The sequence below is a fragment of the Streptomyces sp. NPDC029152 genome (assembly GCF_055564355.1).
On record NZ_JBVHWR010000001.1, the window covers coordinates 420,492 to 478,162 of the forward strand.

Annotated in this window: 45 protein-coding genes, 2 tRNA genes and 2 pseudogenes (1 of these 49 only partly in view); 33 read left to right on the forward strand and 16 right to left on the reverse strand. The window is 72.0% G+C overall.

Going from position 1 to position 57,671, the window contains the following annotated elements; all coding sequences use genetic code 11:
* Nucleotides 1-558, reverse strand: a 558-nt coding sequence (locus ACZ4V6_RS01825; protein WP_467821784.1) for a TetR/AcrR family transcriptional regulator, incomplete at its 3' end; no start/stop codon positions are given.
* Between the two features lie 115 nt (nt 559-673).
* On the opposite strand from ACZ4V6_RS01825, the gene ACZ4V6_RS01830 reads away from it, so the two are divergent.
* Nucleotides 674-2,152: an FAD-dependent monooxygenase gene (locus ACZ4V6_RS01830; protein WP_467821785.1), complete on the forward strand. Its 1,479-nt coding sequence runs from the start codon at nt 674-676 to the stop codon at nt 2,150-2,152.
* Nucleotides 2,153-2,175: 23 nt separating this feature from the next.
* Here ACZ4V6_RS01830 and ACZ4V6_RS01835 read toward each other — a convergent pair whose 3' ends face one another.
* Nucleotides 2,176-2,697: a MarR family winged helix-turn-helix transcriptional regulator gene (locus ACZ4V6_RS01835; protein ID WP_467821786.1), complete on the reverse strand. Its 522-nt coding sequence runs from the start codon at nt 2,695-2,697 to the stop codon at nt 2,176-2,178.
* A 126-nt stretch (nt 2,698-2,823) separates the two neighbouring features.
* On the opposite strand from ACZ4V6_RS01835, the gene ACZ4V6_RS01840 reads away from it, so the two are divergent.
* From ACZ4V6_RS01840 to ACZ4V6_RS01850, 3 genes are read left to right on the forward strand one after another with little or no spacing between them, the layout of a single operon-like run.
* Nucleotides 2,824-3,780, forward strand: coding sequence for an EamA family transporter (locus tag ACZ4V6_RS01840; protein ID WP_467821787.1), 957 nt, complete (start codon nt 2,824-2,826; stop codon nt 3,778-3,780).
* Nucleotides 3,781-3,813: 33 nt separating this feature from the next.
* Nucleotides 3,814-4,854: a DMT family transporter gene (locus tag ACZ4V6_RS01845; RefSeq protein ID WP_467821788.1), complete on the forward strand. Its 1,041-nt coding sequence runs from the start codon at nt 3,814-3,816 to the stop codon at nt 4,852-4,854.
* A 9-nt stretch (nt 4,855-4,863) separates the two neighbouring features.
* Entirely contained in the window at nt 4,864-5,769 is a 906-nt protein-coding gene (locus ACZ4V6_RS01850) for a LysR family transcriptional regulator (protein WP_467821789.1), read from the forward strand.
* 110 nt (nt 5,770-5,879) lie between these two features.
* Here ACZ4V6_RS01850 and pepN (ACZ4V6_RS01855) read toward each other — a convergent pair whose 3' ends face one another.
* The gene (pepN, locus tag ACZ4V6_RS01855; protein WP_467821790.1) at nt 5,880-8,456 is read right to left on the reverse strand and encodes an aminopeptidase N; all 2,577 of its coding nucleotides are present in this window, start codon (nt 8,454-8,456) and stop codon (nt 5,880-5,882) included.
* A gap of 112 nt (nt 8,457-8,568) precedes the next feature.
* Here pepN (ACZ4V6_RS01855) and ACZ4V6_RS01860 point away from each other — a divergent pair, with 112 nt between their 5' ends.
* Complete coding sequence (locus ACZ4V6_RS01860; protein WP_467821791.1) at nt 8,569-9,045, forward strand: DUF1203 domain-containing protein; 477 nt, start codon at nt 8,569-8,571, stop codon at nt 9,043-9,045.
* Between the two features lie 12 nt (nt 9,046-9,057).
* On the opposite strand, the gene ACZ4V6_RS01865 is transcribed toward ACZ4V6_RS01860, so the two are convergent.
* Both ACZ4V6_RS01865 and ACZ4V6_RS01870 read right to left on the reverse strand, forming a co-directional pair.
* Nucleotides 9,058-10,074 (reverse strand): aspartate-semialdehyde dehydrogenase, encoded by a 1,017-nt coding sequence (locus ACZ4V6_RS01865; RefSeq protein ID WP_467821792.1) that lies wholly within the window; start codon nt 10,072-10,074, stop codon nt 9,058-9,060.
* A gap of 118 nt (nt 10,075-10,192) precedes the next feature.
* Nucleotides 10,193-12,466, reverse strand: a complete 2,274-nt coding sequence (locus ACZ4V6_RS01870) for a TerD family protein (RefSeq protein ID WP_467821793.1) — start codon at nt 12,464-12,466, stop codon at nt 10,193-10,195.
* A gap of 111 nt (nt 12,467-12,577) precedes the next feature.
* Here ACZ4V6_RS01870 and ACZ4V6_RS01875 point away from each other — a divergent pair.
* Both ACZ4V6_RS01875 and ACZ4V6_RS01880 read left to right on the forward strand, forming a co-directional pair.
* Nucleotides 12,578-13,107, forward strand: a pseudogene (locus ACZ4V6_RS01875) (sigma-70 family RNA polymerase sigma factor).
* 1 nt (nt 13,108) lies between these two features.
* On the forward strand, nt 13,109-13,855 hold the full coding sequence (locus tag ACZ4V6_RS01880) for a hypothetical protein (RefSeq protein ID WP_467821794.1): 747 nt from the start codon (nt 13,109-13,111) through the stop codon (nt 13,853-13,855).
* 70 nt (nt 13,856-13,925) lie between these two features.
* Here ACZ4V6_RS01880 and ACZ4V6_RS01885 read toward each other — a convergent pair whose 3' ends face one another.
* The 3 genes from ACZ4V6_RS01885 to pepN (ACZ4V6_RS01895) all read right to left on the reverse strand — a co-directional run bounded on the left by ACZ4V6_RS01885 (nt 13,926) and on the right by pepN (ACZ4V6_RS01895) (nt 21,354).
* Nucleotides 13,926-17,219 carry a S8 family serine peptidase gene (locus tag ACZ4V6_RS01885; RefSeq protein ID WP_467821795.1) on the reverse strand — a complete coding sequence of 1,098 codons (3,294 nt, stop codon included), beginning with the start codon at nt 17,217-17,219 and terminating at the stop codon, nt 13,926-13,928.
* 285 nt (nt 17,220-17,504) lie between these two features.
* A complete protein-coding gene (locus ACZ4V6_RS01890) occupies nt 17,505-18,554 on the reverse strand; it encodes a hypothetical protein (RefSeq protein ID WP_467821796.1) in 1,050 nt (349 codons plus the stop codon).
* A gap of 217 nt (nt 18,555-18,771) precedes the next feature.
* On the reverse strand, nt 18,772-21,354 hold the full coding sequence (gene pepN, locus ACZ4V6_RS01895; protein ID WP_467821797.1) for an aminopeptidase N: 2,583 nt from the start codon (nt 21,352-21,354) through the stop codon (nt 18,772-18,774).
* 148 nt (nt 21,355-21,502) lie between these two features.
* On the opposite strand from pepN (ACZ4V6_RS01895), the gene ACZ4V6_RS01900 reads away from it, so the two are divergent.
* Nucleotides 21,503-22,141 carry a mycothiol-dependent nitroreductase Rv2466c family protein gene (locus ACZ4V6_RS01900; RefSeq protein ID WP_467821798.1) on the forward strand — a complete coding sequence of 213 codons (639 nt, stop codon included), beginning with the start codon at nt 21,503-21,505 and terminating at the stop codon, nt 22,139-22,141.
* Here the strand turns inward: ACZ4V6_RS01900 and ACZ4V6_RS01905 are convergent.
* Nucleotides 22,128-22,355 carry a hypothetical protein gene (locus ACZ4V6_RS01905; protein WP_467821799.1) on the reverse strand — a complete coding sequence of 76 codons (228 nt, stop codon included), beginning with the start codon at nt 22,353-22,355 and terminating at the stop codon, nt 22,128-22,130. The genes ACZ4V6_RS01900 and ACZ4V6_RS01905 overlap by 14 nt on opposite strands.
* Nucleotides 22,356-22,485: 130 nt before the next feature.
* On the opposite strand from ACZ4V6_RS01905, the gene ACZ4V6_RS01910 reads away from it, so the two are divergent.
* Nucleotides 22,486-23,271 (forward strand): SAM-dependent methyltransferase, encoded by a 786-nt coding sequence (locus ACZ4V6_RS01910; protein WP_467821800.1) that lies wholly within the window; start codon nt 22,486-22,488, stop codon nt 23,269-23,271.
* 151 nt (nt 23,272-23,422) lie between these two features.
* On the opposite strand, the gene ACZ4V6_RS01915 is transcribed toward ACZ4V6_RS01910, so the two are convergent.
* Together ACZ4V6_RS01915 and ACZ4V6_RS01920 are read right to left on the reverse strand one after the other, a co-directional pair.
* Nucleotides 23,423-24,064, reverse strand: coding sequence for a superoxide dismutase (locus ACZ4V6_RS01915; protein WP_467821801.1), 642 nt, complete (start codon nt 24,062-24,064; stop codon nt 23,423-23,425).
* Nucleotides 24,065-24,209: 145 nt separating this feature from the next.
* Complete coding sequence (locus ACZ4V6_RS01920) at nt 24,210-25,592, reverse strand: amino acid permease (protein ID WP_467821802.1); 1,383 nt, start codon at nt 25,590-25,592, stop codon at nt 24,210-24,212.
* Between the two features lie 385 nt (nt 25,593-25,977).
* Between ACZ4V6_RS01920 and ACZ4V6_RS01925 the strand changes: the two genes are divergently transcribed.
* Entirely contained in the window at nt 25,978-26,559 is a 582-nt protein-coding gene (locus tag ACZ4V6_RS01925; protein ID WP_467821803.1) for a biotin transporter BioY, read from the forward strand.
* 76 nt (nt 26,560-26,635) lie between these two features.
* Here ACZ4V6_RS01925 and ACZ4V6_RS01930 read toward each other — a convergent pair whose 3' ends face one another.
* A complete protein-coding gene (locus tag ACZ4V6_RS01930) occupies nt 26,636-28,063 on the reverse strand; it encodes an amino acid permease (RefSeq protein WP_467821804.1) in 1,428 nt (475 codons plus the stop codon).
* 205 nt (nt 28,064-28,268) lie between these two features.
* Between ACZ4V6_RS01930 and ACZ4V6_RS01935 the strand changes: the two genes are divergently transcribed.
* Both ACZ4V6_RS01935 and ACZ4V6_RS01940 read left to right on the forward strand, forming a co-directional pair.
* On the forward strand, nt 28,269-28,754 hold the full coding sequence (locus ACZ4V6_RS01935; protein ID WP_467821805.1) for a ribose-5-phosphate isomerase: 486 nt from the start codon (nt 28,269-28,271) through the stop codon (nt 28,752-28,754).
* Between the two features lie 183 nt (nt 28,755-28,937).
* On the forward strand, nt 28,938-29,762 hold the full coding sequence (locus tag ACZ4V6_RS01940; RefSeq protein WP_467821806.1) for an Fpg/Nei family DNA glycosylase: 825 nt from the start codon (nt 28,938-28,940) through the stop codon (nt 29,760-29,762).
* 25 nt (nt 29,763-29,787) lie between these two features.
* Here ACZ4V6_RS01940 and ACZ4V6_RS01945 read toward each other — a convergent pair whose 3' ends face one another.
* The gene (locus ACZ4V6_RS01945; protein WP_467821807.1) at nt 29,788-31,056 is read right to left on the reverse strand and encodes a GNAT family N-acetyltransferase; all 1,269 of its coding nucleotides are present in this window, start codon (nt 31,054-31,056) and stop codon (nt 29,788-29,790) included.
* A 163-nt stretch (nt 31,057-31,219) separates the two neighbouring features.
* Here ACZ4V6_RS01945 and ACZ4V6_RS01950 point away from each other — a divergent pair, with 163 nt between their 5' ends.
* Entirely contained in the window at nt 31,220-32,407 is a 1,188-nt protein-coding gene (locus tag ACZ4V6_RS01950) for a PP2C family protein-serine/threonine phosphatase (protein WP_467821808.1), read from the forward strand.
* A gap of 4 nt (nt 32,408-32,411) precedes the next feature.
* Entirely contained in the window at nt 32,412-32,900 is a 489-nt protein-coding gene (locus ACZ4V6_RS01955; protein ID WP_467822219.1) for an HD domain-containing protein, read from the forward strand.
* Between the two features lie 12 nt (nt 32,901-32,912).
* Here the strand turns inward: ACZ4V6_RS01955 and ACZ4V6_RS01960 are convergent, their stop codons facing one another.
* Entirely contained in the window at nt 32,913-34,103 is a 1,191-nt protein-coding gene (locus tag ACZ4V6_RS01960) for an acyltransferase family protein (protein ID WP_467821809.1), read from the reverse strand.
* Between the two features lie 636 nt (nt 34,104-34,739).
* Between ACZ4V6_RS01960 and ACZ4V6_RS01965 the strand changes: the two genes are divergently transcribed.
* Nucleotides 34,740-34,934, forward strand: coding sequence for a hypothetical protein (locus ACZ4V6_RS01965; RefSeq protein WP_123999966.1), 195 nt, complete (start codon nt 34,740-34,742; stop codon nt 34,932-34,934).
* An 86-nt stretch (nt 34,935-35,020) separates the two neighbouring features.
* Here the strand turns inward: ACZ4V6_RS01965 and ACZ4V6_RS01970 are convergent.
* A tRNA-Gly gene (locus ACZ4V6_RS01970) sits at nt 35,021-35,091 on the reverse strand.
* Nucleotides 35,092-35,279: 188 nt separating this feature from the next.
* Here ACZ4V6_RS01970 and ACZ4V6_RS01975 point away from each other — a divergent pair.
* The 5 genes from ACZ4V6_RS01975 (at nt 35,280) to clpX (ending at nt 40,166) form a co-directional block, all read left to right on the forward strand.
* A tRNA-Pro gene (locus ACZ4V6_RS01975) sits at nt 35,280-35,356 on the forward strand.
* A gap of 224 nt (nt 35,357-35,580) precedes the next feature.
* Nucleotides 35,581-36,975: a trigger factor gene (gene tig / locus ACZ4V6_RS01980; protein WP_467821810.1), complete on the forward strand. Its 1,395-nt coding sequence runs from the start codon at nt 35,581-35,583 to the stop codon at nt 36,973-36,975.
* A gap of 376 nt (nt 36,976-37,351) precedes the next feature.
* Nucleotides 37,352-37,957, forward strand: a complete 606-nt coding sequence (locus ACZ4V6_RS01985; RefSeq protein WP_029393242.1) for an ATP-dependent Clp protease proteolytic subunit — start codon at nt 37,352-37,354, stop codon at nt 37,955-37,957.
* 50 nt (nt 37,958-38,007) lie between these two features.
* Nucleotides 38,008-38,688 (forward strand): ATP-dependent Clp protease proteolytic subunit, encoded by a 681-nt coding sequence (locus ACZ4V6_RS01990; protein WP_064727874.1) that lies wholly within the window; start codon nt 38,008-38,010, stop codon nt 38,686-38,688.
* A 191-nt stretch (nt 38,689-38,879) separates the two neighbouring features.
* Nucleotides 38,880-40,166: an ATP-dependent Clp protease ATP-binding subunit ClpX gene (clpX, locus tag ACZ4V6_RS01995; RefSeq protein ID WP_467821811.1), complete on the forward strand. Its 1,287-nt coding sequence runs from the start codon at nt 38,880-38,882 to the stop codon at nt 40,164-40,166.
* An 84-nt stretch (nt 40,167-40,250) separates the two neighbouring features.
* Here the strand turns inward: clpX and ACZ4V6_RS02000 are convergent, their stop codons facing one another.
* Nucleotides 40,251-41,231: a hypothetical protein gene (locus tag ACZ4V6_RS02000; RefSeq protein ID WP_467821812.1), complete on the reverse strand. Its 981-nt coding sequence runs from the start codon at nt 41,229-41,231 to the stop codon at nt 40,251-40,253.
* Between the two features lie 137 nt (nt 41,232-41,368).
* On the opposite strand from ACZ4V6_RS02000, the gene ACZ4V6_RS02005 reads away from it, so the two are divergent.
* From ACZ4V6_RS02005 to ACZ4V6_RS02065, 13 genes and pseudogenes are all read left to right on the forward strand, one after another.
* Nucleotides 41,369-43,993, forward strand: a complete 2,625-nt coding sequence (locus ACZ4V6_RS02005; RefSeq protein WP_467821813.1) for a valine--tRNA ligase — start codon at nt 41,369-41,371, stop codon at nt 43,991-43,993.
* Nucleotides 43,994-44,261: 268 nt separating this feature from the next.
* Nucleotides 44,262-45,776: a bifunctional tetrahydrofolate synthase/dihydrofolate synthase gene (gene folC, locus ACZ4V6_RS02010; RefSeq protein WP_467821814.1), complete on the forward strand. Its 1,515-nt coding sequence runs from the start codon at nt 44,262-44,264 to the stop codon at nt 45,774-45,776.
* A 6-nt stretch (nt 45,777-45,782) separates the two neighbouring features.
* On the forward strand, nt 45,783-46,139 hold the full coding sequence (locus tag ACZ4V6_RS02015; protein ID WP_467821815.1) for a DUF4233 domain-containing protein: 357 nt from the start codon (nt 45,783-45,785) through the stop codon (nt 46,137-46,139).
* A gap of 76 nt (nt 46,140-46,215) precedes the next feature.
* Nucleotides 46,216-46,629, forward strand: coding sequence for a nucleoside-diphosphate kinase (ndk, locus tag ACZ4V6_RS02020; protein ID WP_467821816.1), 414 nt, complete (start codon nt 46,216-46,218; stop codon nt 46,627-46,629).
* A 317-nt stretch (nt 46,630-46,946) separates the two neighbouring features.
* A complete protein-coding gene (locus tag ACZ4V6_RS02025) occupies nt 46,947-47,966 on the forward strand; it encodes a rod shape-determining protein (RefSeq protein ID WP_028422119.1) in 1,020 nt (339 codons plus the stop codon).
* Between the two features lie 199 nt (nt 47,967-48,165).
* Nucleotides 48,166-49,128, forward strand: coding sequence for a rod shape-determining protein MreC (gene mreC / locus ACZ4V6_RS02030; RefSeq protein WP_467821817.1), 963 nt, complete (start codon nt 48,166-48,168; stop codon nt 49,126-49,128).
* 13 nt (nt 49,129-49,141) lie between these two features.
* A complete protein-coding gene (gene mreD / locus ACZ4V6_RS02035; RefSeq protein WP_467821818.1) occupies nt 49,142-49,813 on the forward strand; it encodes a rod shape-determining protein MreD in 672 nt (223 codons plus the stop codon).
* Nucleotides 49,814-49,918: 105 nt separating this feature from the next.
* A complete protein-coding gene (gene mrdA / locus ACZ4V6_RS02040) occupies nt 49,919-52,174 on the forward strand; it encodes a penicillin-binding protein 2 (RefSeq protein ID WP_467821819.1) in 2,256 nt (751 codons plus the stop codon).
* Nucleotides 52,171-53,370 (forward strand): rod shape-determining protein RodA, encoded by a 1,200-nt coding sequence (gene rodA, locus ACZ4V6_RS02045; RefSeq protein ID WP_467821820.1) that lies wholly within the window; start codon nt 52,171-52,173, stop codon nt 53,368-53,370. Before mrdA ends, rodA begins: the two co-directional genes overlap by 4 nt.
* Before the next feature lie 86 nt (nt 53,371-53,456).
* Nucleotides 53,457-55,400, forward strand: coding sequence for a TIGR03960 family B12-binding radical SAM protein (locus ACZ4V6_RS02050; protein ID WP_467821821.1), 1,944 nt, complete (start codon nt 53,457-53,459; stop codon nt 55,398-55,400).
* Nucleotides 55,401-55,455: 55 nt separating this feature from the next.
* Nucleotides 55,456-56,514, forward strand: coding sequence for a hypothetical protein (locus tag ACZ4V6_RS02055; RefSeq protein ID WP_467821822.1), 1,059 nt, complete (start codon nt 55,456-55,458; stop codon nt 56,512-56,514).
* A gap of 48 nt (nt 56,515-56,562) precedes the next feature.
* Nucleotides 56,563-57,342, forward strand: coding sequence for a TIGR03936 family radical SAM-associated protein (locus ACZ4V6_RS02060; protein WP_467821823.1), 780 nt, complete (start codon nt 56,563-56,565; stop codon nt 57,340-57,342).
* A gap of 264 nt (nt 57,343-57,606) precedes the next feature.
* Nucleotides 57,607-57,671, forward strand: a pseudogene (locus ACZ4V6_RS02065) (Rne/Rng family ribonuclease); its annotated part runs 481 nt beyond the window's last position; the annotation flags it as partial.

Here is a 57,671-nt window from a genome sequence, read left to right on the forward strand (position 1 = left end):
CAGCCAGGCCACGACCTCCTCGCGGCGGAGCGTCACGGTCGGCGGGAACCGCAGCACGTACCGGGTGAGCGCCAGGCCGAGCACCTGCGACGCGACGAGCGCGGCCCGCGCCGGAGCCTGCTCGGGGACCGGGCACACCCGCCGGGCGACCGGCAGGAGCTGGTCGCGGAAGATGTCCTGCATGCGCTCGGCCCCGGCCTGGTTCGTGATCCCGACCCGGAGCAGCGCCGTGAGCACCTCGTTCTCCTCCCACAGGGCGAGGAAGTGGGTCACCAGGGCCCTTCCGACCTCCTCGCGCGGCCGCTCGGTCAGGTCGGGCAGGGCGAGGTCGACCGTGACGGCGGCCGCGAACAGGCCCTCCTTGGTGCCGTAGTACCGCATCACCATCGACGGATCGATGCCCGCGTCCCGGGCGACGGCACGGATGGTGGCCCGCTCGTACCCGTCGCGGGCGAAGCGTTCCCGGGCCGCGGCGAGGATCGCGGCGCGCGTGGTGTCGGAGCGGCGGACGGGCGACTCGTCGTCCCCGGTCCCGCCGCGGAGTGCTGTGCTGGACATGCCCAAAAGCGTAGGCCAACACACGTTGGCCAACAAGTGTTGACTACGGTCGCGGCCGGTCGTACGGTGACAACAAGCGTTGGCAAACAAGCGTTGGCACCTCGAGGAGGCCCAGATGAACGGCATCCGACACGAGTCCGTCCGCTCCGTGGTCGTCGTCGGCTCGGGCCCCACCGGGCTGCTCCTGGCCGGCGACCTCGCCGCCGCCGGCGTCCCCGTCACCCTCGTCGAGAAGCGTCCGCACCGGATCAGCAACCTCTCCCGCGCCTTCGTCCTGCACGCCCGCACGCTCGAGCAGCTCGACGCCCGTGCGCTCGCGGACGGCCTGGAGGCCGTGGGCACACCGCTGGACCGCCTCCGCCTCTTCGGCCGCCTCACCGTCGGCTTCGCCACCCTGCCCTCCCGGTTCCGCCACCTCCTCGTCCTGCCCCAGTACGAGATCGAGAAGGTGCTGGAGCGACGGGCGGTGGAAGCCGGGGTGGAGTTCCGGTACGAGACCGAGGCGACCGGCCTGCGCCAGGACCCGACGGAGGATTCCGTGGCCGTCGAGGTCCGCGGTCCGGACGGCGGGACGGAGACGCTGCGGGCGGCCTACGTCGTCGGCGCCGACGGGATGCGCAGCACCGTGCGCGAGGCGATCGGCCTGCCGTTCCCCGGACGCTCGGTCATCCGCTCCGTCGTCCTGGCCGACGTGCGACTCGCCCGGGAGCCGGAGACGCTGCTGGCCGTCAACGCCGTCGGGGACGCCTTCGCCTTCCTCGCGCCGTTCGGCGACGGGTACTACCGGGTGGTCGGCTGGCACCGCGGCCGGAACGTCCCCGACGACGAGCCCCTCGACCTGGAGGAGGTCAAGGAGATCACCCGCCTCGCCCTGGGCCGGGACTTCGGCATGCACGACGCCCGCTGGATGTCCCGCTTCCACAGCGACGAACGGCAGGCGCCCGCCTACCGCGTGGGCCGCGTCTTCCTCGCCGGCGACGCGGCGCACGTGCACACCCCGGCCGGCGGCCAGGGCATGAACACCGGCCTCCAGGACGCGGCCAACCTGAGCTGGAAGCTGGCGGCCGTGCTGCGCGGGCACGCCGGTCCCGAGCTGCTGGACACCTACCAGGCCGAGCGGCACCCCGTGGGGAGGGCGGTGCTGCGCAGCAGCGGCGGCATCGTCCGCCTCGCCATGGCCGAGCGCCCCTGGACGCTGGCGCTGCGGGCGGCCGTCACCACCCTCCTGGACCACGTGGGCCCGGCCCGTCGCCGGGCGGTCGGCCACCTCACCGGCGTCGGTCTCCGCTACCCCGCTCCCCGCGGGTCCCACCGGCTGACCGGCACCCGCGTGCCCGACGTGTCCCTCGCGGGCGGCGGCCGGCTGTACGAGGCGCTGCGCGGCGGACGGTTCGTGCTGATCGGCCCGGAGGCGGGCCCGGGCCGGGAGGCGTACCGGGCCGGGACCGGCCGCGAGGACCGGCTGGCCGTGGAGCACTGGGCGAGCGGGCGCCGCACGACGGTGCTGGTGCGGCCCGACGGGTACGTGGCCTGGGCGGCGGACGCCGCGGGCGCGGCGGAGACCGAGGCGGCGGTCACCGCGCACGTGGGCTGAGCGGCCGTGGGCCGGGCGGCCCGCTACTTCTCGGTGCCGGCGAGGAGTTCGCGCAGCAGGTCGGCCAGGTGGCCGGCCCGGTCGGCGTCGAGGGCGGACAGGGCCTCGGCCTGGACGGCCAGTCCGGCGCCGACCGCCTCGTCGATCAGTTCGCGACCCTTCTCGGTGAGCGTGACCCGCAGCGCCCGGCGGTCGTGCGGGTCGGGGGAGCGGCGCAGCAGTCCGGCCCGCTCCAGCTTGTCGAGACGGCCCGTCATGCCGCCGGTGGTGAGCATCAGCGTGGCCGAGAGCTGCCGGGGGGAGAGGGCGTAGGGCTCGCCGGAGCGGCGCAGGGTGGCCAGCACGTCGAACTCGCCCCGGGAGATCCCGTAGGGCGTGTACGCCTTCTCCATCCGGTCGCCCATCGCGCGCGAGAGCCGGAAGATGCGGCCGAACACCTCCATCGCGGCCGTGTCCAGATCGGGCCGCACCGCCGCCCACTGGTCGATGATCGCGTCGACGGGGTCCTGGCGCCGCGCGGGCCGGGGATCGGGGCGTTCAGTCATGACACGAGTATCGGGGCCGTTCCGGTCGCCCGCAAGAAAGTGGCTTGACGGAAACTTGCTTAGCGCTAAGCTACTTCCTGTCGAGTTACTTCTCGGGTCCACGTCGCCGCCACGAAGGGTGTCCCCATGGCCACCGGCCGCACCGCCCTCATCGCGCTCACCGCCCTCGCCCCCGTCTCCTGGGGCACCACCTACGCCGTCACCACCGAGTTCCTGCCGGCCGACCGGCCGCTGTTCACGGGGCTGATGCGCGCGCTGCCCGCCGGGCTGCTGCTGCTCGCCCTCGCCCGGGTGCTGCCGCGCGGCCTGTGGTGGGGGAAGGCGGCGGTGCTGGGCGCACTGAACATCGGAGCCTTCTTCCCGCTGCTGTTCCTGTCCGCCTACCGGCTGCCGGGCGGCATGGCGGCCGTCGTCGGCTCGGTCGGCCCGCTCTTCGTCGTCGGGCTCTCCGTGCTGCTGCTGGGGCAGCGGCCCACCGCCCGGTCCGTGCTCACCGGCCTCGTCGCCGCGTTCGGCGTCAGCCTGGTCGTGCTGAAGGCGGCCGGCGCCCTGGACCCGCTCGGCGCGCTGGCGGCCCTCGCCTCCACCGCCTCCATGTCCGCCGGCACCGTGCTCACCAAGCGGTGGGGGCGTCCCGACGGCGTCGGCCCCCTCGCCCTCACCGGCTGGCAGCTGACCGCGGGCGGCCTGCTGATCGCGCCGCTCGCCCTCCTGGTCGAGGGCGCGCCCCCGGCGCTGGACGGCCCGGCGATCGGCGGCTACCTCTACCTCGCCCTGGCCAACACGGCCGTCGCCTACTGGCTCTGGTTCCGCGGCATCGGCCGCCTCTCCGCCACCCAGGTCACCTTCCTCGGCCCGCTCTCCCCGCTGACCGCGGCGGTCGTCGGCTGGGCGGCGCTCGGGCAGGCGCTGACGCCCGTCCAGCTGGCGGGCATGGCACTGGCGTTCGGCGCGACCGTCGCGGGACAGCTCGCGCCGGGCGGGCGGGGGCGGGTGCGGCCCGCCGGTACACCTTTCAGTTCTCCTTCAAAGAACGGTCGTAAAGATTCGATGGACCTGACGGGTCCGGGGCTGCGACGGTAGGCGCGCCAGGCTTCCGACCAGGAAAGGACCTTCGTGGCCACAGCCGCCCGCCGGACCACCGCCCACCCCGCCGCCGCCCCGGCGCGGCCGACGGATCCCGCCGGTCCGGCCGGGCCGGCGGATCCCGCCGCCGGTCCGGCCGCGCCGGCGGATCCCGGCCCCTCGCCGCGGCCGGCGGTGCCCGCCGCCCCGGAGAAGGCGAGGGCGACGGGACCCGTCGCCCTCGGCCTCGCGCTCGCCGTCCTCGCCACCCTCGTCTGGTCCGGCAGCTTCGTCACCTCCCGCGCCCTCGGCGACAGCGTCCCGCCCGTCCAGCACGCCTTCTGGCGCTGGGTGATCGCGCTCGCCGTCGTCGCCCCCTTCGGCGCCCGCCGGGCCTGGCGGCAGCGCGAGCTCGTCCGCCGCCACCTCGGCTTCGTGCTCCTCGCCTCCCTGCTCGGCGTCACCGTCTACAACACCCTCGTCAACCAGGCCGGCGTCACCACCCCCGCCGCCAACATGGGCATGATCATGGCGGCGTCCCCGGTGCTGATGGCGGTCTACGAACGGGCGGGCGGCGTCCGGCTGGGCGCGCGCCGGATCGCCGGGCTGCTCATCGCCTGCGCGGGCGTGCTGCTGCTCGTCGGGGGAGACGGGGCGTCCTTCTCCGCCGGCGACCTGTGGATGATCGCCGCCGCCTGCTGCTTCGGCTCCTACAGCGCGCTGCTGCGCCGCAGGCCCGCCGGGCTCGACGGGGTGGCCTTCCTCTTCACCACCTTCCTGTTCGGCACCGTCCTGCTGCTGCCGGCCCAGGGCGTCAGCCTCGCCGTCCAGGGCGGCTTCACCCCGGCCAGCGGCACCGTCCTGCCGCTCCTCTACGTCGGCGTCGCCTCCTCGGCCGTCGCCTTCTTCGCCTGGAACAAGGCGATCTCCCTGATCGGCCCGGCCCGCGCGGGCGTCGTCTACTACCTCCAGCCGGTCTGCGTCGCCCTGCTCTCCTGGGCGCTGCTGGCCGAACCGACCGGCTGGGCGCAGGCCGGGTGCATGGCGCTGATCCTCACCGGGGTCGTCCTCGGCGCGGGGGCGCGCCGGTAGGTTGCCGCCATGGCCGAATGGGACATCCGCAAGCTGCAGATCCTGCGGACGCTGCGGGACCGGGGCACGGTGACCGCGACGGCCGAGGCGCTGCACATGACGCCGTCGGCCGTGTCCCAGCAGCTGACGAACCTCTCCCGCCAGCTCGGGGTGGAACTGCTCCGGGCCCACGGCAGGCGGGTCCGGCTGACGGACGCGGCCCGGCTGGTCCTGCGGCACGCGGAGGCGGTGTTCGAGCAGCTGGAACGTGCGGACGCCGACCTGGCGGCCCACGTCCGCGGGGAGGCGGGAGAGGTGCGGGTCGGCGCCTTCTCCACCGCCGTGCCCGCCCTCGTCGTCCCGGCCGTGACCGCGCTGCGGGCGACGCACCCCGGCATCACGGTGCGGGTGCGGGAGGCCGAGGCGCAGGAGGCGTACGAGCTGCTGGCCGCCCGGGACGTGGACCTGGCCCTGTCCCTGGCGGCCGAGGCGCCGGCCGCCGCCGACCCCCGCTTCACCGGCGTCCCGCTGCTCGCCGACCCGCTGGACGTCGCCCTGCCCCGCGACCACCCGCTGGCCGGGGCGGCCGGGCTGCGGCTGGCGGACCTGGCCGCCGAGCCGTGGATCTTCGGCGGCAGCGGTCCCTGGTCGGACATCACGCGCGGTGCCTGCGAGGCCGCGGGGTTCCGGCCCCGCCAGGGTCACTCGGCGGCCGGCTGGACGGCGATCCTGGCGATGGTCGAGGCCGGCATGGGCGTCGCCCTGGTCCCGCGCATGGCGGCCGTGCCCCGCGACGGCGTGGTGATGCGCGACCTGCGTGCGGGCCGCCCCGTCCGGCACGTCGTCGCGGCCGTGCGCAGGGGCGCGGGCGAAGGAGGCGCCGTGGGCAGGGTGCTCGGGGCACTGCGACGGGCCGCGGAGTGCCGGGGCGGGTGAGCCCGACGGGGAGCGACGGGACGACGACGGGATTTCCGACGGGGAACGCCGAGGGCGCCCGGCATAGCACCGGGCGCCCTCGGTCGCGTGCCGCCTGCTCGGCGTACCGCCTACTCGCCGGCGGCCGCCGCGTCCGCCGCCTGGGCCTTCAGGGCGCGCTCGACGCCCGAGCGGGACTCCGAGACCAGGCGGCGCAGGGCCGCGTTCGGCTCGGCGGAGGCCAGCCAGGCGTCCGTACGGTCCAGGGTCTCCTGGGACACCTGCACCGACGGGTACAGACCGACCGCGATCTGCTGGGCCATCTCGTGCGAACGGGACTCCCAGACGCCCTTCAGCGCCTCGAAGTACCGCTCCGTGTACGGCGCCAGCAGCTCGCGCTGGTCGGACTGGACGAAGCCGGCGATGACCGCCTCCTGCACGGCGTTCGGCAGCTTGTCGGACTCCACGACCGACTCCCAGGCCTCCGCCTTGGCCGCCTCGGTCGGGCGGGCGGCGCGCGCGGTGGCGGCGTGGCGCTCACCGGCGGCGGTCCTGTCCCGCTCGTACTCGGCCGCGATCTCCGACCCGCCGAACCGGCCCACGGCCGCGAGCCGCTGCACGAACGCCCAGCGCAGCTCCGTGTCGACGGCCAGGCCCTCGATCGTCTGCGTGCCGTCCAGCAGCGCGTCCAGCAGGTCCAGCTGCTCCGGCGTCCTCGCCGTCGCCGCGAACGCCCGCGCCCACGCCAGCTGGTGGTCGCTGCCCGGCTCGGCGGCGCGCAGGTGGGCCAGCGTCGCCTCGGTCCAGCGGGCCAGCAGCGCCTCGCGGGCGGTGGGGGCGGCGTACTGGTCGACGGCCAGCTTCACCTGGCGGTGCAGCGACTGCACGACACCGATGTCGGACTCCTTGCCGATGCCCGACAGGACGAGGGACAGGTAGTCCCGCGTGGCCAGCTCCGCGTCCCGGGTCATGTCCCACGCCGACGCCCAGCACAGGGCGCGCGGCAGCGACTCGGCGAAGTCGCCCAGGTGCTCGGTGACGACCGCGAGGGACCGCTCGTCCAGACGGACCTTGGCGTACGACAGGTCGTCGTCGTTGAGCAGCACCACCGCCGGGCGGCGCTTGCCGACCAGCTGCGGCACGGCCGTCAGCTCGCCGTCCACGTCCAGCTCGATCCGGTCGCCGCGCACCAGCTTGCCGTCGGCGTCCAGGTCGTAGGCGCCGATCGCGATGCGGTGGGGGCGGAGGGTGGGCTCGCCCTTCGCGCCGGCCGGGAGCGCCGGGGCCTCCTGGCGGATGGAGAAGGAGGTGATGACACCAGCCCCGTCCGTCTCGATCTCCGGACGCAGCACGTTGATGCCGGCCGTCTCCAGCCACGCCCTCGACCAGGCCTTCAGGTCGCGGCCGGAGGTCTCCTCCAGCGCGCCCAGCAGGTCGGACAGGCGGGTGTTGCCGAACGCGTGCCGCTTGAAGTACGCCTGCACGCCCCGGAAGAACGCGTCCTCGCCGACGTACGCGACGAGCTGCTTGAGCACGCTCGCGCCCTTGGCGTACGTGATGCCGTCGAAGTTGACGAGCACGTCGTCCAGGTCGCGGATGTCCGCCATGATCGGATGCGTCGACGGGAGCTGGTCCTGCCGGTAGGCCCAGGTCTTCATCTGGTTCGCGAACGTCGTCCACGAGTGCGGCCACTTCGAACCCGGCGCGGCCGCCTGGCAGGCGGCCTCGGCGTAGGTGGCGAACGACTCGTTCAGCCACAGGTCGTTCCACCACTCCATGGTGACCAGGTCGCCGAACCACATGTGCGCCAGCTCGTGCAGGATCGTCGCCGCCCGCACCTCGTACGCGGCGTCCGTCACCTTGGAGCGGAACACGTACTGGTCGCGGATGGTCACCGCGCCCGCGTTCTCCATCGCGCCCGCGTTGAACTCCGGCACGAAGAGCTGGTCGTACTTCTCGAAGGGGTACGGGTAGTCGAACTTCTCCTGGAACCAGTCGAAGCCCTGCCGGGTCACCTCGAAGATCGCGTCCGCGTCGAGGTGCTCGGCGAGCGAGGGCCGGCAGTAGATGCCGAGCGGCACCGACCGGCCGTCCTTCTCGTACACGCTGTGCACCGAGTGGTACGGGCCGGCGATCAGCGCCGTGACGTACGTCGAGATCCGCGGGGTCGGCTCGAAGGACCAGACGTTGTCCTTCGGCTCGGGGGCCGGCGAGTTGGAGATGACCGTCCAGCCCTCCGGCGCCTTCACGGTGAACCGGAAGGTCGCCTTCAGGTCCGGCTGCTCGAAGCTCGCGAAGACCCGGCGCGCGTCCGGCACCTCGAACTGGGTGTAGAGGTACGCCTGCTCGTCGACCGGGTCGACGAACCGGTGCAGGCCCTCACCGGTGTTGGTGTACGCGCAGTCGGCGACCACGCGCAGGACGTTGCGGCCCTCCAGCAGCCCCGGCAGGGCGATGCGGGAGTCCTGGAACACCTCGGCGGGGTCGAGGGCGTCGCCGTTCAGCGTCACCTCGTGGACCGTCGGCGCGACCAGGTCGATGAAGGACTCGCCGCCGCCCTCGGCGACGTCGAAGCGCACCGTGGTCACGGACCGGTAGGTGCCGCCCTCCTGCGCGCCGGTGAGATCGAGGTCGATCTCGTACGAGTCAACGGTCAGCAGCTTCGCCCGCTGCTGCGCCTCTTCGCGAGTCAGGTTTGTGCCAGGCACGCGGTCATCTCCTCGTGATGTGTGGATTGCGCCATCCTTCCACGTGACCCACGCGCAACGCGATGTCCGTTTCCCGCCGGTGTGCGCGTCGCCGGCGCGCGAGCCTGGTGCCATGAGCAGTCACACCGTACGACCCGTCGCACCGGCCGTCCTGAAGGAACTGCGCGCCGCCGACGACGCGGGCCGCCTCCCCGTCCCGGTGACCGACGACGAGGGCGGCACCCCCCTGCGCTGCTGCCTGCGCCACAGCCGCGCCGGCGAGCGCGTCGTCCTGGCGTCCTACGCCCCGCTGCGCCGCTGGGCGGCGGCGACGGGCGTCGACCCGGGCCCGTACGACGAGCAGGGGCCGGTGTTCGTCCACGCCGAGGAGTGCGCGGGACCGGAGACGGACCGCCTCCCCTTCACCAACTCGCACCGCACCCTGCGCCGCTACTCCGCGGACGGGCGCATCCTGGGCGGGCGGCTGGTCGAGGAGCCGGACGCCTTCGCGCCCGCCCTCCGGGAGGCGTTCGACGACCCGGCCGTGGCGTTCGTCCACGTCCGGGCCGTCGAGTACGGCTGCTTCCTCTACGAGGTCGCGCGGGGCTAGCCCGCGGGGGCGTCAGCCCTTCAGCTCGGCCGCCACCAGCTCCGCGATCTGCACCGCGTTCAGGGCCGCGCCCTTGCGCAGGTTGTCGTTGGAGACGAACAGGGCGAGGCCGTTCTCGACGGTCTCGTCCTGGCGGATGCGGCCCACGTAGGAGGGGTCCTGGCCGGCGGCCTGGAGCGGGGTCGGCACCTCGGTCAGCGCGACGCCGGGGGCGCCGGCCAGCAGCTCCTTGGCGCGCTCGACGCTGATCGGGCGGGCGAAGCGGGCGTTGATCTGGAGGGAGTGGCCGCTGAAGACGGGCACGCGCACGCAGGTGCCGGAGACCTTCAGCTCCGGGATCTCCAGGATCTTGCGGGACTCGTTGCGGAGCTTCTGCTCCTCGTCCGTCTCGTGCAGACCGTCGTCGACGATCGAGCCGGCCAGCGGCAGCACGTTGTACGCGATCGGCGCCACGTACTTCTCCGGCTTCGGGAACTCGGCCGCCGACCCGTCGTGGGTGAGCTTCGGGGCGTCGTCGCCGACCTTCTTGACCTGCTCGAACAGCTCGTCCACGCCGGCCAGGCCGGACCCGGACACCGCCTGGTAGGTGGCGACGACCAGCGCCTCGAGGCCCGCCTCCGCGTGCAGCGGACGCAGCACGGGCATCGCGGCCATCGTGGTGCAGTTCGGGTTGGCGATGATGCCCTTGGGGCGGTCGGCGATCGCGTGCGGGTTCACCTCGGAGACCACGAGGGGCACCTCGGGGTCGCGGCGCCAGGCGGAGGAGTTGTCGATCACGACCGGGCCCTGGGAGGCGACCTTCTCGGCCAGCGCCTTGGAGGTGGCGCCGCCCGCGGAGAAGAGCACGATGTCCAGCCCGGAGTAGTCGGCGGTGGCCGCGTCCTCCACCGTCACGCCGTCGAGTTCCTTGCCGGCGCTGCGGGCGGAGGCGAACAGGCGCAGCTCGGTGACCGGGAAGTTCCGCTCCGCGAGGATCCTGCGCATGACCGTGCCGACCTGACCGGTGGCTCCGACGATTCCGACCCTCACGGTGACTCCTTCTGGTGACGTGCGTGCACCCGGCCGGGCGGGCGGGGCCCTTCCATCATGCGGGGATTCCCGGTCGGTGTGTCCAATCGTTTGCCCGAGGGACGGACGGGCAACCTTCTCAGCTCCGCTTTTCGATCACCCAGTCGCCCATGGCCCGCACGTGGAGAATCCCTTCCGAGATGTGGTGCGGACCGGAAGTTGCGGTGACTTTCCGCCGCGGGAACAGATTTTCGTCGAGCTGGAAGAGGTGCTGGATGCCGCCCGTGGAGACGATGGACACCTCGGTGTCGGGTCCGGTGTGACGTACGACTCCGTACGCGGTGCCCTGGGTCCGCGCGCCCAGCAGGGGCGCGTCGGTGAAGGCGGCGGGCTCCAGCCGCCACTTCGTGGACTCCGGGCAGCCGACCAGGATGAAGCAGGTGCCGCCCGGATCGACCCAGACCGGGCCGAGGGCGGGCCGGTGCCGGTCGCTGACGTCGGCGATGATCGTCGACTTGCCGTACGGATGGTTCCAGGCGTGCGCCGTCAGCCTCCCCTCCTTCTTGCGGGAGGTGCGCCGGACGGTCATCAGCGTCGGCGGGCCCTGGTAGCGCAGCACGGTGGTGCCCCTGCCCTCCACCGGGCCGGTGATCAGCGGCGCCTGCTCCTCGGGCAGCAGCTCGAAGCTCCAGGGGCCGGAGTGCTTGACTTGCACGGCCCTCTCGGACGCGCCCGCGCCGAAGGTCAACGCGGTGCCGCGGAGACCGTGGGCGTGGGTGTTCACCCACTCGGTCTCGTCGCCGTACTCGTCCACGGAGCGGGCCTCGACGCCGTAGCTGTGCTCGGCGTCCTTGAACTCGTACCGCACCAGCGCCGGCCGGCCGGGGCGGGGACTGACCAGGGTGATCTTCTTGTCGCCCTTGCCCTCGTACACGCCGGCCGCTCGCCGCCCGGACCGGCTGTGGGTCTTCTCCGGTTCGACGGTGAGCTCCCACTGGTGCCGGCTCTTGTCGATCACGAGCAGGAGGGGGCCCTCGGGTATCCGGACGGTCTCCTTGACCCGGCGGCCGTTCCAGGCGTGGACCAGCTCCTCGGCGGGGCGCCTCAGCTCGCCGAGGGTGTCGCCCGCGTGGTAGTTGAGCTGGAACCAGCCGCTGTGGCGGTCCGTCGCCCGCACCTTCACCTCGGCCGCGGGACCCGTGTGGAGGAAGACCTCTCGGCCGCTGCCCTCGACGGTCCCGGCGCCGAGCCGGCGGGCCGCCGACAGGGGCAGGACGGTGAGCTCCCACTTCCCGGAGTGCCTCACCTTCAGCTTCAGCGGGCCGCCCTTGCGCGGCGGCACCAGCAGGGCGCGGCCGTAGTGGTCGGGTAGGTCGGTGCAGAAGACGTCGTCCTCGCGGCCGGGGATCTGGACGTGGATGAAGTTGTACTCCTGGACCTTCGCCTCCAGGATCACCGGCCCCGAGTCCGGCGGGAACGGCAGGTCCACGACGACCGTCCTCCCCTTGTCCCCGGTGAAGGTGCGCGGCTCGAACTCGAAGGGCTCACCGCCCCAGGAGGGGGTGCCGCCGTCGGTCAGGACGGTGACGCCGTACGGGGCGGCGGCGGGCGCCGGGACGGACGCCGCGGGCACGGCCGCCGGGGCGGACGCCGCGGGCACGGCCGCCGGGGCGGAGGCGGGCGGTACGGCGGCGGGCGGGGCGAACGCCGGGTACACGGGCCCCGCGGGCTGTACCACCGTGGGCGCGGGCCCCGCGGACACGGCGCCCCCCGCGGGCGCCGTCCCCGTCTTGCCCACACCCGTCAGCGGCACGGGCCCGGACACCGGCGCGGCGGCGACCGGTGCCACCGGCACGGCCGCCTGCGCCACCGGCACGGCCGCCGCGGGCTCCGCGACCACCACTCCGAAGTCCGTCGCCAGCCCCGCCAGCCCCGAGTCGTAGCCCTGGCCCACCGCGCGGAACCTCCACGCCCCGTCGCGCCGGTAGAACTCCCCGAGCACGAAGGCCGTCTCGCTGGACGCGTCCGTCACGTCGTAGTGCGCCACCACCGCGCCGTCGGGGCCCACCACCTGCGCGTACAGGCCGGGTACCCGCCCGAACACCCCGTCGTCGCAGGACCCGGCGATCAGCACCCGCTGGACGGCCGCCTCGATCCGCGGCAGGTCCAGCTCCAGCCACTCGGCGAGCTGTCCGCCGCCCTCCCCGGTGCCCACGTGCCGTACGGCGCCGGACGGGTGCGCGACCTGGCCGTGGAAGACGATGTCGGCGTCGCCGCGCACCGATCCGGCCGCGTCGAGCAGCAGGGCGGCGGCCTCCACGGCGGGAACCCCCGGTGCCCGGCTGCGGCCGACGGCGACCCGCAACGGGACGGTGGGGACAGGGGCGTTGGCGCCCTTGATGATGTGCGTCATGGGGCACATCGTGACAGTGAAGACGGTGTGAAGGAAGATCTCCGGACCGGAGCCGAACGTTCCGCCGCGGACCGGCGTCATAGGGGAAACGCCGCGAGGGGAGGGGTGGCCGTGCTGCGCGGAAGGGGCCGCCGCGGCCAGGGGGACGCCGTGCGCGACGACCCCCTGGACGCGGACCAGGAACGCCGGGTGCGGGCGGTGCTCGCACTCGGCGGCGTGCCGCGGGCGGACCTGCCGGACGGGGTGCAGCAGGTCCGCCTGCGGCTGCTGGAGCGGGCCGCGCGCGGTGACGAGGCGCCGCGGGACGTGTCCGCGTGGGCGGCGGTCGTCGCCTCCAACCTGGCCGTGGACTGGCACCGGGCCCGGCGCCGCCAGGACCGGCTCGGCGAGCGCCTGGCCGCGCTGCGCCAGTCCGACCAGCCCTCGGGGGAGACACCAGCGTCCTCTCCCTCGCCGTGGCCCAGGGCCTGGACGGCCTCCCCGACACCCAGCGGCAGGTCGTGGTCCTGCGCTTCTACGCCGACCTGCCGGTGCGCGCCATCGCCGAGGAGCTCGGCCTCCCGGAGGGCACGGTCAAGAGCCGGCTGCACACGGCGGTACGGGCGCTGCGGGCCCGCCTGCACGAGGACGAGGTGGTGTGACATGGCCGCCGGACAGCACCCGGGCGGGGACGACGCCCTGATGGCCGCGATCACGGGCGAGCCCCTGCCGCCCGGCACCGGCACCGGTGCGGACGCGGACGCCCGCGACGCGTACCGGTCGGCGACGGCCGACGTGGCGCTGCTGCGGGAGCAGCTGGGGATCCTCGGACGCGTCCTGGGCGAACCGCCCCCGGAGCCGGAGGCCGCGCCGGGGCCCGCCTCCCGCCTCCGCCCCCGGCACCGTCCGCTCCGCCTCGCCCTGGGCACGCTCGCCGTGGCCTGCGCGGGCGCGGTGGTCGCCGGCCTGGGGTGGCTGGTGGCGCAGGGCCCGGCCGGCGGTGCCGACGGCGCGGCGGCCGACAGCGCCGCGTCGGGCGCCGAGCAGGACGGCCCGCCCCCCGGGCAGAAGACCGGCGCCGCCTTCGGCACCCCCCGCTACCTCGCCTGCGCCCGTCTGGTCGCCGAGGGCACGGTGACCGGCGCCGAACCCCTGCCGGGGGCCGCGCGGCACCGGATCACGCTGCGGCTGACCCGCACGTACGCGCCGCGCGGGGGAGCCGGACCGAGCACCTTCGTGCTGGACGACGCCGTCGCCCGGCTCGGCCCCGGCGACCGGGTGCTGGTCGGCATCCCCCGGGGCCGGACCGCTCCCGACGCCGTGATCACCGGGGCGCGGGACATCGCCGCCGCCCGCGCCGCCGTCACCGCCGCCCTGCCCGCCTCCCGCGCCCTCGCCTGCGACGGCTGACCCGGGGGAGGGCACGCAAAGGGGCGGGCGCCCCACCGGACGCCCGCCCCTCGAGGTCTGCCGCACCGGACTACGGCACGACCTCGCCGATCCGTACGCTGCCCAGGCCCGCGACCGTGCCGCGCGCGTTGACCAGCTGGACCCGGCCGAAGAACTCACGGCCCTCCGGAGCGGCGGCCAGCGCGGTCACGCTGCCGGAGACCGTCGCCGAGGCGCCCGTGCCGAGCTTCACCGGCGCCGAGCCGTCCACGGTGACCGAGCCGAGGGACGCGGCGAAGTACACGTCCCGGTAGTCGTACGCGGTGGCGCCGGACGGCACCGAGTAGCCCGCGACCTCCACGGTGTACGTGCCGGCGGCCGGGGCCGGGATCGACACGGACTCCTCGGAGTCGCCGTCGGCGGACTGGGCGACGGCCTTGCCGTCCTTGTAGACCGTCAGGTCCAGGTCGGAGGCGGCGTCGGAGACGCCCCCGATGGCGACGTCGAGCGACGTGGCGCCCGCGGGCACCTCGACCGTGGTCCTCCTCGTCTCGCCCTGCCGGATCGTCGGGCGGGACGTCTGGGCCGAGCCGAGCGGGCCGCCGACCAGCTTGCCCTCCAGGGCGGCGTACCGGTTCGTCACCGTCCAGGACGCGGTCGCCGGGGTGCCCGCCTTCGCCTCGGGCACGGTCACGACCTCCGGGTCGAAGACGGCGCCGAGGACGCTGACGTCCAGCGTGTACGGGTTGTCCAGCAGCGGCGAGGTGCGCCGCGACTCGACCTCGACCTCCCAGACGCCGGGCTGCGGGTCGGCGTACGCGCGCACGTCGGGCCGGCAGCCGTTGCCGTCGAGGTAGTTGTTGTAGCAGTACGGCGTGGACGTGTTGTCGACCGCGACGCCGTACGGGTGGATGGAGACGAACCGGGTCTGGCTCTTGTCCTTCAGCCCGCCCATCGCCACCTCGAGCGTCCTCGCGCCCTCGGGGACGGTCACGAAGTACGACTGCGTGCTGTTGCGCTGCACGGAGCCCTTCGCCGAGAAGGCGTACTCCAGCGGCGTCGAGACCACGACCGTGGTCATGACCTGCTTGTCGATGCCCTCGGTGCGCGGGTCGTCGACCTCCAGGATCGCGCTCTTGAGACCCGCGGAGTCCGGCCGCGCCTCGACCTCGACGGTCACCGGCTCGTTCAGCGGGAGCTTCACCTCGTCGGAGCCGACGATCCGGAAGGTGCGCCCGGTGTTGTTCTCGAAGTGCAGCTCGTGCCGGATCGCCCTGTCGGCGCCGGAGGTACGGGTGAGCGTGATCTCGTACGTCTTCTTCTGGCCCGCCTTCAGGCCGCCCTCGCGGTCGTACAGGCCGGTGCCGTGGCCCGGGGTCTTCAGGAACTGGTCGATCGCGGTGTCGACCGGCGCCTTGACCGTGTACTCGTGCGCGGTGGCGCCGCGCTGGATCGCCCGCCAGGCGTCGGGCACGTTGACCAGGCCCGCGCCCTCCTCGTACGCCTGCACGCCCTTGATGTGGTCGGCGGTGGAGGTCAGCGCGGTGCGCAGCTTCGCCGGGATGAGGTCGACGCCCTCGCGCTTGGCGGCGGACAGCAGCAGCGCGGAGGCGCCGGCGGCCTGCGGGGAGGCCATCGAGGTGCCCTGGAGCATGCCGTAGCCGGCCGGCAGGTCGTAGCCCGCCTCCGGGACGGGGGCGCCGGGCATCCAGGTCTGGATGGTGTTGACCGCGGCTCCGGGCGCGGTGAGCGTCGGCGTGAACCCGCCGTCCTCGCGCGGACCGCGCGAGGAGAACGGCATCATGGCGTACTTCTTCTCCACCGCGGAGCCGTAGTTGGCGGCCCAGGTCTCGCGGGAGATGGACGCGCCGACCGAGATGACCTTGTCGGCCAGGCCCGGGTCGCCGATGGTGTTGGCGCCGGGGCCGGAGTTGCCCGCGGAGATCACCAGCTGGACGCCGTAGGTGTCGATGAGCCGCGTGTAGAGCTCGGCGCGCGCGTTGTTGCCGTCGTTCAGCGCCGGGAGGCCGCCGATGGACATGTTGACGATGTCGACGCCGCGGTTCATGACGAGGTCCATCATGCCCTCGGTGAGCGCGACGTTGGTGCAGCCGCCGGACCAGGAGCAGGCGCGCGAGGAGACGATCTTCGCGCCCGGGGCCGCGCCGTTCATCCTGCCGCCGAACAGGCCGTGGGCGGCGGTGAGTCCGGCCACGTGGGTGCCGTGCTCGGACTCGATGACGCCGATGTTGACGAAGTCGGCCCTGGCGCCCGACCCGACGGGGACGTCCTTGCGGATCTCGACCACGAACGGCTGGCGCTCGGCCACGTCCGTCTTCGGGTCGTCGGTGCCGAAGTACCCGACCTGGAAGCCGTCCTTGTACGGCTTCATCGGGGTGTCGTCGGTGAAGTCGTGGTTGCCGTTCAGGTCGACGCGGACCGTGCCGGCCTGCGCGTCGTACAGGACGCCCCAGGAGTCGGTGGTGTCGCCGTCCCGGTTGGCGTCGCCCTTGGCGTCGCCGCCGGCGGTGACGGACTCGCGGAAGACGTTGACCCGGTACGACCCGGCGGGCGCCGTCCAGCTCCGGCCGTCGTAGGTGAAGGCGGGCCCGGAGACCGCGGTGTCCATGCGCCGCCAGGTGGCGTCCCCGTCGACGACCGGGTCGGTCGCGGTGACCCAGTCGACGATCTTGCGCTCGCCGGTGGTGGTCTTCTGCAGCGCCGGGTGGGCGAGGTCCACGCCCGAGTCGAGGATGCCGATGGTGACGCCGCGGCCGTCCGCCTTCGGGTTCTTCTTCACGAAGTCGACGGCGCCCGTCTCGAAGGACGGGTTGTACGGGTTCTCGGCGGGCGTGTTCCGGTTCGGCGCCGGGTAGGAACGGGCTTCCCGCGAGGCGCCCTTCGTCGTGTCCGCGCTCGGCCTCGGGTCGTCCAGCGGGATCTCGTCGCGCAGGTCGATGCCGTGCACGGAGGAGAGCTTCGCGGCGGCGGCGATGGCCGAGTCCGCCTTGCCGGTGGGGACGGTGGCGCGGACGTAGCCGAGCTTGTCGTCGGTCCGGCCCACGACGCCGCCGCCGACGGCCTCCAGCTCCTCGGCGACCTGCTCGGTCCGGCCGGGCGCGGTGGCGATCATCATCGTGACGTTCTTCGTGCCGTCGGCCTTCGCCTCGGCGAGCCGGTCCGCGTCGTCCGCACCGAGCTTGTCGTGCGCGGTCTTGACGGAGGCGTCGGCGGGCGGCACGGTCCCGGTGCCCGGACCGTCGGCGGCGAACGCCAGGGGTATCGGCCCGGCCGCGGAGAGCGCGGCGACGAGACCCGCGGCCACGGCTATGCGGGCCGCGCGTCTCGCGCCCGGTATCGGTTCGCGCTGGGGGGTGTGGGTCATCGGCATCCCTTGGAGGTGAAGGAACGAGCGTGAACGACCGGGGCCGATCGGCCCTGGCCGAGAGGGTCCGGAATGCGATCCCGGACGACCGCTCAGCTTTACGCAAGGGATCGTTGTTTGGGGAGAGTTGTCCGTGACGTCAGAGAGCCATGGCGTACTTCCGCCATACGCCATCGGGGACGTAAGGGACGGGCTGTGACAATCCCGTGGAACACGAGGAGGGACCGGGGGCGCTCGTGCCCGCCGGTCCCTCCTCTCCCCTCCTGGTGCCGCCCCGGTCCGTCACTACCGGGGCAGCACCACGACGTGTGCGGCGGGTTCCCGGTCTTTGGCCGCCATCAACGCCGTACGGACCACGGCCGCCTGGTGCTCCAGCGACTCCCGCAGCTTGCGCGGCGTGATGTGCACGACCGTGATGCCCAGTCGTTCCAAGTGCTCGCGCCTGCGGGCGTATTCCGACCACAGCGCGTCGTCCTCCTGGCGGTGGGCGCGGGTGTCCAGCTCCAGGGCCACCGCCTGCTCCGGCCAGTAGGCGTCCAGGCCGCCGAGGTGGGGCCCGCCGGGCAGCCGCAGGTCGACGTTCCACACCGGGTCCGGCAGGCCGTGCTCGCGCACCATCCGGTACAGGCGCTGCTCCGCGATCGCCCGCCCCTCGGCCACCAGCGAGTCCACGGCGTCCACCACGTGCGGCCGGCCCAGCAGCCGGGCCCGGCTCAACTCCCCCACCACCGCGGCGGGTTCGCAGTGGCCGCCGCGCACCGCCTCCGTGAGCAGCCGGCGGACGGCACCCGCGTCCGCCAGTCCGGCCACCGCGTCGGCCAGCGCCCGCGCCACCGGCGCCACCGGCACCCCGGTCACCTGCACGGCGGCGGGCAGCGCGGCCGTGCGCACGATCCGCGCGCAGCCCGTCGAGCGCAGCCGGCGCGTCCGCGGCACCAGGACGTCGACGGCGTCCAGGGACGGCAGCGGGGGAGCGGCGCGGAAGCCGTGCAGGGTCAGCGCGGCCAGGCCCGTGATCACCGCCTCCGCGTGGGCGGGCTCCGGCGCGCCCTGCGCGCCGGGCTGGACCGGCACCCCGGCGGCCCCGCCGGCGGTGCGCTCCCGGGCCGCGTACAGCAGTACCGCGTGCAGCCGCTCGTCGCCGGTCGGCGGGCCCGGGTGGAGCAGGACGACGTTCGGCAGCAGTTGCTGCCAGGGCCCGCCGGGGCGGCACCGCTCGACGGTCTCGGCGGCCGAGACGCCGTGCGCCCGCAGCTGCGCGGCCGTCATCAGGCGGCGCCGGCCGTGGGACAGGTGGTGGAGGGGGCGGGGGGAGAGCGGGGTGTCGTGCGTCATGACCGGGGACTTTCCCGTGTCCCGTCCGTCCCTTAACCGCTGTTACACGTCCATCGCCGAATCGGGACAAGCCCGCCCTAAAGGACGGGTGTTCGGATGCCGAAAACCCCTGGTCCGCGAAGGTGCGGACCAGGGGTTACGGGTGCTGTTGACCGGATTCCGTAACGATGACGGAACGCCGAATCATTGGCCAGAGGTAGGGGTGCCGGAGCCGGGCCTAGCGACTGGCGGCCGCCGCGTCGCACGCCTGCCCGCGCAGCGCCCGCGCCAGGTCGTCCCGGGCCTCCAGGACCAGCCGGCGCAGCGCGGGCGCGGCCCCCTCGTGGGCGGACAGCCAGGCGTCCGTCGCGTCGAGCGTGTCCTGGGAGTCCCGCAGGGACGGGAACAGGCCCCGGACCACGTCCATCCCGATCTGGATCGACCGCTCGTCCCACACCCGCTCGACCGCCGCGAAGTACTTCTCCGCGTACGGCGCGAGCAGTTCCCGCTGCGAGGGCTGCGCGAAGCCCGCGATGGTCGCCTCCACCAGGGCGTTCGACAGCGCGTCGGACTCCACGACCTGCGCCCAGGCCTGCGCCTTCACCGCCGCCGACGGACGGGCGGCCAGGCAGCGCACCTGGTGCCGCTTGCCGGAGGCCGTGTCGTCCCGGGCCAGCTCGGCCGCCAGCACGCCCTCGTCGGCCTCGCCGTGCGCGGCGAGCGGCTCCAGGAACGCCCAGCGCAGCTCCTGGTCCACGTCCAGCCCGTCGATCTTCTCCGTGCCCTCCAGCAGGCCGCGCAGCAGCCGCAGCTCGTCCTCGTCGGAGGCGACCGCCGCGAAGAACCGCGCCCACGCCAGCTGCTGCTCGCTGCCCGGCGCCGCGTCGCGCAGCTCCCGCAGCGCGCCCTCGCCCAGCAGCCGGCCGACGGCCTCGCGCCCCTCGGGGGCCACGTAGTGCACCAGCGCCGACCGGGCCCAGGCGTGCAGCATCTGCAGGACGCCGATGTCGGACTCGCGCCCGGCGAACCGCAGCACCAGCCCGGCGAAGTCCCGCGCCGGCAGCAGCGCGTCCCGCGTCATGTTCCACAGCGCCGACCAGCACAGGGCACGGGCCAGAGGGTCGGTCAGGGACCCCAGGTGTTCGCGCAGCGTCGCCAGCGAGGTCTCGTCGAAGCGGGTCTTGCAGTACGTCAGGTCGTCGTCGTTGACGAGGACCAGCTCGGGCGCCTCGGCCCCGGCCAGCTCCGCCACCACCGTGCGCGGTCCGTCGACGTCCACCTCGGCGCGCGCGTACCGCTCCAGCGCGCCCCCGGCGTTGCGCCGGTACAGGCCCACCGCCACCCGGTGCGGCCGCAGTTCGGGGTGCGACTCGGCGGCCTCCTGCACGACGGCCAGCTCGTCGACGCGGCCCCGGGCGCTCAGCAGCACCTGCGGGGTCAGCGCGTTGACGCCGGCCGTCTGCAGCCAGGACCGCGCCCAGGCGGTCATGTCCCGCCCGCTGGTCTCCTCCAGCACCGACAGCAGGTCGCCGAGGCGCGTGTTGCCGTACGCGTGCCGCTTGAAGTAGCGCCGCGCGCCCTCCATGAAGGCGTCCTGCCCGACGTACGCCACCAGCTGCTTGAGCACGCTCGCGCCCTTGGCGTACGTGATGCCGTCGAAGTTGAGCTTGGCGTCCTCCAGGTCGCGGATGTCGGCCGTGATCGGGTGCGTCGAGGGGAGCTGGTCGGCGCGGTACGCCCACGCCTTGCGGCGGTTGGCGAACGTGATCCAGGCGTCCTTGAAGCGGGTCGCGCCGACGTTGGCGAACGCGCCCATGAAGTCCGCGAAGGACTCCTTCAGCCACAGGTCGTCCCACCACTCCATGGTGACCAGGTCGCCGAACCACATGTGCGCCATCTCGTGCAGGATCGTGTTGGCGCGGCCCTCGTACGACGCCCGCGTCACCTTCCCGCGGAAGATGTACTCCTCCCGGAAGGTCACCATCCCCGGGTTCTCCATCGCGCCGAGGTTGTACTCGGGCACGAACGCCTGGTCGTACTTCCCGAAGGGGTACGGGTAGTCGAAGTGGTCGTGGAAGAAGTCCAGGCCCTGCTTGGTGATCAGGAAGACGTCCTCGGCGTCGAAGTGCGGCGCGAGACCCTTGCGGCACATCGCGCCGAGCGGGATCTCCAGCCGCGTACCGTCCTCGAACACGCGCTGGTAGGAGTCCGTGACGTAGTGGTACGGCCCCGCGACCACGCACGTGATGTACGTCGAGATCGGCTTCGTCTCCGCGAAGCGCCACACCCCGTCCGTACGGTCCCCGGCGCCGTTGCTCCACACCGTCCACGCCTCGGGCGCCCGCACCTCGAAGCGGAAGGGGGCCTTGAGGTCCGGCTGCTCGAAGCCCGCGAACACCCGGCGCGAGTCGGCCGGCTCGTACTGGGTGTACAGGTACACCTCGCCGTCCTCGGGGTCGACGAAGCGGTGCAGGCCCTCACCGGTGCGGGAGTAGGCGCACTGGGCGTCGACGACCAGCTCGTTGTCGGCGGCCAGGTCCTCCAGGACGATCCGGGAGCCGTCGAAGACCTCGCTGGGGTCGAGGTCCCGGCCGTTGAGGGACACGGCGGTCACGCTCGGCGCGACCAGGTCGGCGAAGCTGCTCGCGCCGGGCTCGTTGCAGCGGAAGCGGATCGTGGTCACGGACCGGAAGGTGCGCGGCCCCGCGCCCTGCGCCTCACCGATCGCCGAGCGCACGTCGAGGGACACCTCGTACCCGTCGACGGACAGCAGCGCGGCCCGCTCCCGGGCCTCGTCGCGGGACAGATTCTCACCGGGCACGGGCGGCACTCCCTCGGATGGTGTTCAGCATGCGGACAGCACTGATCCTGCCATGTGCCCCTGACGTGCGGCAGCCGGGAATGGCCGGGGCCGGCCGCCGCGTTGCCCAGGAGGAACGCTCGGTCGCGCACGCCCCACGAGGAGAGACATGCCGGACAAGACTCCCGTCGACTTCTGGTTCGACCCGCTGTGCCCCTGGGCCTGGATGACCTCCCGCTGGGTCCTGGAGGTGGAGAAGCTCCGCGACATCGAGGTCCGCTGGCACGTGATGAGCCTCGCCGTCCTCAACGAGGACAAGCTCGACCAGCTGCCCGCCGAGTACCGGGAGATGCTCGAGGTCAAGGCGTGGGGCCCGGTCCGGGTCGTCATCGCGGCCCAGGAGGAGCACGGCGCCGAGGTGCTCGGCGACCTCTACACGGCCCTCGGCACCCGCATCCACAACCGGGGCGAGGGTCCGGGCAGGGAGACGGTCGCCGCCGCCCTGAAGGACGCCGGCCTGCCCGAGTCGCTCATGGACCACTGGGACTCCACCCCCTACGAGCCCCAGCTGCGCGCCTCCCACAAGGAGGGCATCGACAAGGTCGGCCAGGAGGTCGGCACCCCGGTCATCGCCGTCCCCGGCGCCGACGGCGAGCAGATCGCCTTCTTCGGGCCCGTCGTCACCCCGGCCCCCCGGGGCGAGGACGCCGCCAAGCTCTGGGACGGCACCCTCGCGGTCGCCTCGGTCCCCGGCTTCTACGAGATCAAGCGCACCCGGACCAAGGAGCCGGACTTCAGCAACCTGTAGTGCGGAAGGACTCCGGCAGATCGAAGCCGGACCTCCAGCTGAAGTAGGACTGCACCCGCACGCATCCGGCGCGGGCGCAGCGCCGGTAGGTGCCCAGGTCTGCCCTGGGCACCCGCCCCGCCGCCAGTGCGTACGCCTTCTCGTCGTCGTTCAGCGGCCGGAAGTCCTGGTCCGTGTCACCGCAGTTGGGACACCGCCTGTTCGGAAGACCCATACGGGCCACTGTCACCCGGAACGCCTCCCACCGGAAGCCCGCCGCGCGCAAAGGCGGCGATCCTCCCCGCGGACTCCCCCGCGGGGAGGACCATGGAGACCCCCCCACCACTGGAGGCGAGTCCCACCCCATGACGGAGATCGACACCTCTGTGCCGCACTCGGCCCGGATCTGGAACTACTGGCTGGGCGGCAAGGACAACTACCCCGTGGACGAGCAGGCCGGCGACGCCTACACCGCCGTCTTCCCCGGCATCGTCACCATCGCCCGCAGCAGCCGGGCCTTCCTCGGCCGCGCCATCCGGTACCTGGTGCGGGAGGCGGGGGTGCGCCAGTTCCTGGACGTCGGCACCGGGCTGCCGACCGTGGACAACACCCACGAGGTCGCCCAGCGGTACGCCCCCGAGTCGCGGATCGTCTACGTCGACAACGACCCGCTGGTCCTCGCCCACGCCCGCGCCCTGCTCACCTCCACGCCCGAGGGCGTCACCGCGTACGAGGACCTCAGCCTCTTCGAGCCGGAGCGCATCCTGGAGGCCGCCGGCCGGACCCTGGACCTGACCCGCCCCACCGCCCTGATCCTCAGCGGCATCCTCGGCCACGTCGCCGACCACGACCGGGCCCGCGACCTGGTCCACCGCCTGATGACCGGCCTGCCCTCCGGCAGCCACCTGTGCGTCAACGACGGCTCGCGGGGCACCGACCCGGACTACGAGGCGGCCCAGGACGGGTACAACGAGACCGGCGCCGTCCCGTACTTCCTGCGGCCCGTCGAGCAGATCGAGGCCTACTTCGAGGGGCTCGACCTGATCGAGCCCGGCGTGGTGTCCGTCCCGCTGTGGCGTCCGGACCCGGCCCCGGACGGCAAGGCCCCGCGGCCCGTCGGCCAGCACGGCGGAGTCGCCCGCAAGCCCTGACCCCCCGCCCGCCGGTCGCAGGGAGGCCCCCGCGAGTCACGTCCTCGCGGGGGCCTCCCCCGTTCCGCCCGCCGCCGTGAAGGGTGAGAAGACGATCACGAGGCAGGACGTCCCGAGGGCTCGGGGCTCAGGGGCCCGGGAGCCCGGGGGCTCAGGGCGCCAGGAGCAGCGTGTTCGTACGGGACCTGGCCGCCTCGTACCGCTTCGCCACGTCCTGCCAGTTCACGACGGCCCACATGGCGTCGATGAAGTCGACCTTCTGGTTCCTGTACTGGAGGTAGAAGGCGTGCTCCCAGGCGTCGAAGACCAGGATCGGGGTGGAGCCCTGGCCCACGTTGCCCTGGTGGTCGTAGACCTGCTCGACGATCAGGCGTCCGCTCAGCGGCTCGTACGCCAGCACGCCCCAGCCGGAGCCCTGCGTGGTCGCGGCGGCCTTGGAGAGCTGCGCCCTGAAGCCCGCGAAGGAGCCGAACGACTCGGCGATCGCGTCCGCGAGCTCGCCCGTGCCGTCCTTCTCCAGCGGTTCGCCGCCGCCGTCGCCGGACATGTTGTGCCAGTAGATGGAGTGCAGGATGTGGCCGGAGAGGTGGAAGGCCAGGTTCTTCTCCAGGCCGTTGACCGCGCCCCACGACTCCTTGTCCCGCGCCTCGGCGAGCTGCTCCAGCGTGTCGTTGGCGCCCTTGACGTAGGCCGCGTGGTGCTTGTCGTGGTGCAGCTCGATGATCTCGGGGCTGATCACGGGGGCCAGTGCGGAGTAGTCGTACGGCAGTTCAGGAAGCGTGTAGACGGACATGGCGGATCCCCTCCGACCTCTTATTGCAAAAGGCTTGCAAGTGCACGCTAGCAGCAGGAAGGCGCGCGGGTGTGCCGGGGCACGCGAAAGGGCCCCCGCACGGATCCGTCTCCGTGCGGGGGCCCTTTGGGGAAGTCCGGCGCGGCTAGGCGCGCGCCCGCCGCCACTGCCGGGCGTAACCGACGGCGGCCAGGGCCAGCGTCATCCCGCCCGTCGAGTACAGCTGGACCCGCGTGTCCGGCTCGCGGGCCATCAGCACGAACACCGCGGCCATGCCCGCCAGCGCCACCCAGGTCAGCCACGGGAACGCCCACATGCGCACCACCAGCTTCTCGGGCGCCTCCCGCTCCAGACGGCGCCGCAGCCGCAGCTGGGAGACGGCGATGAAGATCCAGACGACCAGGATGACCGCGCCGATCATGTTCAGCAGCCAGGAGAAGACGTCGTCCGGCCGCCAGTAGCTGAGCAGCACGCAGCCGAAGCCGAAGAGGGAGGAGACGAGCACCGCGATCCGCGGCACCCCGCCCGAGATCCGGCCCAGCGCCTTCGGGCCCTGGCCGCGCTGGACCAGCGAGTAGCCGATGCGCGAGGCGCCGTAGATGTTGGCGTTCATCGCGCTCAGCAGCGCGACCAGCACGACGACGTTCATGAGCTGGCCGGCGCCGGGGATGCCGAGCTCGTCGAGGGCGGCGACGTAGGGACCCTTCTCGACGACCTCCGCGGAGTCCCAGGGCACCAGGGTGACGATGACCGCCATCGAGCCGATGTAGAACAGCGCGATCCGCCACATCGCCGTGCGCACGGCGCTCGCCACGCCCTTGACCGGGTTCTCCGACTCGGCCGCGGCGATGGTGACCGTCTCCAGGCCGCCGTAGGCGAACACCGAGGCGAGCAGGCCGATGATCAGGCCGTTGCCGCCGTTCGGCAGGAAGTCGGAGAGGTTCGAGGCGCCCGGGGAGTCGGTGCCCGGCAGGACGCCGACGACGGCCAGCACGCCCAGCACCAGGAACAGCGAGATCGCGCCGACCTTGAGGGCGGCGAACCAGAACTCGAACTCGCCGAAGTTCTTCACGGCGGCCAGGTTCGTCCCGCAGAACACCACCATGAACAGCGCCACCCACGCCCACTCGGGCGTGCCCGGCAGCCAGCCGTGGACGATCTGCGCGGCGCCGATGCCCTCCAGGCCGACGGCCGTGCACAGCAGTACCCAGAACGACCAGCCCGCGGTGAAGCCGGCCCAGGGGCCGATCGCCCGCTCGGCATGGGCGGAGAAGGAGCCCGACGAGGGGTACGCCGCGGACATCTCGCCCAGCATCCGCATCACCAGCATCACGAGGAGGCCGGAGAGGGTGTAGGCGACGACGATCGACGGCCCGGCGGCGGCGATACCGGCTCCGGACCCGACGAACAGCCCAGCGCCGATCACGCCGCCGAGGGCGATCATCGACAGGTGGCGCTGCTTGAGGCCGTGCGAGAGGGAGGCGTCGTCCGACTGCGGAGGCGCCTCGGTGGTGGTGCTGTTGGACATCTGGCGGCTCGTCCAATACCTGGGGGACGGGGGCGAGAACGCCCACAGTCTCGGCGGTGCCGTCACCCCCGGACAGCGGCTGCCCACCATACGGACGGCCGCGATACGGAACGTGACCATCCGGTAGCCCGTCGGCGCCGTGTCCTCCGGGCTCCGCGACCGCGTCTTCGGCGTCACCCCGCAGCCCCCGTCCGCGGCGCCGGGTGACGCCCGCCTCCCCGCCCCGGTGACCGGTGTCACCCCGGAGCGCGTGTACCGGGCGTTCTTTGTCGGGAGCCCACCAAGCCCCCGATCCAGCCTTTGTCGACCGCTGCTCGTGATCGACTCCGGCCCGCTGGGATAGCGTCGCGGTGTCCCGACATGTCCACACCACCGCGGAGTCCCCATGAGCACCGCTGCCGTCCCCGCCCGCACCGGGCAGGTCCTCGCCGACCTCCTCCCCTCCTCCCGAGTCCGGGACGTCGCGCTGGTGGCCGGCGGCGCCGTGCTCACCGGCGTCGCGGCCCAGATCGCGGTCCCCGTGCCCGGCTCCCCGGTGCCGGTGACCGGCCAGACCTTCGCGGCGCTGCTCGTCGGCACCTCCCTCGGCGCCGGCCGCGGCCTGCTGTCCCTCGCCCTGTACGCGCTGGTGGGCATGGCGGGCGTGCCGTGGTTCGCGGAGGGCGGCTCCGGCACCGGCGCCCCGTCCCTCGGCTACGTCTTCGGCATGCTGCTCGCCACCACGGTCGTGGGCGCCCTCGCCCGCCGCGGCGCCGACCGCTCGATGCTGCGCACGGCCGGCACGATGCTGCTGGGCGAGGCGGTCATCTACGCCGTCGGCGTGCCCTACCTGGCCCTGGCCGCCGACATGTCCCTCACCGCCGCGATCGCGGCCGGCCTCACGCCGTTCCTGGTCGGCGACGCCCTCAAGGCGGCCCTGGCCATGGGCGTGCTGCCCGCCGCCTGGAAGCTGGCCGGCCGGCGGTGACGCCGTAGCAGTCCGCACGCAAGAGGCTCGCCGGTCGTGGTACGACCGGCGAGCCTCTTCGCGTTCCGGGCCGCCGTCAGCCCTTCCGCGCGACGATCCGCTGCTTGGCGACGGCGATGACGAGCACGATCGCCGCGACGAGCAGCGTCAGCAGCACGGTCGTGCGCCCGTCGTGCTCGGTGTCGGTCAGCATGTAGCCCAGCACGAAGACGATGACCGCGGCGGTCACCCAGGTCAGGTACGGGTACAGCCACATCCGCACGACCAGCTTCTCCGGCGCCTCGGCCTGGATGATCTTCCGCAGGCGCAGCTGCGAGAAGCAGATGACCAGCCAGACGAGGAGGGCCACGGCGCCCGAGGAGTTGAGCAGGAAGAGGAAGACCGTGTCGGGGAACTTGTAGTTGAAGAAGACCGCGACGAAGCCGAAGACGACGGACGAGAGGATCGCCGTCTGCGGCACCCCGCGCCGGGTGGTCCGGGCGAACGCCTTCGGCGCGTCCCCGCGCTGACCGAGCGAGAAGGCCATGCGGGACGCCGTGTAGAGCCCGGAGTTCAGGCAGGACAGCACGGACGTCAGCACGATGACGTTCATGACCTCGCCGGCGTTCGGGATCCCGAGGGAGTCGAGGGCGGCGACGTAGGAGCCCAGGTCGACGATGGACCGGGAGTCCCACGGCAGCAGGGTCACGACGACGAAGATGGACCCGAGGTAGAAGACGGCGATGCGCCAGATGATGCTGTTCGTCGCCTTGGTCACGGCCCGCTGCGGGTCCTCGGACTCGCCGGCGGCCAGGGTGGGGATCTCGCTGCCCATGAAGGAGAAGACGACGAGCAGCACACCGGTGAGAACGGCTCCGGGGCCGTAGGGCAGGAACCCGCCGTGGTCGGTCAGGTTGGACAGTCCCGCCTGGTCGCTGTGGACCCCCGGCAGCACGCCGAAGACGGCCAGCCCGCCGACGACGATGAACGCGGCGATCGCGACGACCTTGATCCCGGCGAACCAGAACTCGAACTCGCCGTAGGAGCCGACCGAGGCGAGGTTGGTGGCGGTCAGCACCACCATCACGATGAGCGCCCAGCCCCACTGGGGCACGGCCGGTATCCACCCTTCGAGGATCTTGGCCCCCGCGGTGGCCTCCACGGCCAGCACGACGACCCAGAAGAACCAGTAGAGCCAGCCGATGGAGAACCCGGCCCAGGGCCCGAGCGCCCGGTCGGCGTGCGCGGAGAAGGAGCCGGACGTCGGATTGGCGGCGGACATCTCACCGAGCATCCGCATCACGAACACCACGAGGGTGCCGACGAGGGCGTACGACAGGAGGATTCCGGGTCCCGCGGTGGCGATACCGGAACTGGACCCCACGAACAGCCCGGCCCCGATGACGCCGCCGATGGCGATCATCGAAAGGTGGCGGTTCTTGAGTCCGGCCTGGAGCCCGGGCCCGGGTTCTCCGGGCTCTGAGGGGCCGTTCCCGGCCTTGGTCAGTGTCGGCTGCGAAGTCATGGGGTGTTTTCCTTTGCGCCGGTCGAGCATCGACCCGTACGAGCGGCGTACGAGCCGGACCAGTGAAACGGAGGCGGACAAATTCTGGAACCTCTGATTCCGGATCGTTACCCGAGCTTCTCCGGGGGATCCACGGTCGCCTTCCCCCTTTCCACAGCCGACACCCGACGCTGCTTCCCCGTGGCCCGCGTGTCACACTCGACGCATGCGCGTGTATCTCGGCTCCGACCATGCGGGCTACGAACTCAAGAACCACCTCGTCGAGTGGCTCGAGGCGGCGGGCCACGAGCCCGTCGACTGCGGCCCGCACATCTACGACGCCCAGGACGACTACCCGCCCTTCTGCCTCCGTGCGGCCGAGCGGACGGCCGCGGACCCCGACGCCCTCGGCATCGTGATCGGCGGCTCGGGCAACGGCGAGCAGATCGCGGCGAACAAGGTCGAGGGCGTGCGCGCGGCGCTGGCCTGGAGCGAGGAGACGGCGTCCCTCGGCCGCCAGCACAACAACGCCAACGTCGTGGCCGTCGGTGCCCGCATGCACTCGCAGGAGGAGGCGACGAAGTTCGTCGAGACCTTCCTCGCGACCCCCTTCTCCGGTGACGAGCGCCACATCCGCCGCATCGACATGCTGTCGTCCTACGAGACGACGGGCGACCTCCCGCCCATCCCCCCGCACCACCCGCAGCAGTAACGAGAACGCCTGAGCGGCCCCTCTCCCGGTGCGCGAGCCCGGGGGAGGGCCGCGGGGCGCTCCCCGGGAGGGGGCAGGGGACGGAAGTCACCGCCGGGGTCGGGGGCGGAGCCCCGGGAGGGCCCGCTTCCCGCCCGACCGGCCGGGTCGGGCGGGCGGGCGAAGACCACGAAAGGAACCCCCGTGCCAGAGGGGCACACGATCCACAGGCTGGCCCAGGACTACGCCGCCGCCTTCGCCGGCACGGCGGTGCACGTCACCAGCCCCCAGGGCAAGTTCTCCGACGCCGCCGCCCTCCTCACCGGCACCGAACTCACCCGCACCGAGGCCCACGGCAAGCACCTCTTCCTCGGCTTCGGCGCCGCCGGAACCGACTGGGTCCACATCCACCTCGGTCTCTTCGGCAAGGTCGCCTTCGGCGGGACGCCCGCGCCCCCGCCCACGGACACCGTCCGTCTCCGCCTCGTCAACGACACCGCGTACGTCGACCTCCGCGGCCCCACCACCTGCGCCCTGATCACGGAGCCCGAGAAGCAGGCCGTGCACGACCGCCTCGGCCCCGACCCGCTCCGCCCGCCCGGCGACGGCAACGACCCCCGCACCGCCTACGCCCGGATCTCCCGCAGCCGCACCACCATCGCCGCCCTGCTCATGGACCAGAAGGTCGTCGCCGGCGTCGGCAACGTCTACCGCGCCGAGGTCCTCTTCCGGCACGGCATCGACCCGTACCGCCCCGGCAGGGACATCACCCCCGCCGAGTGGGACGCGATCTGGCGCGACCTCGTCGAGCTGATGCACGAGGGCGTCCGCACCAACCGCATCGACACCGTCCGCCCGGAGCACACCCCCGAGGCCATGGGCCGTCCGCCCCGCGTCGACGACCACGGCGGCGAGGTCTACGTCTACCGCCGGACCGGCGCGCCCTGCCACCTGTGCGGCGACGCCGTCCGCACCGCCGGCCTCGCCGCCCGCAACCTCTTCTGGTGCCCGACCTGCCAGAAGGACTGACCGCCGCCCGCGCGGCCCCCGGCCGTCAGAACCCGTGCGGCAGCCAGGGCGCCACGTCCGAGGCGAACCCCACCGACGCCTCCGCCAGCGCACCGGAACGCAGCTCCCGCACCCGCCCGGCCGCGCCCAGCGACCCCAGCGTCACGCCCCCGAGGTAGGCCGCCCCCAACTCCCGCACGGACAGGGCGACATCGGCCGCGTCGGACGTGCGCTCGCAGGACGCCCCCTTCGCGTCCCCCGTGAGCCGCCAACGCCCCTCGTTCCAGGGGCAGAAGGCGTCCTCGACCTCGAACACGACGTCCACCGGCGCCTGGTACGTACGCGCCGCCAACGCGTCCCCCACGTCCACCAGCCGCACGTACAGCGCGTCCCGCAGCTGCGGCCGGCACCGCCGGATGTCGGACACCTGGTACTGCCACGCCTCGTCGACCGGCCGCCCCCGCACGGTCAGGCTCGTCGTCAGGTCGATGCCGAACAGGAAGCGCCACAGCGCCGCCTCCGTCGCCGGATCCAGACCGGCCAGGTCCTGCAGGACCACCGTGCCGTTGTGCCCCGTGGGCCCCCAGTCCGGCCGCACCCGGAACCGGGCGTACCCCGTGACCTCCCCGTCCCGCCGGGCGACCACGCACTGCAGCGGCGACGCGCCGTCCCGGGAGCCCTCCGGGTCCAGCAGCCCCAGCCGCTCCCAGCCGGGCTGCCGCGCGAGCATCCCCGGCCGCCCGGGCACCAGCCGCGCGTACACCGCCTCGCACGCGTCGAGGACGTCCGCCGGCTCGGCGTACCGCAGCCGTACGTCGTCCGTCCCGTCCGGCACCGACAGGCGGACCCGGTCCGTCTCGATCTCGGCGTTCACCTGGAAGGTCGCGGCTCCGTAGCCGAACCGGCCGTAGATCGCCGGTTCCGAGGCCGTCAGCACGGCCAGCGGCTCGCCCCAGGACCGTACGTCGTCCAGCTGCCGCCGCATCAGCGACGTCAGTACGCCCCGGCGCCGGTGCGTGGCGGCGACGCCGACCATGGTGATCCCCGCCGCCGGCACCGGCGCGCCGCCGGGCACGGTCATCCGGAAGGAGAACGCGCCCGCCGTCCCGACGCACTCGTCGCCGTCCCAGACGCCGAGGGAACGGTCGCACCGCGTCAGCTCCCGGTACAGCGCCAGCTCCTCGGCCGGCTCCGGAACGCCGCCGAAGGCGCGGACCAGTGTCCCGTACCACGTGTCCCACTCGTCCGGCCGCAGAACGCGCAGTCCGCTCGCGGGGTCGAATACTCCGGTGTCGCCGATGCCGTCATAGCCCATGGGCCCATGCCTACCAGGGCCCCGCCGGACGGGCGAGGGAATTTCCGCCAGGTTGCGGCGCGAGGGCCGTTCGTGAAGTTCACTGTGAAGTCCGGCCTCGGACGGGGGACAACCAGGACCTCCCGTGCCGAGCGACCGGTCCGATGGATAGGGTCCCGAACTGATGGCAGCAGGACGACAGCGGCGCGCGGAAGCCGAGACGTTCACGGCCCGGTTGAAGAAGCAGTGGCACCGGGCCCGCGTCGGCGTGCGCAGATCCGCCGTCGACCACTTCCGCGGCGACGGCGCGGACTGGATCGCGCTGGCCGGACTGCTGCTGACGATCCCGGTGATCGCGGCGACCACGATGGCCAACTCGGTCTGGTGCTCACCGGCCGTCCTGGTCCTGCCCATCGTCGCGGGCGGCCTGCTGCTGCGTCCCGCGAGCCTGCTCGGCCTGTACGCGGCCGCGGCGACGGCGCTCATCGTGGAGTCCGTGCAACTGGGCCCCTACACGGAGGGCCCGTCCAGAGTCACCCCGGGCGTCGTCCTCGTCGTCGCCGCCTGCGGCTTCTTCGGACTGCTGCTCGCCCAGTTCCGCAGCCGGGTCGGCGTGCCCTGGCGGCGCGGCAGCACCATGCTCTTCGACCTGCGCGAACGCATCCGCGTCCAGAGCAAGCTGCCCCAGCTGCCGCCGGGCTGGCACCGGGAGATGGCCCTGCGCCCGGCCGGCGGCCAGTCCTTCTCGGGCGACTTCGTGGTCGCGGCCCGCACGAACGGCGGCCGGACCCTGGAGGTCGTCCTCACCGACGTGTCCGGCAAGGGCATGGACGCGGGCTCCCGCGCCCTGCTGCTGTCGGGTGCCTTCGGCGGACTGCTGGGCAGCCTGCCCCCGCACGCCTTCCTGCCGGCCGCCAACGGCTACCTGCTCCGCCAGGACTGGGACGAGGGCTTCGCCACCTCCATCCACCTCGTCCTGGACCTCGACTCCGGCGACTACGAGCTGTACTCCGCCGGGCACCCGCCGGGCCTCCAGCTCAGCGCCGGCACCGGCCGCTGGGAGGAGAAGACCGCCGAGGGCCCGCTGCTGGGCGTGTACGACGGTGCCCAGTTCGACCCGGTGAAGGGCTCGCTGCGTCCCGGAGACGTGTTGATGTTGTTCACGGACGGCCTGGTGGAGACCTCCGACCGCGACATCGCCGAGGGCATCGACCGCCTCACCGGCGAGGCGGACCGCTATGTCGCCGGCGGCTTCCACGGCGCCGCCTGGCACCTGATCGAGGCGGTGGCCAAGGACGTCAACGACGACCGGGCGCTCCTGCTGATCTGCCGGGACGGCCCGACGTCCCAGTCGGCGCCGGCGGCGGACTGACACACTGGACCCCGTGCCCCCCGCCCAGCCACCCGCCCCCGGGCCCGCCGAGCCGCTCTCCCCGGCCGACGTCGAGGCCACCGCCCGCGCCGCCCACGCCGGACAGACCGACAAGGCCGGACGGCCGTACGCCGAACACCTGCTGGCCGTCGCCGAGGGCGTCCGGCGGTGCGGCGGGGACGAGGAGCAGATCGCCGCGGCCTGGCTGCACGACGCGGTCGAGGACGGCGCGCTGCCGGAGCGGTGGCTGCGCGAGGCCGCGCTGAGCCCCCGCACCAAGGACATCGTGCTCGCCCTCACCAAGCGCGCGGGGGAGCCGCCCGAGGCGTACGCCGCGCGCATCCTCGCCACGCCCGGCGCGCTGCTGGTCAAGGAGGCGGACCTGGCCCACAACGCGGACCCGGCGCGGCTGGCGGTCCTGGACGGCGCGACCCGCGCCCGCCTGACCGAGAAGTACGCGCGGATGCGCGCGCTCCTCGGCCTGGGCGGCTGAGGGGGGAACGGGTCAGGCCGGGACCCTCGGACGCGACCGCTGTGCCTCGGAGGCCTCCCGCGCCCCGGGGTCCCGGGTCTTCCCGTCCGCGTCCTGCCGGAAGGCCCACGCCATCCGGGGCTCCACCACGCACCGCAGCACGCGCCGGACGGGCTCGGTGCACAGTGCGGTGATGACGGCGGCGGCGACGAGGGCCAGTCCGAGGGCGCCGAGCGGCGTGTGCAGGAACCCGTGGTCGAACCAGCCCTCGTAGGAACCCTCCTTCACCAGGAAGGCGTGCAGCAGGTAGCCGTAGACCGTGCCCGCGCCGAGCGCCGTGAACCACATGCGCCGGCCCGGGACCCAGGCGAAGAAGCAGGCCGTGAGGATCAGGGAGCAGCCGAAGAGCGCGAGCGTCATCACGGGCCCGGACCACCAGGGCGCGCCCATGCCCTGGGCGGAGACGTTGTGGTGGAGCCAGCCCAGTTCCATGCGGGGCGCCGACCACCAGGCGACCAGGGTCGCGACGGCGGCCACCGGCACCGACAGGATGCGCACCGAGCGGCGCCGCACCCACCGGAAGTGCTCGGGCTCGAGCAGCAGCCCCAGCACGAAGCACGGCAGGAACTGCAGCACCCGCTGCATGTCGAGGTCGGTGCCGATCTGCGGCGAGACCGAGGCCAGGGCGGCGAGGACCAGGGCGAGCGACAGCGGGTGACGGACCGTCTTCCACAGCGGGGTGGTCAGCCGCCACACGAACAGCGCGCACAGGAACCACAGATGGTAGGTGGGGTCCAGCAGGCTGATCGGGTTCTCGGGGTCGTCGCCGCTGTAGCGCTGGTGCAGCGCGTACGCGGTCTCGAAGACGAGGTACGGGACGACGACACCGGTGATCAGCCGCCCGACGCGCTTGGGGCTTAGGTCGAAACCGCGCGAGAAGTAGCCGGAGATGATGATGAACGCCGGCATGTGGAACGTGTACACGACCCGGTAGGCCGTCTCCACGGCCCGGTCGCCGTCGAGGACCTGGCCCCAGGCGTGGCCCACGCCGACGAGCACGATCGCCAGGTACTTGGCGTTGTCGAAGAAGGCGTCCCGCCGCTCCGACCGGCCGCCGTCCCCGTCCCGCGGCGCGGGACCGGGTTCCGGCGCTCTCGGCTCGGGCGACTTCACCGGGGGGAGCGGTGTCCCGCTGGGGCCGTTCGGTCGCAACGAGTTCGTCATGGACCCTCCCACCGCGGAGCCGGCGAGCAGGTCAGGGAACTCGCTGCGCTGTCGGAGGATGCGGCAGCGTAGAACATTGGAGGCACCCTAACGTCGCCCGCGCTATTCCGTAAAACAATCGGCGCCACCTCGACGGCATTTGCGCATCGCCTCCGAGTACCCGGAATTCGGCGGAAGTCGACGGCGATCGAGGAGTGATCGCCGTCACATTCGCGGGGCGCGGAGTGCGCTTGGCGCGAGGGGAACATGCCCTGGTCGTCACGGTTCTTCACGGCTCACCGCTCCATGGTGCCGGGGAGCCGTCGCGGGGAATGCCTCGCCGTTCGTGACGGTGATGGGGTCTGCCGGCCCGTCCGCTGCGGCGGCCCTCGACATTCGAAATGCCCGCGAACGTCGCGTGCGGACGGGGAAACGAACCGATTGAATTGCGCTTTCGTGTGGCTCGTCGAATTCCTGTGCGGAAACTGTGGACGGTCCGCGCGGCGCGGGTCCGGGGCCCCGCGCCGCGCGGATTCTGCAGACGATGTGTCACCCGCCGCATGACGGGGCCCGGTTGGTGGCACGATGGTTCTGGCGGGGTGCGCGAGGTCGCGTCCCCGGGCCGGGAGAGCGGACCGACCGAGGGTGTGATCAGTTGTGGCCATTTCACTGTCAGTGGTGCTGCTGTTGGCGATCATCCTGGTGGTGCTGCTGCGAGGGGGCTCCATCAAGGCGGGCCCGGCGATCGTCGCGGTCCTCTTCGGCTTCTTCCTGGCCTCGACCGGCATGGCCGACGACATCCAGCGGTTCCTGAACTCGATAGCGGAGACGATCAACTCCATCCAGTTCTAGGCCACACCCCGGCGCACCCGGCGCGTCCCGGCGCACAAAGGCCTCCGGCCCGGTCCCCTCGGGGGACCGGGCCGGAGGCCTCTCGGAGCGGGCGACGGGAATCGAACCCGCGTAGCCAGTTTGGAAGACTGGGGCTCTACCATTGAGCTACGCCCGCACGGTGCGCACCGCAGGTCGGCGACCGCGGCGCTGCAGGCATCGTAGCGGGTCGTCCCCCCTCCCCGCACACCCCTTCCCGTCCGCGCCGGGTCTTCGCGCCGGCGCGGAGGTCGCACGGGAGGAGGGCGCGGGAAAACACAGCGGTCCCGGGTGCCCCGGGGCATGTACCCTACGTGTCGCACCAGACGGGGTGTGGCGCAGCTTGGTAGCGCGTCCGCTTTGGGAGCGGAAGGCCGTGGGTTCAAATCCCGCCACCCCGACCACCCATCGGCCGGTCGTCCGCGATCATCGGAGGGCCGTCGGCGGATCACCCGCGGATCACCGGCGGTGATCGGGAGTGATCGCCTTTGGGCCGTGTAGTCGCTGCCGTTACTATGCAAGCTGCACGCCCGTGTGTCTCAGAGTCTGCAGTCTCCGGGCGGCGAAATCCGCCGGACGCCCCTCGCTCCGGCAGAACCGAAGAAGTCAGCCACAAGGAGACCGAACCGTGAAGAGCGCCGTGGAGACCCTGAACCCGACCCGGGTTCGGCTCACTGTCGAGGTGCCCTTCGAGGAGCTCAAGGACAGCCTCGACGCGGCGTACAAGAAGATCAACCAGCAGGTCACGGTGAAGGGCTTCCGCAAGGGCAAGATCCCGGCCCGGGTCATCGACCAGCGGTTCGGCCGCGGTGCGGTCCTGGAGGAGGCGGTCAACGACGCGCTTCCGAAGTTCTACACCGACGCGGTCAACGAGGCCGAGCTGAACCCGCTCGGCCAGCCCGAGGTCGACATCACCGAGCTGAAGGACGGCGAGACGCTGAACTTCACCGCCGAGGTCGACGTCCGCCCGACCGTCGAGATCCCGGACTACTCCGGCATCGAGGTCGAGGTCGACGCCGTCGAGGTCACCGACGAGGACGTGGAGAAGTCGGTCGAGCAGCTGCGCGAGCGCTTCGCCTCCACCTCCCCGGTCGAGCGCGCCGCCGAGGACGGCGACGTGGTCACCATCGACCTGGAGGCCAAGGTCGACGGCGAGGTCCTCGAGGACGGCATCGCGAACGGCGTCTCGTACACCATCGGCTCCGGTGAGCTGCTGGACGGCATCGACGACGCCGTGAAGGGCCTGGAGGCCGGGGCTGAGGCCACCTTCACCTCCGAGCTCAAGGGCGGCTCGGCGGCCGGCAAGGAGGCCGAGGTCACCGTCAAGGTCACCCAGGTCGCCAAGCGCGAGCTGCCCGAGCTGGACGACGACTTCGCGCAGCTCGCGTCGGAGTTCGACACGCTGGACGAGCTCAAGGCCGACAGCCGCAAGCGCCTGGCGAACATGAAGCAGTACGACCAGGCCACCCAGGCCCAGGAGCGCGTGCTGGACAAGCTGCTCGAGCTGGTCGAGGTCCCGGTCCCCGAGAAGCTCCTCGAGGACGAGATCAACACCCGCAAGCACAACCTCGAGCACCACCAGCTCGGCCAGATGGGCCTCACCCTCGACAAGTACCTGGAGATCCAGGGCAAGACCGCCGAGGAGTTCGACACCGAGACCCGCGAGGCGGCGGTCAAGGGCATCAAGACCCAGTTCGTCCTCGACGAGCTGGTCAAGCAGGAGAAGCTCAACGTCAGCCAGGAGGAGCTCACCGAGCACCTCATGCGGCGCGCGGCCTCCTCCGGCATGTCCCCCGACCAGTTCGCCCAGGCCGTCGTCGAGCAGGGCCAGGTCCCGCTCCTCGTCGGCGAGGTCGCCCGCGGCAAGGCCCTGGCCGCCGTGGTCGAGAAGGCCACGGTCAAGGACACCAACGGCGAGATCGTCGACCTGGACGACGAGGAGGAGGAGACGGAGGCCGCCGAGGCCGCCGCCGAGTCCACCGAGCCGGGCGACGACAAGGCCGACGAGAAGACCGAGGGCTGAGCAGCCCACGGCACCTGTACGCCGTAACGACGGGCCCCGAGACGCGTGTGCTTCTCGGGGCCCGTCGCGGTTGTCCCCCAGGGGCGCGGGGCCTTACCCGGTGCACGGCCCCGTCGCGCGGGCGGGACCGGCCACGGACGGCCCGCACCCGGCGGCGGGCGCCCGGCGCGACGGCGAGGGCGCCGTCCCCGAGTCCCGCGGAGCGCTACGCCCCCGGCGAACACCCGCAGAACCGGGATGGCGCCGCAGGCCCCCCGCGTTAGGGTCCATGAATACGAGGGCAGGGGAGTCTCCGAATCGGCTTCCAGCCCCGCAGGGAAACGTGAGACGGCCCGGCGCCGTCGTAAGACGAGCAGGTGGATACGTGACGAATCTGATGCCCTCAGCCGCCGGCGAGCCCTCCATCGGTGGTGGCCTCGGCGACCAGGTCTACAACCGACTGCTCGGCGAGCGGATCATCTTCCTCGGCCAGCCCGTGGACGACGACATCGCCAACAAGATCACCGCACAGCTGCTGCTCCTTGCCTCCGACCCGGACAAGGACATCTTCCTGTACATCAACAGCCCCGGCGGTTCGATCACGGCCGGCATGGCGATCTACGACACCATGCAGTACATCAAGAACGACGTGGTGACGATCGCCATGGGCCTCGCGGCCTCGATGGGACAGTTCCTGCTCAGCGCGGGCACCCCCGGCAAGCGCTTCGCCCTGCCGAACGCCGAGATCCTGATCCACCAGCCCTCCGCAGGCCTCGCCGGCTCGGCCTCGGACATCAAGATCCACGCCGAGCGGCTGCTGCACACCAAGAAGCGCATGGCCGAGCTCACGGCCCAGCACACCGGCCAGACGGTCGAGCAGATCACCCGTGACTCGGACCGCGACCGCTGGTTCGACGCCTTCGAGGCCAAGGAGTACGGCCTCATCGACGACGTCATCGCGACGGCCGCCGGCATGCCGGGCGGCGGCGGCACGGGCGCCTGAGCCTCGTCCCGCCCCGAGCCGACCGCCCCAGCCTCTTCCCAGGAGACACTGTGAACGACTTCCCCGGCAGCGGCCTGTACGACCGCACGCGCGCCGAGTACACCGGCCCGTCCGCCGAGTCCCGCTACGTCATCCCGCGCTTCGTCGAGCGCACCTCGCAGGGCGTGCGCGAGTACGACCCGTACGCGAAGCTCTTCGAGGAGCGCGTGATCTTCCTCGGTGTGCAGATCGACGACGCCTCCGCCAACGACGTCATGGCCCAGCTGCTGTGCCTGGAGTCGATGGACCCGGACCGCGACATCTCGGTCTACATCAACAGCCCCGGCGGCTCCTTCACGGCGCTCACCGCGATCTACGACACGATGCAGTACGTGAAGCCGGACATCCAGACGGTCTGCATGGGCCAGGCGGCCTCCGCCGCGGCCGTCCTGCTGGCCGCCGGCACGCCGGGCAAGCGCATGGCCCTGCCCAACGCCCGCGTCCTGATCCACCAGCCGTACAGCGAGACGGGCCGCGGCCAGGTCTCCGACCTGGAGATCGCCGCCAACGAGATCCTGCGGATGCGCTCGCAGCTGGAGGAGATGCTGGCCAAGCACTCCACCACGCCGGTCGAGAAGATCCGCGAGGACATCGAGCGCGACAAGATCCTCACGGCCGAGGACGCGCTGAGCTACGGCCTGATCGACCAGATCATCACCACCCGGAAGATGGACAACTCCTCCCTGCGCTAGGCGGGAGGCTGTAACGTCTGCCGCCCCTTGGCACGGTTTGGTGCGGTTCACGTCAAAGCGAACCGTGCCAAGGGGGGCCCGGACGAGGGGCCCGGCAAGGTACCGTCGGACATAAGGCAGCACCAGGAGTCACCCGGTCGTCGACGTCACGTCGACGCCCGGGGGCCTCCCAGGCGAAGGGGAAGCACACCGTGGCACGCATCGGTGACGGCGGCGATCTGCTCAAGTGCTCGTTCTGCGGCAAGAGCCAGAAGCAGGTCAAGAAGCTCATCGCAGGGCCCGGTGTGTACATCTGCGACGAGTGCATCGATCTCTGCAACGAGATCATCGAGGAAGAGCTCGCCGAGACCAGCGAGGTGCGCTGGGAGGAGCTCCCCAAGCCCCGCGAGATCTACGAGTTCCTCGAGAGCTACGTGGTGGGCCAGGAGGCGGCCAAGAAGGCCCTCTCCGTCGCGGTGTACAACCACTACAAGCGCGTCCAGGCCGGCGAGAACGGCGGCGCCCAGGGCCGTGAGGACGCCATCGAGCTGGCGAAGTCCAACATCCTCCTGCTGGGGCCCACGGGCTCCGGCAAGACCCTGCTCGCCCAGACCCTCGCCCGCATGCTGAACGTCCCGTTCGCGATCGCCGACGCCACGGCGCTCACCGAGGCGGGGTACGTCGGCGAGGACGTCGAGAACATCCTGCTGAAGCTGATCCAGGCCGCCGACTACGACGTCAAGAAGGCCGAGACCGGGATCATCTACATCGACGAGATCGACAAGGTCGCGCGGAAGAGCGAGAACCCGTCGATCACGCGCGACGTGAGCGGCGAGGGCGTCCAGCAGGCCCTGCTCAAGATCCTGGAAGGCACCACGGCCTCGGTCCCGCCCCAGGGCGGCCGCAAGCACCCGCACCAGGAGTTCATCCAGATCGACACGACGAACGTGCTGTTCATCGTGGGCGGCGCCTTCGCGGGCCTGGAGAAGATCATCGAGGGCCGGGCCGGCGCCAAGGGCATCGGCTTCGGCGCGACGATCCGCTCCAAGCGAGAGATCGAGTCCAAGGACCAGTTCGAGCAGGTCATGCCGGAGGACCTGGTGAAGTTCGGGATGATCCCCGAGTTCATCGGCCGCCTCCCGGTCATCACCTCCGTCCACAACCTCGACCGCGAGGCCCTGCTCCAGATCCTGATCGAGCCGCGCAACGCGCTGGTGAAGCAGTACCAGCGCCTGTTCGAACTCGACGGCGTGGAGCTGGACTTCGAGCGCGAGGCGCTGGAGGCCATCGCCGACCAGGCCATCCTCCGCCAGACCGGCGCGCGCGGCCTGCGCGCCATCATGGAGGAGGTCCTCCAAGGCGTGATGTACGAGGTGCCGTCCCGCAAGGACGTGGCCCGCGTCGTCATCACGGCCGACGTGGTCCTCTCCAACGTCAACCCGACGCTGATCCCCCGCGATTCGCGGGGCCGCGGCCCGGGCGAGGCGAAGACGGCGTAGCCGTCGCCTCACACGTACGGAGTACGCATGAGGAAGGGGCCCGGTCACTCGACCGGGCCCCTTCCGTGCGGTGCGGTGCGTGCGTCAGGCCTTGACGCGGACTTCCTTGCGGAACTTGGCGGTGAGCTCGGCGGCCTTGTTCAGGTCGGCGGGCTTGCCGGCCATGGCGTCGGCCACTTCCATGTTGATGATGACGCCCAGGGTGCTGTGGTCACCCCAGATGCACACCGGCACGCTCATCTCCGACGGTCCGGCGGCCGCGTCGCCCGACGAGGCCTCGTCGTTCTTCATCTTGATTTCCTGGCACTTCAGGACGGCGCCGTCCAGGTCGGCCGGCTTGAAGGCCTTGGGGGTGCCGACGGCCTCGCCCGAGGCCTCCTTGTCCTCCGCGGCCTGCTTCTTCATCTCCGAGAACATGCCGTCGACGACCTTCTCCGGGTCCTCGATCTCGCCGTAGACGCCCATGAACTGGACCATCTTCATGGCGAGCGGGTTGTTCTCGTCCCCGCCCTGGTAGGCCGCGCTGACGTCCTTGGGGTTCTTGACGCCGTGCTTCTCGGCGTCCTTGATGTCGTTCTCGTCGAAGCCGCCGCTGTCCTCGGCGTCGGTCTTCTTGTACTCGCCGAGCACCGTCGCCGGAGTCGCCAGCTTGTGGGGGCCGTCGTCGGGGATGTCGCTCGCGCTGCCGCCGCTGCTGCCGCCGAGCACGAAGTACGCGCCCACGCCGATCGCCGCCACGACCGCGACCGCGCCGATGATCAGGCCCGTCTTCTTCTTGCCGCCGGCCGGTGCCGGGGGCTGGGGCATGCCGTAGGGCTGCTGGCCGTAGGGGGCCTGCGGCGGGACGCCGCCCTGCGCGGGCTGCTGCGGGTAGCCGTAGCCCTGCTGCGGAGCCTGCGGCTGCTGGGGGTAGCCGTAACCGGGCTGCGCGGGAGGCGTCTGCTGGGGGTAGCCGTAGCCGGGCTGGGGGGCCTGCGGCTGCTGCTGGCCGTACGGCCCCGGCTGGCCGTACGGTCCGGGCTGCTGGGGCTGCCCGCCGTACGGGCCCGGCTGGTTCTGACTCATTCCTGGGGTCCCCTCCAGATGTTTACGTGGTGCTGACATCCTGACGCAGACATGGCGTGCGCAGGTCACCGGGGGGTCGCACCGTTACAAAGGAAAGGCGTTTCGGGACACGGCCGTGACGCCCTTAAACTAAGCGCGTGACCGAGAACGCTCAGCAGCAGCCACCAGCGCCCGACACCGAACTGCCGACCACGTACGCGCCGGCCGATGTAGAGGGGCCGCTGTACGAGCGCTGGGTGGAGCGGGGTTACTTCGAGGCGGACGCCGAGAGCGACAAGCCGCCGTACACCGTCGTCATCCCGCCGCCGAACGTCACGGGCAGCCTGCACCTCGGGCACGCCTTCGAGCACACGCTCATCGACGCCCTGACCCGCCGCAAGCGCATGCAGGGCCACGAGACGCTGTGGCAGCCCGGCATGGACCACGCCGGCATCGCCACCCAGAACGTCGTCGAGCGGGAGCTCGCCAAGGAGGGCAAGTCCCGCCACGACCTCGGCCGCGAGGCCTTCGTCGAGCGCGTCTGGAAGTGGAAGGGCGAGTCCGGCGGGCAGATCTCCGGCCAGATGCGCCGCCTCGGCGACGGCGTCGCCTGGTCGCGCGAGCGCTTCACCATGGACGAGGGCCTGTCCAAGGCCGTCCAGACCATCTTCAAGCGGCTCTACGACGACGAGCTGATCTACCGCGCCGAGCGCATCATCAACTGGTGCCCGCGCTGTCTGACCGCGATCTCCGACATCGAGGTCAACTACCAGGACGACGACGGCGAGCTCGTCTCCATGCAGTACGGCGAGGGGGACGACACCATCGTCGTCGCCACGACCCGCGCGGAGACGATGCTCGGCGACACGGCCGTCGCGGTCCACCCCGAGGACGAGCGCTACAAGCACCTCGTCGGCAAGCTCGTCAAGCTGCCGCTGACCGACCGCTCCATCCCGGTCGTCGCGGACGAGCACGTCGACCCCGAGTTCGGCACCGGCGCCGTCAAGGTGACCCCGGCCCACGACCCGAACGACTTCGAGATCGGCCAGCGCCACGACCTGCCGTCCATCGCCGTGATGGACGAGCACGCCGTCATCACCGTCCACGGCCCCTTCCAGGGTCTGGACCGGCTCGAGGCCCGCTCCGCCATCGTCGCCGCGCTGCGCGCCGAGGGCCGGATCGTCGCCGAGAAGCGCCCCTACGTCCACTCGGTCGGCCACTGCTCGCGGTGCAGCACCACCATCGAGCCGCGGCTGTCCATGCAGTGGTGGGTCAAGGTCGGCCCGCTCGCCAAGGCCGCCGGTGACGCGGTCCGCGAAGGCAAGGTCAAGATCCATCCGCAGGAGATGGAGAAGCGCTACTTCGACTGGGTCGACAACCTCCACGACTGGTGCATCTCGCGGCAGTTGTGGTGGGGTCACCGGATCCCCGTCTGGTACGGGCCGAACGGCGAGATCGTCTGCGTCGGCCCCGACGACGAGGCCCCCACGGGCGAGGGCTGGCACCAGGACACCGACGTCCTCGACACCTGGTTCTCCTCCGGCCTGTGGCCCTTCTCCACGCTGGGCTGGCCCGAACGGACCGAGTCGCTCGCGAAGTTCTACCCGAACTCCGTCCTGGTCACCGGCTACGACATCCTTTTCTTCTGGGTCGCCCGGATGATGATGTTCGGCCTCTACGCGATGGACGGCACCCCGCCGTTCCACACCATCGCCCTGCACGGCATGGTCCGCGACCAGTTCGGCAAGAAGATGTCGAAGTCCTTCGGCAACGCGGTCAACCCGCTGGACTGGATGGACAAGTACGGCTCCGACGCCCTTCGGTTCACCCTCGCCCGCGGTGCCAACCCGGGCGTGGACGTCCCGATCGGCGAGGACTGGGTCCAGGGCTCGCGGAACTTCGCCAACAAGCTCTGGAACGCGACGCGCTTCGCGCTGATGAACGGCGCGACGGTGGACGGCCCGCTGCCGGAGCCGTCGGCGATGTCCGCCACCGACCGGTGGATCCTGTCGCGGCTGAACTCGGTCGTCGCCGAGGTGGACGCGTACTACGACGACTTCCAGTTCGCCAAGCTGTCGGACGCGCTGTTCCACTTCGCCTGGGACGAGGTCTTCGACTGGTACGTCGAGCTGTCCAAGACCACCTTCCAGGCGGGCGGCGAGGCGGCCGAGGTCTCCAAGCGGGTCCTCGGCGAGGTCCTGGACGTCACCCTCAGGCTGCTGCACCCGGTCGTCCCGTTCGTCACCGAGACGCTGTGGACCACCCTGACCGGCGGCGAGTCCGTCGTCATCGCCGACTGGCCGGCCGACAGCGGTTTCCGGGACGCGGACGCCGAGCGGGAGATCGGGACGGTCCGGTCCGTCATCACCGAGGTGCGGCGCTTCCGGGCCGACCAGGGCCTGCAGCCCGGGCAGCGGGTCCCGGCCCGGCTGACGGTGGACGGCACGGCGCTCGCGCCGCACGAGGCGGCCATCCGGCAGCTCCTGCGGCTCCAGCCGGAGGGCGAGTCCTTCACGGCGACGGCGACGCTGCCGGTGGCGGGGGCGGAGGTCGCCCTCGACCTCTCCGGTGTGATCGACTTCGCGGCCGAGCGCAAGCGGCTGGCCAAGGACCTCGCCGCGGCCGAGAAGGAGAAAGCGCAGGCCGAGGGCAAGCTCGGCAACGAGGCGTTCCTCGCCAAGGCGCCGGACCACGTCGTGGACAAGATCCGGGGGCGGCTGGCGAAGGCGGACGAGGACATCGCGCGGATCGCTGCGCAGCTGGAGCGGTTGCCGCAGGCGTAGCCGCCGCTACGTCCCTGTAGGCCCCCGGTGCCGTGTTGGCGCCGGGGGCCTACGGCTGCCGGGGGTGGGCGCGGCGGCAACCCGGCGCTGCCGGGGTGCCGCCGCGCCCACCCGTGCCGCCCCAGCGGCACGACTGCCCGCAGCTGCGTGTGCCGGGCGGCTGTGTGTCCCCGGGGCGCGGGGAACTGCGCGAGCGGCCACGACGGACCCGCACGTGCCGCACGACCTCAGCCGCCCCACCGTCGGAGACCTCCGTAGACTGGTGCCCGTGAGCGACATCCCCGGCGAGAACGACCAGCCCGACCCCCTCGACTCCTTCGACGAGATCATCGACGCGGAGACCACCCGCGACCCCGACCTCGCCGTCATCGAGGCAGGCAGCCGCACCTTGCGCACCCAGGGAGGTCCCCCGCAGGCGGACGTTCCCGGGCGGCCCGAGGATCCCGAGGTGGACGCGGCGCTGCGCGGTGTCGAGGCGGAACTCGCGACCCGCTGGGGCGAGACCAAGCTGGAGCCGTCCGTCGCCCGGATCGCCGCGCTGATGGACGTGCTGGGGGAGCCGCAGCGCTCGTACCCGTCCATCCACATCACCGGCACCAACGGCAAGACCTCCACCGCCCGCATGATCGAGGCCCTGCTCGGCGCCTTCGAGCTGCGCACCGGCCGGTACACCTCGCCGCACGTGCAGTCGATCACCGAGCGGATCAGCCTGGACGGGGCGCCGATCTCCGCCGAGCGGTTCATCGAGACGTACGAGGACGTCAAGCCGTACGTCGAGATGGTGGACGCGCAGCAGGAGTACCGGCTGTCCTTCTTCGAGGTGCTGACCGGCATGGCGTACGCCGCCTTCGCCGACGCGCCCGTGGACGTGGCCGTCGTCGAGGTCGGGATGGGCGGCTCCTGGGACGCCACCAACGTCATCGACGGGGACGTCGCCGTGGTCACCCCCATCGACCTGGACCACACCGACCGGCTGGGCGGGACGCTCGGCGAGATCGCGACCGAGAAGGCCGGCATCGTCAAGCGGGACGCCACCGTGGTCCTGGCCCAGCAGCCGGTGGACGCGGCGCAGGTGCTGCTGAAGAAGGCCGTGGACGTGAACGCCACGGTGGCGCGCGAGGGGCTGGAGTTCGGGGTCGTGGCCCGGGAGGTCGCCGTCGGCGGGCAGCTGATGACCCTGCGCGGGCTCGGCGGTGAGTACACCGACGTCTACCTGCCGCTCCACGGCGCCCACCAGGCGCACAACGCGGCGGTCGCGCTGGCCGCCGTCGAGGCGTTCTTCGGCGTCGGCGCGCAGCGTCCCGAGCCGCTGGACGTCGACACCGTGCGCAAGGCCTTCGCCGCCGTCACCTCACCGGGGCGCATGGAGGTCGTGCGGCGCTCGCCCACCGTGGTGCTGGACGCCGCGCACAATCCGGCGGGCGCCCGGGTCACCGCGGAGGCGGTCGGGGAGGCCTTCCAGTTCAGCCGGCTCATCGGCGTGGTCGGCGCCAGCGGCGACAAGAACGTGCGGGGACTGCTGGAGGCGTTCGAGCCGGTCTTCGCCGAGGTCGTCGTCACCCAGAACTCCAGCCACCGCGCGATGGACGCCGACGAGCTGGCCGCGATCGCCGTCGAGGTGTTCGGCGAGGACCGCGTCCAGGTCGAGCCGCGGCTGCCCGACGCCCTGGAGGCCGCGATCACGCTGGCCGAGGAGGAGGGCGAGTTCGCGGGCGGCGGCGTGCTCGTCACAGGTTCCGTCATCACCGTAGGCGAGGCCCGGCTGCTGCTGGGGAAGGGCTGAGAAACCGTGCGTACGCTCTGTGCTTCGACCCTGATCGGCGAGTTCTTCCTGATCGGCTTCGCCGGACTGGTCGCCATGAAGGACCCCGACCTGTCCATGGGCACCGTGTGGACGGTCAGCGGTGTCGCGATGTTCCTGTGCCTGGTCCTGTGCGGCCTGGTGACCCGGCCGGGCGGTGTCGTCTTCGGCTGGGCGCTGCAGATCGCGCTGATCGCCTCCGGTTTCGCCGTGCCGACGATGTTCTTCATGGGCGCGGTCTTCGCGGCCCTGTGGTGGGCGTCGGTGCACTACGGGCGGAAGGTCGACGAGGCGAAGGCGAGGTTCGCGGCCCAGACCGACGCCTCGGCACCTGACGCTGCGTGACGGCCGCCGCGACACGCCCGGTAACCTCAGTCATCACCTCGTACAACCGCACACCCGTACATCCCTAGGAGCCCTCGTGAGCCAGCGCACCCTCGTCCTCCTCAAGCCCGACGCCGTCCGTCGTGGCCTGACCGGCGAGATCATCAGCCGCATCGAACGCAAGGCCGGCTGGCAGATCACCGCGCTGGAGCTGCGCACCCTGGACACCGAGACGCTGGAGCAGCACTACGGCGAGCACAAGGGCAAGCCCTTCTACGAGCCGCTGGTCGCGTTCATGTCCTCCGGTCCGGTCGTGGCCCTGGTCGTCGAGGGCGAGCGGGTCGTCGAGGGCGTGCGCGCCCTGGCCGGCCCGACCGACCCGATCGCCGCGGCCCCCGGTTCCATCCGCGGGGACTACGGCGTGATCGTCCGGGAGAACCTGATCCACGCCTCCGACTCCGAGGAGTCGGCCGAGCGCGAGCTGAAGATCTTCTTCCCGGGCCGGTTCTGAGGCCTCTCCGGCACTCCCCGGACTTCTTTTTTCTGACAGCACGTCAGCCGAACGGCCGCGGGCCGGCCGGGGCGGTCGCGTAGAAGCGACCGCCCTGTGGCATATGCGCGCCTGTTCGGGGGAACGGATGCCACCGTTGGACCGTCTCCACAAGCGAGGCGATGCGCCATCTGCTGACAATGGCGAAGACCCTCGCGCAGTGTTCGCGAAAGCGCGTCTACGATGGAAGCCTCCACGCGTCACTGCACCCACCTCGCCGACCTGAAAAGCCCTCAAAGGCTTCCGGGAAGGCCAGTCGAATCCTGATGGGGAACTCAATGTCGTTCATCGGCCGTGACATGGCTGTCGACCTCGGGACCGCCAACACGCTGGTGTACGTCAGGGGTCGCGGGATCGTACTCAACGAGCCGTCCGTCGTCGCGATCAACACCAACACCGGTGGCATCCTCGCGGTCGGCGCCGAAGCGAAGAAGATGATCGGGCGCACGCCCGGCAACATCGTTGCCGTGCGTCCGCTGAAGGACGGCGTGATCGCCGACTTCGAGATCACCGAGCGGATGCTCCGCTACTTCATCCTGAAGATCCACAAGCGGCGGTATCTGGCTCGTCCGCGGGTCGTCGTCTGTGTGCCCTCGGGCATCACCGGCGTCGAGCGCCGTGCCGTCATCGAGGCGTCGTCCCAGGCCGGTGCCCGCCAGGTGCACATCATCGAGGAGCCCATGGCCGCGGCCATCGGTTCCGGCCTGCCGGTCCACGAGGCCACGGGCAACATGGTGGTCGACATCGGCGGCGGCACCACGGAGGTCGCGGTCATCTCGCTCGGCGGCATCGTGACCGCCCAGTCCATCCGCGTCGCGGGTGACGAGCTGGACAACGCGATCATCCAGCACGTCAAGAAGGAGTACAGCCTCCTGCTGGGCGAGCGCACGGCCGAACAGATCAAGATCACGATCGGATCGGCGTACGACCTCGACACCGACGAGCACACCGAAATCCGCGGCCGGGACCTCGTGTCCGGACTGCCCAAGACCGTCGTCATCTCGGCCGCCGAAGTGCGCAAGGCGATCGAGGAGCCCGTCAACGCGATCGTCGACGCCGTCAAGACGACCCTCGACAAGTGTCCGCCGGAGCTGTCCGGCGACATCATGGACCGGGGCATCGTGCTGACCGGCGGCGGCGCGCTGCTGCGCGGCCTCGACGAGCGGCTGCGCCGGGAGACCGGCATGCCGATCCACATCGCCGAGGACCCGCTGGACAGCGTGGCGCTCGGCTCCGGAAAGTGCGTCGAGGAGTTCGAGGCGCTCCAGCAGGTGCTGGACGCCCAGCCGCGCAGATGACGTGACACTCCGGTTCCGCCGTACGAGACGATCTCCTCTCGTGCGGCGGATCGTTGATATAGAGACATGAGACAGAGGGACATGAGACGCCCGCGGTACCCGCACCGGACGGGAGGGGCGTCCGCCGTGAATCCCCCCGAATTCCTGAACATCGCCACGTAATTCCCGAATTCCGACGAGGAAGGCACGGCCGCCGCACGTGAGGGACACGAAAGAGAGCCGGCTGCTCCTGGTGCTGCTGATCGCCGTCGCGTTCGCGCTGATCACGGTGGACATCCGCGGCGGGGAGGACTCACCGGTCGACGGTGCCCGGCAGGCCGCGGCCACGGTCTTCGGTCCGATCGAGAACGGGGTGTCGTCCGCGGTCGACCCGGTCGGCAACGCGGTCTCCGCGATCCGCGACTCGGGCGACCGGCACGACCGGCTCGCCGAACTGGAGACGCAGAACGCGGCCCTCAAGGCGAAGCTCGGCAGCGACGAACGCGGCCGCAGCCGCCTCAAGCAGCTCGACAAGATGCTCGGCCTGGCCGGCGCCGGCCAGTACGGCATCAAGGGCGCCCAGGTCATCGCCATAGGAGCGGCCCAGGGCTTCTCCTGGACCATCACCATCGACGCCGGCGCCGACGACGGCATCGAACGGGACATGACCGTCCTCAACAGCGACGGCCTGGTCGGGCGCGTGACCACCGTCGGGCCCCGCACGGCCACCGTGCTGCTCGCCAACGACCCCGACTTCACCGTCGGCACCCGCATGGAGGCCGGTGACGAACTCGGCTTCGCCTCCGGGCAGGGCGACCGCCCGCTGCGCGTCGAACTCCTCAACGGCAAGGCCGACGTCAAGAAGGGCGACCGGCTCGTCACCTTCGGCTCCCAGGCCGACAAGCCCTTCGTGCCCGGCGTCCCGGTCGGCACCGTCACCCGCGTCGATCCCTCCCGCGGCGACCTGACCCGCACCCTCTACGTGACGCCGTTCGCCTCCTTCACCAAGCTCGACATCGTCGGCGTCGTCGTCCAGGCCCCGGCGAAGGATCCGCGCGACACGGTGCTCCCGGACAAGCCGCAGCCGAAACCCACGCCTACCGTGACGGTGACCGTGACCCCGTCCGCCGAGGCGCCCGACGGCCAGGCGCAGTCCGAGCAGTCCGAACAGACCGAGCAGTAGGAGCTTTCGTCCCATGCGCGTCAACCGGATCCTGCTGTCCGTCCCCCTGGTCGTCGTCGCCCTGGTGATCCAGGTCAGCGTCCTCGCCCGTCTCCACCTGCCCGGCGCCGTCCCCGACCTGCTGCTCCTCACCGTCCTCGGCCTGGCCCTGGTCTACGGCCACGTCGGCGGCGCCCTCGTCGGCTTCGGCGCCGGGCTCCTCGCCGACATCGCCCCGCCCGCCGACCACGCCGCCGGCCGCTACGCCCTGGTGCTCTGCGTCATCGGCTACCTCGCCGGCCTCGCCAAGCCGGACAACGGCCGGCTCCGGTCGGCCACCGGCCCGATGGCCGTGGTCGTCGCCGCCGCCGTCGGCACCACCCTGCTCTACGCCGGCGTCGGCGCCCTCGTGGGCGACACCGCCGCCCGCCATGTGGGCCTGCCCGGCCTGCTGTTCACGGCCGCGCTGTACGACCTGCTGCTCGCCCCCTTCGTGGTCCCCGGCATCATGGCGCTCGCCCGCCGCGCCGAGAACGACCCGCTGGCCGAGGCCGGCTCCACCGCCCAGGCCACCGACATCTCCTCCGGCTGGCTCTCCTCGGGCACCGGACTGCGCATCGGGCAGCAGCGCGGCGGACTGCGCGTGAAGGCGGCACGGGCCCGGGTGGCCCGCGCCGGACGCATCAAGGGGGTCAAGCGGCTGTGACGACGCGGCAGCACACCACGGACAGCACGCACTTCGCGAGGGGGAGGCAGTGACCAACTCCCACCCGTCGCCCACCACCACCCTCAACGGAAATGGGCCGCGCCCATGACGAACATTCCGGAGACCGGCCGGAGCACACGCGTCCAGACCCGCCTCGTCGTCATCCAGATCCTCGTCCTGTCCCTCCTCGGCACCCTCGGCGGCCGCCTCTGGTACCTCCAGATCCGCCAGGGCGACGAGTACGCCAAGGAAGCCTCCGGCAACCACGTCCAGCAGGTGGTCCAGCCCGCCACCCGCGGCTCGATCCTGGACGCGCGCGGCGTGGCGCTCGCCGACAACGAGACCCGGCTCGTCGTCTCCGCCTCCCGCACCGAGCTGCTGAAGATGAGGGACGACGGCAAGGCCGTCCTCACCAAGCTCGCCGGCGTCCTGGGCATGCAGCCCCAGGAGGTCATGGACAAGGTCCGGCTGTGCGACGCCAAGACGCCGCAGCCCTGCTGGAACGGCTCGCCCTACCAGCCGATCCCCGTCACCGACGAGGCCACCCCCAAGCAGGCGCTGCAGATCCGCGAGCGCACCGAGGACTTCCCCGGCATCACCGCCGAACCCATGGCGGTGCGCCGCTACGCGGCCCCCGGCAAGTCCAACACCGCCCAGGTCCTCGGGTACCTCTCGCCGGTCACCGACGAGGAGATCCAGAAGGCCCAGGACACCGACTCGCCGTTCCTGCGCTCGGACCAGGTCGGCCGCTCCGGACTGGAGCGCCAGTACGACAAGGCGCTGCGCGGCAAGGCCGGCGTGACCCGTTACGAGGTCGACAACCTCGGCCGCGTCATCGGCGAGGCCGAGTCCGACCCGGGCGTGCCCGGATCCAACCTCGTCACCAGCATCGACTCCCGCGTCCAGCGCGTCGCCGAGTACGAGCTGAACGAGGCCATGAAGGCCGCCCGCAAGGAGATGGACCGCAACACCGGCCGCCTCTACGAGGCCGACGCCGGCGCCGTCGTGGTGATGGAGGCCAAGACCGGCCGCGTCGTCGCCATGGCCTCCAACCCGACGTACGACCCGAACGCCTGGGTCGGCGGCATCTCCGCCAAGGACTACAAGAAGCTCACCGGCAAGGACTCCAACTACCCGCTGTTGAACCGGGCCATCCAGGGGCAGGCCGCCCCCGGCTCGATCTTCAAGGTGGTCTCCTCGGCCGCCGCGGTGGAGGCCGGCTACGACTTCGACGGCAGCTACGCCTGCTCCAGCTCCTACTCCGTGGGGGGCCAGGTCTTCAAGAACTTCGAGTCCGCCGACAACGGTTCGATCAGCATCGGCCGCGCCCTCGAGCTCTCCTGCGACACCGTCTACTACCGGCTCGCGCACGAGCAGTGGAAGAAGGACGGCGGGATGAACCCGAAAAACCCCAAGGACTACTTCTACAAGGCCGCCCACCAGTTCGGCCTCGGCGAGGAGACCGGCATCGACCTGCCGAACGAGGTCTCCGGCCGCGTCCCCGACCGCCAGTGGAAGCAGGACTACTGGAAGGCCAACAAGGACGCCTGGTGCAAGACGGGGAAGAAGGACGGCTCCTACGTCGAGAAGATCGCGTACGAGAACTGCCTCGAGGGCAACAAGATGCGCGCCGGTGACTCCATCAACTACTCCATCGGCCAGGGCGACACCCTCGTCACCCCCATCCAGATGGCCACCATCTACGCGGCCATCTCCAACGGCGGCACCCTGTGGAACCCCACCATCGGCAAGGCGGTCGTCAGCCCCGACGGCAAGCGGGTCGAGGAGATCGCGCCCCGGTCGCACGGCAAGCTGCCGATAAGCAGGACCACGCTGGCCAAGATGGACGACGCCCTCGCCGGCGTCGCCACCCGCGGCACCGCCGCCTGGCGGTTCGGCGGCTGGCCGCAGGACGAGATCCCGATGCACGCCAAGACGGGTACCGCCGAGGTCTACGGCAAGCAGACCACCTCGTGGTTCGCCACGTACACCAAGGACTACGCGATCGTCATGACGATCTCCCAGGGCGGCACCGGCTCCGGCGCCTCGGGCCCCGCCGTCCGCAACATCTACGACGCCCTGTACGGCGTCTCGGACGACGGGGAGATCGACACCAGGAGGGCGCTGCTGCCCCAGCCGGCCAAGGACCTGCCGAAGATCAAGGCGGACGGCACCATCACCTCCCCGAAGGTCTCCAAGGACCCGGTGAAGGACCTCCGGAAAGCCGAGAAGGCCGCTCAGGAGGACGGCGACGCCCCCGCCGGACAGCAGGACCAGGACCAGGACCAGCAGGCGACCGTGAACCCGCCCGATACCGGGAACCGGCAGACCCGCAGGCGGAAGCGGAGGACGCGCTCATGACCGGGGCCAACAGCTTCCAGGTCTCCGGATACGGACCCGAGCGGGCCGGCTGGACCCGCCTGTTCGCCCGCGACTCCCTCGCCCGGCGGCTCGACTGGCCGATACTGCTGGCGGGCCTCGCGCTGTCCCTGCTGGGCTCCCTGCTCGTCTACTCCGCCACCCGCAACCGCACCGAGCTCAACCAGGGCGACCCGTACTACTTCCTGACCCGGCACCTGCTGAACACCGGCATCGGGCTCGCCCTGATGGTCGCCACCATCTGGCTCGGCCACCGCGCCCTGCGCACGGCCGTGCCGCTCCTGTACGGCGCCTCCGTCTTCCTGATCCTGCTGGTGCTCACGCCGCTCGGCTCGACCATCAACGGCGCCCACTCCTGGATCAAGCTCCCCGGCGGCTTCTCCCTCCAGCCCTCCGAGTTCGTGAAGATCACGATCATCCTGGGCATGGCGATGCTGCTGGCGGCCCGGGTGGACGCGGGCGACCGCCCCTACCCCGACCACCGGACCGTGCTCCAGGCCCTCGGCCTGGCCACCGTGCCGATGCTGATCGTGATGCTCATGCCCGACCTCGGCTCGGTCATGGTCATGGTCATCATCGTGCTGGGCGTCCTGCTCGCCTCCGGCGCCTCCAACCGGTGGGTGTTCGGCCTGCTCGGCACGGGGACGATCGGCGCGCTCGCCGTGTGGCAGCTGGGCATCCTGGACGACTACCAGATCGCCCGGTTCGCGGCCTTCGCCAACCCCGAGCTCGACCCCGCCGGCGTCGGCTACAACACCAACCAGGCGCGCATCGCCATCGGCTCGGGCGGCCTCACCGGATCCGGCCTCTTCCACGGCTCCCAGACCACGGGCCGCTTCGTGCCGGAACAGCAGACCGACTTCGTCTTCACCGTCGCCGGCGAGGAACTGGGCTTCCTCGGCGCGGGCCTCATCGTCCTGCTGCTCGGCGTGGTGCTCTGGCGCGCCTGCCGGATCGCCCGGGACACGACCGACCTGTACGGCACGATCGTCGCCGCCGGGATCGTCGCCTGGTTCGCCTTCCAGGCCTTCGAGAACATCGGCATGACCCTGGGCATCATGCCGGTCACCGGTCTGCCCCTGCCCTTCGTCTCGTACGGCGGCTCGTCGATGTTCGCCGTGTGGATAGCGGTCGGGCTCCTCCAGTCGATCACCGTGCAACGGCCCATGTCGGCGTAGGCGGCCGCCGGCCGGCGGTGCGGGGGAACCCGCCGGCCGGGTTACGCTGAATGGTCACCCCTGCCAGCACACGAAGGTTCCGTGAGATGCCTGCCGAAGCCGCCGAGTCTGTGTCGTCTGTGTTTCCGCAGCTCGAAGCTCTGCTCCCGCACGTGCAGAAACCGATCCAGTACGTCGGCGGAGAGCTGAACTCCACGGTCAAGCCCTGGGACAGCTGCGACGTCCGCTGGGCCCTGATGTACCCGGACGCGTACGAGGTCGGCCTGCCCAACCAGGGCGTCATGATCCTCTACGAGGTGCTGAACGAGCAGCAGGGCGTCCTCGCCGAGCGCACCTACAGCGTGTGGCCGGACCTGGAGGCGCTGATGCGGGAGCACGCCGTCCCGCAGTTCACCGTCGACAGCCACCGCCCGGTCAAGGCCTTCGACGTGTTCGGGCTCTCCTTCTCCACCGAGCTCGGCTACACCAACATGCTCGCCGCCCTCGACCTGGCCGGCATCCCGCTGGAGGCCGCGGACCGCGGGATCGACGACCCGATCGTCCTGGCCGGCGGCCACGCCGCGTTCAACCCCGAGCCGATCGCCGACTTCATCGACTGCGCCGTCATCGGCGACGGCGAGCAGGCCGTCCTGGAGATCACCGCGATCGTCCGCGCCTGGAAGGCCGAGGGCCGCCCCGGCGGCCGCGAGGAACTCCTGCTGCGCCTGGCGAAGACCGGCGGGGTGTACGTCCCCGGCTTCTACGACGTCGAGTACCTCCCCGACGGCCGGATCGCCCGCGTCGTGCCGAACCGCTCGGGCGTGCCGTGGCGCGTCTCCAAGCACACGGTGATGGACCTCGACGAGTGGCCCTACCCCAAGCAGCCCCTCGTCCCGCTCGCCGAGACGGTCCACGAGCGCATGTCCGTGGAGATCTTCCGCGGCTGCACCCGCGGCTGCCGCTTCTGCCAGGCCGGCATGATCACCCGCCCGGTGCGCGAACGCTCCATCACCGGCATCGGCGAGATGGTCGAGAAGGGCCTGAAGGCGACCGGCTTCGAGGAGGTCGGCCTGCTGTCGCTGTCGTCCGCGGACCACAGCGAGATCGGCGACATCGCCAAGGGCCTCGCGGACCGGTACGAGGAGGACAAGATCGGCCTGTCCCTCCCCTCCACCCGCGTCGACGCCTTCAACGTCGACCTGGCGAACGAGCTGACCCGCAACGGCCGCCGCTCCGGCCTGACCTTCGCCCCCGAGGGCGGCTCCGAGCGCATGCGCAAGGTCATCAACAAGATGGTCTCGGAGGAGGACCTGATCCGCACCGTCGCCACGGCCTACGGCAACGGCTGGCGCCAGGTGAAGCTGTACTTCATGTGCGGCCTGCCGACCGAGACCGACGACGACGTCCTCCAGATCGCCGACATGGCCACCCGCGTGATCGCCAAGGGCCGCGAGGTCTCCGGCTCCAACGACATCCGCTGCACCGTCTCGATCGGCGGCTTCGTCCCCAAGCCCCACACCCCCTTCCAGTGGGCGCCGCAGCTGTCGGCCGAGGAGACGGACGAGCGCCTGGCCAAGCTGCGCGACAAGATCCGCGGCGACAAGAAGTACGGCCGCTCCATCGGCTTCCGCTACCACGACGGCAAGCCCGGCATCGTCGAGGGCCTGCTCTCGCGCGGTGACCGTCGCGTCGGCGCCGTGATCCGCGCCGTCTACGACGACGGCGGGCGCTTCGACGGCTGGCGCGAGCACTTCTCGTACGACCGCTGGATGAGCTGCGCCGACAAGGCCCTGGAGCCCTTCGGCGTGGACGTCGGCTGGTACACCACGCGCGAGCGCTCCTACGAGGAGGTCCTGCCCTGGGACCACCTGGACTCGGGCCTCGACAAGGACTGGCTCTGGGAGGACTGGCAGGACGCCCTCGACGAGACCGAGGTCGAGGACTGCCGCTGGACCCCGTGCTTCGACTGCGGGGTGTGCCCCGCGATGGACACCGAGATCCAGATCGGCCCGACCGGCAAGAAGCTGCTGCCGCTGACCGTGGTCAAGTGACCGCCGGCCCCGTCCGGGAGGGATCCGGACGGGGCCCGGTGGCGTCCCTGGGGGTATGGATCTCGAGAAGCCGCCCCGCGACGGGGACGAGCGGCGTCCGGCCCGCCGGCCGGACGCCGAAGGGTGTCTCACCGTGGCGATCCGGATCCCGGTGCGGATCGTCGCCCTGGTCCTGGTCGTGCCGGTGCGTCTGGTGTGGGACGCGCTCGTCGTCGGCGGACGCGTCCTGCGGGACACGGCGCTGCGGCCCTTCGGACGGGCGCTGGGACGGCTCGGGCGGGCCCTGTTCGTGTGGCCGGCCGTCGGGTTGTGGAAGTACGTCGTCGTGCCGCTGGCCCGCGGCATCGCCTGGCTCGGCGACGTCCTCCTCGTCGTGCCGGCGGCGTGGCTGTACCGGTGGGTGCTGACGCCGGTCGGGCACGGGTTCCTGTGGTCGGTCAGGGGTGTGGGCGCGGTGCTCGCCGCGGTGGGGCGCGGGCTGTACGCCGCTGGTGCCTGGCTCGGGCGGTATCTCCTCGTCGTGCCGGCGGCGTGGCTGTACACGTGGGTCCTCACTCCCGTCGGCCACGCGATCGCCTGGTGCGGGAGGGGGCTCGCCTGGTGCCTACGCATCGTCGTCACCGGAGTCGGCGCCGCCCTGTACCGGGTCGCCCGGATCCTGCTGGTGCTGCCGGTCCTCGCCCTGTGGCGGTGGGTTCTGGCGCCCGTCGGCAGGGGCCTCGCCGTCGTCGGACGGGAGGTCGGCGCCGCCCTCGGGCACGCCTGGCGGATCGCGGGCCATGTCTCGCTCGCCGTCGGCCGGTTCCTCGGGACCGTCTTCCGCCTGCTCGTCGGGGACCCGGCGCGCTGGGTGTACCGGACCCTCCTGACGCCGGTGGGACACGTCGTGCGGGACGCGGTCCGGCGGCCCGCCGCCGAGGTCTCCCGTGCCGTGGGCCGGGTCGTGCGGCAGGCGCTGGAAGATGTCCGCGGCTCCGTCCGGCGGGCCCGTGCCGACGTGCGGCGGGCCCTGTTCGGGGAGCCGGCGAAGAAGCAGACGGTGGCCCGGCGGGAACCATCCGCGGCGAAGGCACGTACTCTTGGTAGCAGTACGACCGCTCTCACGAAGGACTGAACGACACTGGGCAAGCGACAGCCCGAAGGCCCGCCGCCCGTACCCGCGGTGCAGCGCATCCGACTGCGTTACACCAAGCGCGGCCGCCTCCGGTTCACCAGCCACCGTGACTTCCAGCGCGCCTTCGAGCGTGCGCTGCGCCGCGCCGAGGTGCCCATGGCGTACTCGGCGGGGTTCACCCCGCACCCGAAGGTGTCGTACGCCAATGCCGCACCCACCGGCACGGGCAGCGAGGCGGAGTACCTGGAGATCGCGCTCACCGAGGCGCGCGACCCGGAGCGGCTCAGGCTGCTCCTCGACGAGTCGCTGCCCGCAGGGCTCGACGTCGTCGACGCGGTCGAGGCCCGGACCTCCGGGCTCGCCGACCGGCTGACGGCTTCCGTGTGGGAGCTGCGGCTGGACGGGGTGGAGTCCGCGGACGCCGAGCGCGCCGTGGCGGCCTTCACCTCGGCCGGGGCCGTCGAGGTCCAGCGCCGGACCAAGAACGGCGTCCGCACCTTCGACGCCCGCTCCGCCGTCGTGAGCCTCGAGAACGTGACCACCACCGACGATGCGCCGGCTGATAGGCCGACCGACCGGCCCTGTGCGATACTGCGGCTGGTTGTTCGGCACGTGACGCCTGCCGTACGACCCGACGACGTCCTGTCCGGTCTTCGCGCCGTGGCCGACCTGGCGCCGCCGGTCCCCGCAGCGGTGACCAGGCTGGCGCAGGGGCTGTTCGATGAAGAGACCGGTGCGGTGACCGACCCGCTCGCGCCCGACCGCGAGGCAGCAACGCCCGAGCCGCAACCGGCCGGCGCTGCTACCGCCGCGAAGGCGCCGGCGTAAGGAAGTTCCGCGCAGGGACGAGCGTCGTAGCGCCGCCCTCGAACTCGGGAGCCACCTGGGTCGGGCAGCGCACCGACCACAAGACTTTCGCCAGGCCGTGCACGACAAGGGGTACGGAACCGGCGAGACAAGACACGGAGAGCTCCCGAGCGGCGCCCGCGCCCCGGACGGCGGCGACCGCGCATCGCGCGAGCCGCGGACGTCACCGGCGGTCGACGCCGGGCCAGGCGCGGCGCCCGGGAGCCTGACGGGAGAAACCCCCGCATGCTCGAACCGACCGAATCCGCAGAGTCCGCGACTTCCTCGACGGACTCCGAGTTGAACACCCC

Bases quoted from the DNA above. Each gene is read 5' to 3' on its own strand.
- ACZ4V6_RS02055 (WP_467821822.1), top strand. From the start codon at position 55,456: ATGGATCTCGAGAAGCCGCCCCGCGACGGGGACGAGCGGCGTCCGGCC.
- mrdA (WP_467821819.1), top strand. From the start codon at position 49,919: ATGACGAACATTCCGGAGACCGGCCGGAGCACACGCGTCCAGACCCGC.
- ACZ4V6_RS01860 (WP_467821791.1), top strand. From the start codon at position 8,569: ATGAGCAGTCACACCGTACGACCCGTCGCACCGGCCGTCCTGAAGGAA.
- ACZ4V6_RS01920 (WP_467821802.1), bottom strand. From the start codon at position 25,592: ATGTCCAACAGCACCACCACCGAGGCGCCTCCGCAGTCGGACGACGCC.
- ACZ4V6_RS02025 (WP_028422119.1), top strand. From the start codon at position 46,947: ATGTCGTTCATCGGCCGTGACATGGCTGTCGACCTCGGGACCGCCAAC.
- ACZ4V6_RS01910 (WP_467821800.1), top strand. From the start codon at position 22,486: ATGACGGAGATCGACACCTCTGTGCCGCACTCGGCCCGGATCTGGAAC.
- mreD (WP_467821818.1), top strand. From the start codon at position 49,142: ATGCGCGTCAACCGGATCCTGCTGTCCGTCCCCCTGGTCGTCGTCGCC.
- ACZ4V6_RS01840 (WP_467821787.1), top strand. From the start codon at position 2,824: ATGGCCACCGGCCGCACCGCCCTCATCGCGCTCACCGCCCTCGCCCCC.
- ACZ4V6_RS01880 (WP_467821794.1), top strand. From the start codon at position 13,109: ATGGCCGCCGGACAGCACCCGGGCGGGGACGACGCCCTGATGGCCGCG.
- ACZ4V6_RS02000 (WP_467821812.1), bottom strand. From the start codon at position 41,231: ATGAGTCAGAACCAGCCGGGCCCGTACGGCGGGCAGCCCCAGCAGCCC.
- rodA (WP_467821820.1), top strand. From the start codon at position 52,171: ATGACCGGGGCCAACAGCTTCCAGGTCTCCGGATACGGACCCGAGCGG.
- ACZ4V6_RS01935 (WP_467821805.1), top strand. From the start codon at position 28,269: ATGCGCGTGTATCTCGGCTCCGACCATGCGGGCTACGAACTCAAGAAC.
- ACZ4V6_RS01950 (WP_467821808.1), top strand. From the start codon at position 31,220: ATGGCAGCAGGACGACAGCGGCGCGCGGAAGCCGAGACGTTCACGGCC.
- ACZ4V6_RS01900 (WP_467821798.1), top strand. From the start codon at position 21,503: ATGCCGGACAAGACTCCCGTCGACTTCTGGTTCGACCCGCTGTGCCCC.
- ACZ4V6_RS01985 (WP_029393242.1), top strand. From the start codon at position 37,352: ATGCCCTCAGCCGCCGGCGAGCCCTCCATCGGTGGTGGCCTCGGCGAC.
- ACZ4V6_RS01885 (WP_467821795.1), bottom strand. From the start codon at position 17,219: ATGACCCACACCCCCCAGCGCGAACCGATACCGGGCGCGAGACGCGCG.
- ACZ4V6_RS02050 (WP_467821821.1), top strand. From the start codon at position 53,457: ATGCCTGCCGAAGCCGCCGAGTCTGTGTCGTCTGTGTTTCCGCAGCTC.
- ACZ4V6_RS01925 (WP_467821803.1), top strand. From the start codon at position 25,978: ATGAGCACCGCTGCCGTCCCCGCCCGCACCGGGCAGGTCCTCGCCGAC.
- ACZ4V6_RS01945 (WP_467821807.1), bottom strand. From the start codon at position 31,056: ATGGGCTATGACGGCATCGGCGACACCGGAGTATTCGACCCCGCGAGC.
- ACZ4V6_RS01905 (WP_467821799.1), bottom strand. From the start codon at position 22,355: ATGGGTCTTCCGAACAGGCGGTGTCCCAACTGCGGTGACACGGACCAG.
- ACZ4V6_RS01915 (WP_467821801.1), bottom strand. From the start codon at position 24,064: ATGTCCGTCTACACGCTTCCTGAACTGCCGTACGACTACTCCGCACTG.
- ACZ4V6_RS01835 (WP_467821786.1), bottom strand. From the start codon at position 2,697: ATGACTGAACGCCCCGATCCCCGGCCCGCGCGGCGCCAGGACCCCGTC.
- ACZ4V6_RS01830 (WP_467821785.1), top strand. From the start codon at position 674: ATGAACGGCATCCGACACGAGTCCGTCCGCTCCGTGGTCGTCGTCGGC.
- ACZ4V6_RS01890 (WP_467821796.1), bottom strand. From the start codon at position 18,554: ATGACGCACGACACCCCGCTCTCCCCCCGCCCCCTCCACCACCTGTCC.
- ACZ4V6_RS01870 (WP_467821793.1), bottom strand. From the start codon at position 12,466: ATGACGCACATCATCAAGGGCGCCAACGCCCCTGTCCCCACCGTCCCG.
- ACZ4V6_RS01930 (WP_467821804.1), bottom strand. From the start codon at position 28,063: ATGACTTCGCAGCCGACACTGACCAAGGCCGGGAACGGCCCCTCAGAG.
- ACZ4V6_RS01960 (WP_467821809.1), bottom strand. From the start codon at position 34,103: ATGACGAACTCGTTGCGACCGAACGGCCCCAGCGGGACACCGCTCCCC.
- ACZ4V6_RS01850 (WP_467821789.1), top strand. From the start codon at position 4,864: ATGGCCGAATGGGACATCCGCAAGCTGCAGATCCTGCGGACGCTGCGG.